This is a genomic window from Snodgrassella sp. B3837 (assembly GCF_026535955.1).
Lineage (GTDB): Bacteria > Pseudomonadota > Gammaproteobacteria > Burkholderiales > Neisseriaceae > Snodgrassella > Snodgrassella alvi_E.
Genome location: NZ_JAFNPI010000017.1, coordinates 1 through 57671 on the forward strand (window position 1 = coordinate 1; position 57671 = coordinate 57671).

At 42.3% G+C, this 57671-nt stretch carries 41 protein-coding genes, 1 tRNA gene and 1 pseudogene (1 of these 43 running past the window's edge); 11 read left to right on the top strand and 32 right to left on the bottom strand.

The window, feature by feature from the left end:
* A partial coding sequence (locus J3U67_RS06630) for a DUF6531 domain-containing protein (RefSeq protein WP_267404410.1) occupies positions 1–546 on the bottom strand: 546 nt, incomplete at its 3' end.
* Positions 547–600: 54 nt separating this feature from the next.
* On the opposite strand from J3U67_RS06630, the gene J3U67_RS06635 reads away from it, so the two are divergent.
* Positions 601–885 (top strand): hypothetical protein, encoded by a 285-nt coding sequence (locus J3U67_RS06635; RefSeq protein ID WP_267404412.1) that lies wholly within the window; start codon positions 601–603, stop codon positions 883–885.
* 116 nt (positions 886–1001) lie between these two features.
* On the opposite strand, the gene J3U67_RS06640 is transcribed toward J3U67_RS06635, so the two are convergent.
* From J3U67_RS06640 to tssH, 17 genes and pseudogenes are all read right to left on the bottom strand, one after another.
* A complete protein-coding gene (locus J3U67_RS06640) occupies positions 1002–1430 on the bottom strand; it encodes a DcrB-related protein (RefSeq protein ID WP_267392048.1) in 429 nt (142 codons plus the stop codon).
* A 26-nt stretch (positions 1431–1456) separates the two neighbouring features.
* The gene (locus J3U67_RS06645; protein WP_267404414.1) at positions 1457–3763 is read right to left on the bottom strand and encodes a type VI secretion system Vgr family protein; all 2307 of its coding nucleotides are present in this window, start codon (positions 3761–3763) and stop codon (positions 1457–1459) included.
* Between the two features lie 1145 nt (positions 3764–4908).
* On the bottom strand, positions 4909–5178 hold the full coding sequence (locus J3U67_RS06650; RefSeq protein WP_267404416.1) for a putative T6SS immunity periplasmic lipoprotein: 270 nt from the start codon (positions 5176–5178) through the stop codon (positions 4909–4911).
* 410 nt (positions 5179–5588) lie between these two features.
* Complete coding sequence (locus J3U67_RS06655; protein ID WP_267392053.1) at positions 5589–6020, bottom strand: putative T6SS immunity periplasmic lipoprotein; 432 nt, start codon at positions 6018–6020, stop codon at positions 5589–5591.
* Between the two features lie 29 nt (positions 6021–6049).
* Positions 6050–6613, bottom strand: a complete 564-nt coding sequence (locus J3U67_RS06660; protein WP_267404418.1) for a hypothetical protein — start codon at positions 6611–6613, stop codon at positions 6050–6052.
* Positions 6614–6615: 2 nt separating this feature from the next.
* A complete protein-coding gene (gene tagF / locus J3U67_RS06665) occupies positions 6616–7353 on the bottom strand; it encodes a type VI secretion system-associated protein TagF (RefSeq protein ID WP_267392055.1) in 738 nt (245 codons plus the stop codon).
* The gene (tssM, locus tag J3U67_RS06670; RefSeq protein WP_267392057.1) at positions 7350–11279 is read right to left on the bottom strand and encodes a type VI secretion system membrane subunit TssM; all 3930 of its coding nucleotides are present in this window, start codon (positions 11277–11279) and stop codon (positions 7350–7352) included. Before tssM ends, tagF begins: the two co-directional genes overlap by 4 nt.
* A 159-nt stretch (positions 11280–11438) precedes the next feature.
* Positions 11439–11927 (bottom strand): hypothetical protein, encoded by a 489-nt coding sequence (locus J3U67_RS06675; RefSeq protein ID WP_267404420.1) that lies wholly within the window; start codon positions 11925–11927, stop codon positions 11439–11441.
* A 46-nt stretch (positions 11928–11973) separates the two neighbouring features.
* Positions 11974–13320 (bottom strand): type VI secretion system protein TssL, long form, encoded by a 1347-nt coding sequence (tssL, locus tag J3U67_RS06680; RefSeq protein ID WP_267392061.1) that lies wholly within the window; start codon positions 13318–13320, stop codon positions 11974–11976.
* Positions 13317–14663, bottom strand: coding sequence for a type VI secretion system baseplate subunit TssK (gene tssK / locus J3U67_RS06685; RefSeq protein ID WP_100141417.1), 1347 nt, complete (start codon positions 14661–14663; stop codon positions 13317–13319). The genes tssL and tssK overlap by 4 nt, the downstream gene beginning before the upstream one ends.
* Before the next feature lie 19 nt (positions 14664–14682).
* Positions 14683–15219 (bottom strand): type VI secretion system lipoprotein TssJ, encoded by a 537-nt coding sequence (tssJ, locus tag J3U67_RS06690; RefSeq protein WP_100141418.1) that lies wholly within the window; start codon positions 15217–15219, stop codon positions 14683–14685.
* Between the two features lie 150 nt (positions 15220–15369).
* Positions 15370–15855: an Hcp family type VI secretion system effector gene (locus tag J3U67_RS06695; RefSeq protein ID WP_100141419.1), complete on the bottom strand. Its 486-nt coding sequence runs from the start codon at positions 15853–15855 to the stop codon at positions 15370–15372.
* Positions 15856–15952: 97 nt separating this feature from the next.
* Positions 15953–16078, bottom strand: a pseudogene (locus J3U67_RS09230) (STY0301 family protein); the annotation flags it as partial.
* A 20-nt stretch (positions 16079–16098) separates the two neighbouring features.
* Positions 16099–16398: an STY0301 family protein gene (locus J3U67_RS06700; RefSeq protein WP_267404422.1), complete on the bottom strand. Its 300-nt coding sequence runs from the start codon at positions 16396–16398 to the stop codon at positions 16099–16101.
* A gap of 140 nt (positions 16399–16538) precedes the next feature.
* Entirely contained in the window at positions 16539–18050 is a 1512-nt protein-coding gene (gene tssC, locus J3U67_RS06705; RefSeq protein ID WP_100141421.1) for a type VI secretion system contractile sheath large subunit, read from the bottom strand.
* 47 nt (positions 18051–18097) lie between these two features.
* The gene (gene tssB, locus J3U67_RS06710) at positions 18098–18646 is read right to left on the bottom strand and encodes a type VI secretion system contractile sheath small subunit (protein WP_100141422.1); all 549 of its coding nucleotides are present in this window, start codon (positions 18644–18646) and stop codon (positions 18098–18100) included.
* Between the two features lie 74 nt (positions 18647–18720).
* Entirely contained in the window at positions 18721–21372 is a 2652-nt protein-coding gene (gene tssH / locus J3U67_RS06715; protein WP_267404428.1) for a type VI secretion system ATPase TssH, read from the bottom strand.
* 340 nt (positions 21373–21712) lie between these two features.
* Between tssH and tagK the strand changes: the two genes are divergently transcribed.
* Genes tagK through J3U67_RS06745 form a run of 6 tightly spaced genes read left to right on the top strand, consistent with a single transcriptional unit; the run spans position 21713 to position 28041 of the window.
* Positions 21713–22681 carry a type VI secretion system-associated protein TagK gene (gene tagK / locus J3U67_RS06720; RefSeq protein ID WP_267404430.1) on the top strand — a complete coding sequence of 323 codons (969 nt, stop codon included), beginning with the start codon at positions 21713–21715 and terminating at the stop codon, positions 22679–22681.
* The gene (locus tag J3U67_RS06725; protein WP_267404432.1) at positions 22659–23489 is read left to right on the top strand and encodes a type VI secretion system accessory protein TagJ; all 831 of its coding nucleotides are present in this window, start codon (positions 22659–22661) and stop codon (positions 23487–23489) included. Before tagK ends, J3U67_RS06725 begins: the two co-directional genes overlap by 23 nt.
* Positions 23490–23492: 3 nt before the next feature.
* A complete protein-coding gene (gene tssE, locus J3U67_RS06730; RefSeq protein WP_267404435.1) occupies positions 23493–23999 on the top strand; it encodes a type VI secretion system baseplate subunit TssE in 507 nt (168 codons plus the stop codon).
* 10 nt (positions 24000–24009) lie between these two features.
* The gene (tssF, locus tag J3U67_RS06735; RefSeq protein ID WP_267404438.1) at positions 24010–25893 is read left to right on the top strand and encodes a type VI secretion system baseplate subunit TssF; all 1884 of its coding nucleotides are present in this window, start codon (positions 24010–24012) and stop codon (positions 25891–25893) included.
* Positions 25893–26945, top strand: coding sequence for a type VI secretion system baseplate subunit TssG (tssG, locus tag J3U67_RS06740; protein WP_267404442.1), 1053 nt, complete (start codon positions 25893–25895; stop codon positions 26943–26945). Before tssF ends, tssG begins: the two co-directional genes overlap by 1 nt.
* Positions 26908–28041, top strand: a complete 1134-nt coding sequence (locus J3U67_RS06745; protein ID WP_267404445.1) for an ImpA family type VI secretion system protein — start codon at positions 26908–26910, stop codon at positions 28039–28041. The genes tssG and J3U67_RS06745 overlap by 38 nt, the downstream gene beginning before the upstream one ends.
* Positions 28042–28336: 295 nt before the next feature.
* On the opposite strand, the gene J3U67_RS06750 is transcribed toward J3U67_RS06745, so the two are convergent.
* Positions 28337–32392 carry an autotransporter outer membrane beta-barrel domain-containing protein gene (locus J3U67_RS06750; RefSeq protein ID WP_267404448.1) on the bottom strand — a complete coding sequence of 1352 codons (4056 nt, stop codon included), beginning with the start codon at positions 32390–32392 and terminating at the stop codon, positions 28337–28339.
* 1237 nt (positions 32393–33629) lie between these two features.
* On the opposite strand from J3U67_RS06750, the gene J3U67_RS06755 reads away from it, so the two are divergent.
* Entirely contained in the window at positions 33630–34394 is a 765-nt protein-coding gene (locus J3U67_RS06755; protein ID WP_267404451.1) for an SDR family NAD(P)-dependent oxidoreductase, read from the top strand.
* An 893-nt stretch (positions 34395–35287) separates the two neighbouring features.
* On the opposite strand, the gene J3U67_RS06760 is transcribed toward J3U67_RS06755, so the two are convergent.
* The 3 genes from J3U67_RS06760 to phoB form a co-directional block, all read right to left on the bottom strand.
* Positions 35288–35363 (bottom strand) — tRNA-Lys (locus tag J3U67_RS06760).
* Positions 35364–35376: 13 nt separating this feature from the next.
* Positions 35377–36729, bottom strand: coding sequence for a phosphate regulon sensor histidine kinase PhoR (gene phoR / locus J3U67_RS06765; RefSeq protein WP_267404454.1), 1353 nt, complete (start codon positions 36727–36729; stop codon positions 35377–35379).
* Positions 36730–36772: 43 nt separating this feature from the next.
* Complete coding sequence (gene phoB / locus J3U67_RS06770) at positions 36773–37459, bottom strand: phosphate regulon transcriptional regulator PhoB (protein ID WP_267404456.1); 687 nt, start codon at positions 37457–37459, stop codon at positions 36773–36775.
* A 1104-nt stretch (positions 37460–38563) separates the two neighbouring features.
* On the opposite strand from phoB, the gene J3U67_RS06775 reads away from it, so the two are divergent.
* Together J3U67_RS06775 and J3U67_RS06780 are read left to right on the top strand one after the other, a co-directional pair.
* Complete coding sequence (locus J3U67_RS06775; protein ID WP_267404457.1) at positions 38564–42208, top strand: autotransporter outer membrane beta-barrel domain-containing protein; 3645 nt, start codon at positions 38564–38566, stop codon at positions 42206–42208.
* 309 nt (positions 42209–42517) lie between these two features.
* Entirely contained in the window at positions 42518–45832 is a 3315-nt protein-coding gene (locus tag J3U67_RS06780; protein ID WP_267404458.1) for an autotransporter outer membrane beta-barrel domain-containing protein, read from the top strand.
* A 207-nt stretch (positions 45833–46039) separates the two neighbouring features.
* Here the strand turns inward: J3U67_RS06780 and J3U67_RS06785 are convergent, their stop codons facing one another.
* A complete protein-coding gene (locus J3U67_RS06785; RefSeq protein ID WP_267404459.1) occupies positions 46040–46339 on the bottom strand; it encodes a hypothetical protein in 300 nt (99 codons plus the stop codon).
* Here J3U67_RS06785 and J3U67_RS06790 point away from each other — a divergent pair.
* Complete coding sequence (locus tag J3U67_RS06790; protein ID WP_267404461.1) at positions 46338–47876, top strand: YadA-like family protein; 1539 nt, start codon at positions 46338–46340, stop codon at positions 47874–47876. The genes J3U67_RS06785 and J3U67_RS06790 overlap by 2 nt on opposite strands.
* 353 nt (positions 47877–48229) lie before the next feature.
* On the opposite strand, the gene proB is transcribed toward J3U67_RS06790, so the two are convergent.
* The 9 genes from proB to nuoG form a co-directional block, all read right to left on the bottom strand.
* Positions 48230–49363 carry a glutamate 5-kinase gene (gene proB / locus J3U67_RS06795; RefSeq protein WP_267404463.1) on the bottom strand — a complete coding sequence of 378 codons (1134 nt, stop codon included), beginning with the start codon at positions 49361–49363 and terminating at the stop codon, positions 48230–48232.
* A 128-nt stretch (positions 49364–49491) separates the two neighbouring features.
* Positions 49492–50934 carry an NADH-quinone oxidoreductase subunit NuoN gene (gene nuoN / locus J3U67_RS06800; RefSeq protein WP_267404465.1) on the bottom strand — a complete coding sequence of 481 codons (1443 nt, stop codon included), beginning with the start codon at positions 50932–50934 and terminating at the stop codon, positions 49492–49494.
* Positions 50935–50944: 10 nt separating this feature from the next.
* Positions 50945–52438, bottom strand: a complete 1494-nt coding sequence (locus J3U67_RS06805; protein WP_100156496.1) for an NADH-quinone oxidoreductase subunit M — start codon at positions 52436–52438, stop codon at positions 50945–50947.
* A 37-nt stretch (positions 52439–52475) separates the two neighbouring features.
* Entirely contained in the window at positions 52476–54500 is a 2025-nt protein-coding gene (nuoL, locus tag J3U67_RS06810; RefSeq protein ID WP_267404467.1) for an NADH-quinone oxidoreductase subunit L, read from the bottom strand.
* 25 nt (positions 54501–54525) lie between these two features.
* Complete coding sequence (gene nuoK, locus J3U67_RS06815) at positions 54526–54831, bottom strand: NADH-quinone oxidoreductase subunit NuoK (protein ID WP_100141439.1); 306 nt, start codon at positions 54829–54831, stop codon at positions 54526–54528.
* Positions 54828–55481: an NADH-quinone oxidoreductase subunit J gene (locus J3U67_RS06820; protein WP_267404468.1), complete on the bottom strand. Its 654-nt coding sequence runs from the start codon at positions 55479–55481 to the stop codon at positions 54828–54830. The genes nuoK and J3U67_RS06820 overlap by 4 nt, the downstream gene beginning before the upstream one ends.
* A gap of 9 nt (positions 55482–55490) precedes the next feature.
* Positions 55491–55970, bottom strand: coding sequence for an NADH-quinone oxidoreductase subunit NuoI (gene nuoI, locus J3U67_RS06825; protein WP_100141441.1), 480 nt, complete (start codon positions 55968–55970; stop codon positions 55491–55493).
* Between the two features lie 19 nt (positions 55971–55989).
* Positions 55990–57039, bottom strand: coding sequence for an NADH-quinone oxidoreductase subunit NuoH (nuoH, locus tag J3U67_RS06830; protein ID WP_100151423.1), 1050 nt, complete (start codon positions 57037–57039; stop codon positions 55990–55992).
* A 2-nt stretch (positions 57040–57041) separates the two neighbouring features.
* On the bottom strand, positions 57042–57671 hold the end of the coding sequence (nuoG, locus tag J3U67_RS06835) for an NADH-quinone oxidoreductase subunit NuoG (protein WP_267404470.1). 1623 nt of this gene lie beyond the right edge of the window; the window shows 630 of its 2253 coding nt (coding positions 1624–2253); its start codon lies beyond the right edge, outside the window; the stop codon is at positions 57042–57044.

Here is a 57671-nt window from a genome sequence, read left to right on the forward strand (position 1 = left end):
GCTGTAGAAGCGTTGCCATTGGAGGGGCAGATGGGCGGGAAGGGTGAAGTCGAGCTCTTCGGTGCCGAAGAGGAGTTTGGCACCGGTGGGGAGGTGGACGGGGTTATGGGTTGTAACTGCTTGAATTGCTTTCGATGTCAAATAACTACTGGCTGCACCAATAAGAAAGTCTGTGGCAAAACAGCCGATTTTGGTACAGATTTTGCCGGGACGCATCAAAGCCATGGCTACAGATATCATCAGGCCAACCGGATGTTTGCCGCTTCTGATTTCACGCACGACGATGGGTTTGCCACCGATGCGTACGTTGCTGGATACTTTGACGCCGCCGGCATGGTCATCGGTAACTTTGGCTTCACAAGTGCTGCGGTCGTTGCTGCGTACGGCCGGCTGGCTGTTGATGTAGACTTTGCGGGAACCTTCGGCGAGATATTCATCTGTGCCGAACGGATGCGGATGTTTGCGGCAAAGTATTTTGTCGTCATCTCTGGGTTCTGCTCTGGGATCGNTACCGTTGGCCTTACCATTTCTTTGACAGTATGCCATAGTCCGCCTAAGAAGCCAGCCGCAACATCTACAAAACTTTTAGGTTGTTGTGGTTTGTCACTGTTTGAAGTTTGCTGTGGTTCCGGTTTGATTATCCCTGCTGCTCTAGCGGAAGGTTTTGTATTGGTGCGGGTATTGGGCGATCCTGTTTTAATTTTGCCATCTTCAGATGGTGGAAATAAACCGCTAACCGAGTCTGCTAACTCTGAAATTTTGTTGCTACCTCCTGATACACCCATTACGACACCAACTACAACACCTAAAGCAAAGCCAGCAAGTCCGCCAGTGGCTAATGTTCCGAATACAGCAAGACTAGCTGCAGCTGTAATAGCAGCATAACAGGCCATTTCAACAGCTGCGCCTGCTATATCTGCCAATAATGAAGTATGCAGAAGTATATCTCCCTCTCGGGCAGCCCAATATGCCTGTCCCATGGTTGCTCCTCTCTCAAATCATTATTTTTTAAATTCAAAATTTTGTTTAATTAATTCCCAATGGGCTAATTCCGCTTCGCCCAGATTGGTATTTTTTACATAACTCATCGCAAACATAGTTCGAGTACCGGGAATAAGACACACCAGCTGATACTGGAAAACTTTTTCTGCACCCTTAATAAACTGGTTACTTAACTCAAATGCCTCAATATTCTGATTTTTTCCGAAACTGATTTTGTTTTTCTGATGAAATTTCAATCCTTTTACAGAGCTTTCAAGTCGTTTTAACTGGTCATCCAGGCTGGATTCAAGCGTTTCCTCTTCTCCAAGTTCGCTGCGACTCAAAACCAATGATGTACCTAAATTTTTAAATTTGATAATATTTAATGAAACATCTTTGATGTCAGGGTCTGGAATCTGAAATTCGGTATCATTTGTTTGGTATTGCATTAAGTTGCCCTTTATATATTCTTATTTTATGCCGGTGGTGAAAATATCTGATTTACTGCACTATCAATATTGCCTTTATCTCCATCAGAGCCAGGTTGAGCCGCAGCACTTCCCCCGTCCATATTCAAATCCAGTAGTTTACCAAGTGTATTAATCTGGCCACTTTGTGCTGCCGTGATATTGAAATTTTCACAGGTAATATTAAATTGCCCATCGGCATGGAGCTCAAGTACAGTTTTTCCGCATGACAAGCGTATGGTTGTCCCTGCAGCAAGTACAAAATCATTACTGACACTAGTCGATTTGTTTTCTCCAATCAAAACTGTGTCATTGGCTTTAACAGCACGAAGACAATCATTACTGATCAAAGTTGTACGGTCGTTGCCTACGCTAATGACTTCATCATTACCAATTGATTTTGTACGATTATTTGCTACTGAATGACTTTCATCATTATTAACTTCAATACGCTGGTCTTTTTCAGCATGCAACCAGAGCTCCTCTTGCCCCGGTTTATCTTCAAATCGCAAAGCATTGGCATTATCAGGCCCGCCTCCGATCGAATGACTGAACATTCCGCTTTGAGTTTTGTTGTCAGGTAACCCCCATGCTGGCATGGTATCAGCGTTGTACACTCGGCCAGTGATAATTGGTAAATCCGGATCACCATTTTTAAAATCAACAATGACTTCCTGACCTATTCGCGGTATCTGCATACCGCCGAACCCCTTACCTGCCCACGGCTGTGTAACACGTACCCAACACGAGCTGTTTTCATCCCACTGGCCGTAACGATCCCAGAGAAATTGCACTTTCACTCGGCCATATTTGTCTGTCCAGATTTCCTCTCCTGCCGGACCTGTCACAATGGCACTTTGCGGGCCATGGGTATGTGGTTTTTTTATAGTACGCTGCGGACGGAAAACTTCACTGGTTGGTAATAGTTCAAAACTTGTGTTGTATCCGAAATGTTGTCCCTGACCACTGTATTCCCCCATATCCTCAATCACAAGCACACTTTCAACAACCAGATATTCTTGATTTGCTTCAACTGTAGGGCAGTTTTCTAAATTGAAAGTACAGCCTGTCACCAGGGTACGTATATTGCCACTGCCATAAACTCGGCTGCCTAAAGATTTCTGCGCTTCCATACGTACTTTAGTCAGGAATTCGCCTTCGTCTTTTTCAAAATAATCACCAGGCCATTCATAATGCTCATAATCAGGATGCCCAGTCTCACGTGGTTTAGCTACTGTACTTGTAAGTTTGGCTTTTGGTTTCTGAAAATCGAAATCATCTAATACCCATTTACCGGTACGCAGGGATTCTTTCGCTGCAATAGTATGGATAAACTCTTCATCCAGCTTTAAACCCTGCTGATGAAAACTTACAGATGCAGCTCCGGGACAAGGTTGATGAGAACCAATAGCATCGACTAACACTAGTTTATGACTACCAGCACTATGTTCAAAGAAATAATATATACCGAATTCTTGCATCAAACGTTGCAGGAAATCATAATCGGTTTCACCATACTGAACCTGAAAATTGCGCTTCGGATAAGTTTCAGTAAGTCGTTTTTCCATCTCAAATGGATACTCACTTAAAACTTCATCGATAATCTCTACTACGCTTTTATTCTGAAATATCTTGTAATCACTGGTACGGGTAGCCAGCTCTAGCCATGGCTCAAGACGCAGCTCATAAACCACACCCCGTCCCTGATGCCCCACAACGCGAGCAGCCGTAACCAACCCGCTGATATAGCGTTTACTACCGTTTTCAAGCTCTATATCAACAGTCAGATCCTTACCTACCATTGATTTTAATGGCAAATTAGAACTAGGCGCGAAGTAGCCAATATTCAGCTTATCAGGAGTCTTAAGTTGAATGGTGTAGCTAAATAACTCACTTAAAGTTTCTTGTCCGTTCATACTGGCAAAAGTAAGCATACCAGCAGGGACGGCAGCACCACTGACATTCACTGTACGTGTACCACCACTGCTTCCACCAGTTACAGCATCCACAATATCCTGTGCACTAACTGGTACCGAACTACCTGCTACTGCTGCCTGTGCTGCTTTCATCAGTGGAGATGCTGTCCCTATACTTCCTATAGCCTCCATAGCATCTGTAGCTGTATCTATGGCTTTTTTAGTTTGAGCGATAGTCGTATTAGCTTTTTCAGCCAATTTGTCCGCCACCTGTTCAACACCATTTTGCACCAGCTCTCCAATATCTGGAGATACTGTTTGGTTGCTTACAAACCCAGGTGTACGGGTAAGTGAATTCACCGGCAGAAGCTGTTCATCTGACTCTGGTTTTATACTCATGGTTTTTCCCCATCATTATTGCGCCATAGATTTAATTACATGCAATATCGGCGCATGTTTCAGTATTGATTACTTATTCAGCGGACGGCCTTTTTTCCAACATGATATGCAAACCCATTCTAAATGGTTTAAATCAAATAATTATTTAGAAAATGACTTTCTGAACCAGATTATTTCTTCCAGCAAGTGCGATTATTGACGTTTCTTGAATAGCAAACTAAACCGGTGCATAAAAGACAAAAATATTTTTATCTGGACGCGTCTACCGTTAACTTATGTACTATCTCCATCTCTCCAATATTGACTGATTAACCCGCCTGAATACAATTTACATCTGGCTATAATTTTGGCTATTTCATATTGCAAATAAGTTTGTACTACTCTATTCAATATTCACACCGCACTTTAATCTCCCAACAATAAAACCTTTATTGAAGAAAAAAAGATGCAAAAAATGTTTAATCATTCAGCATTAATTTAGCATAAATCTTTAAAACACCTTTTAACCAAATAAAACTTTATTATATATAATATTTACACAATATAAGACATTATTTTTGAAATAAAGCGAATTTGTAGATTTCTAAATTAATCTTTTACAACAACTTAACTATCTGCAAATCTGGTTGATTTAGAAAATGATAAGCACAGGCATCTATGATTTAATTTAGTTTTCAATTTAAAGCAAACAGAATAATAGTATTTTGACATAATTATTAATATCTGATCATAATGACAAATTCAAAATTCTGTATTTTTTACTAGTAGCAATAGCTATAAATCATATATCTTTGAATGACTGTATTTGAGGTATTCTTCAGACTTATTTTTTGGGCGACAGTTTTAATACATCATATTTTCACTTTTTAGGAAAATTATCCGAACCATCACAAAACAAATTTCTATTTTGATTGTAATGGTTATTAATATAATGCGTAATATTTTGAATTAATTATAATTATTTCTTCATAGTACCCTGAGAGCAAACGATTACATCTCCCGCTTTATCAACCGATAAATATTAGATATAATACAATTTTCTAAACTATTGTCATTTTAATAAAATTACTCGACCTCTTTTGGTTCTCAAAAGCGCATTTTGCAGAACATAATAATTGCAAATTTAAAAATCATGATTAATGTATTTATTTTCGTTTAATTATATTTGTTTTTTTGGCACTAGAATCTAACCATAATTTTACATTACCATGATTATCTTTGAATATACGAAATTCTCTTGCCCATGTTTTTTGCGTCATATCCTTTGATTCATCGTTTCCTCTAATACTTGATTCAAAATTGATTGAATAGACAATATTATTCTGGAAATGATAGTCAAAGCGTATACACTCTCCACTCACAACATAATATTTTTTTGGTAAGCCAAAATTTAGCGGATCAAAATAATCTTTCATTCATAATTGCCCGACACCTTCTTGAAATACCTCTGTTGTTATTATGTCAAACTGTTTTTTTACGATCAAAATTTATCAGTAGTGCCGGTATACTAATGCATGGCTGTCCATTATTTTTTAAAACAATATCGGGTTTAGAAACCATCGGGCGATGAAAATAACACCCAGTTATGTACAATAATATGAAACTAACCAACAGGTACATATTCAATCTTAGTTTCATTTGAATAACACTTTTCTATCTATTGGATATTCCAAAGGAGCTAGACTAAATTAAAGATGCAGATAAAATAAAACTATCTGTAAAACTCTTCAATTGCAGATAAATTTTCTATTAGATATTTGATTTATATAATTTTTTTACAAGAAAAGCAAAAATTCAAAACATACTATTTGTAGATTATTTTTATTTAATTATTTTCTCTAGCTTCAATATCTAATAAAAGTTTTGCCGAGCCATCAGTATTAGTTGTAATTCGCAAATCTCTAGCCCATATTTTTTGGTCGCCATTTTCAAACTCCTTGCTTCCACTGGCTGCAGATATAAAACCAATAGAATAAACGATATTTTTTTGAAAATGGTATTCAAAACCTATGCACTTACCTGCTTGAATTTTATAAGGTTTTGATGAGTCATAATATTTTTTTTCCCAAAGCGTGCCAACACCTACTTGAAATACGTCTGCTGTTATTAAATCAAACTGCTTGTTTTTATTTAAAAAATTAACTTCGTGCAAGGGTATACTGATACATGGCTGACCATCTTTTTTTAGAGTAATATCAGGCGTATACATCATTTTTCGATGACAACTAAATCCTGTGACTAAAGGTAATATGCTCACTACCAATATCCAGTTTTTCAATTTGCTTTTCACTCGAATAACGCCTTTTGATCTTTCGGATTTTTTAGAAATAGTGACAGCGTGTTGCTATATATTTTCATCCAAAAATCTTTTCCATATTGTTTATTTGTAAAACGGTCACCTTTATGCTTTTGTCTTGTTCGGTCATACCAAGAATCAAACCCAAATCGATCCAAAATATAATAATCAGACAAAATGCATGCCTGTTGTTCCATTCTATATCCAGACAATAAATTTCCTTTTTCTAAATCATAATTGTACTCTATCGCAAAACTAAACAAACCGCGAATTTTAACTGACATTCCCATTTGATATTGCCAAACATGTGTCATTTCATGCATAAACCAGTGAATATAATCAACTGTTTCAATTGAATAATCCTCTCTAAAATGTGTTTGTGGCCAATATAATTCTCCATTGGGTGTCATAGCTGTATTTTCGTCCTGAAATCGTAAATATTTATCGTTATGAATTCTGACATCGCTTGTCGTGATTGCCGTTTTAAATAACGATGTCACCATAGATATTTCTCCTGTTGTCAATAACCGGGACGCTCCTTTTTTAGTTGGCATTTTTATTCCTTCCAAACACTATTGCCTAGGCTTCTTGCATCTAGAAATCCGCCCCTTCCATCTTGCTGCCAGAACCACCCTTCTGCGGACAATGACTCCCAAACCACGTGCGGCCAATTAGCCCAAGGCAAATAATGTACACCGCAAAATTCGGTATCTTCCTCTTTTGTCTTACCTGTCAGTTCGCGACAGGCCGTCTGATTTCCTACTTGTGCTCTGGCAAACCAGCCACCCCATTTTGGACTATGAATTTCCCACAATTTATCTAATTGACTAGCTAGATCTTTTGTATTTTTTTTGGTTGGTTTGACATATCCTGCCACTAACTGTGCCAGCCAATATAGCCAGCCCAATGGTGTGTTCAGATATCGTTGCAGCCATGACTGATTGACTGTCTGATAAATCACCAAAGGATAAGAACGACCAATGCTGTCTGCAGAAGGACTCATCACCCCGATTACCCAGGATCGTCCTGAAAATGGCAATATTCCGGGAGCTAACACAAAACTCCATGGTAAAGCATGCAGTACGGGACTTTCCTGCCCAAAATCGGGCGTCAGGTACAGCCAATCATGTTTATCCTTAATATTATCTTTTTGAGGCTGCAGCCATTCCTGCTTATTCAACCATATCCGCCATTCATCAATTTCCTGTCCTTGTGCTCTATAGCGAACATAATCGCCCCTGTCGGGTAATTTTCCCCAAATAGCAGGTGACGAGATGCGCGGTATACCTATCATGGCGTACTACCTCCTACTGGGCAGGTAAATCCACGTAATGGGTTGTTTGCACTCTGTAGATTAAAATCTACACTGGAAGATATTTCGAGCACTACACGGCGACCATCAAATTTAAACTCAACCAAATGGCGGCTGTCACTCATACTGCTGATGATTCGGCCTTTGTTTAGCAGCCGGAAAAGCGCCCATGGCCCGCTGGTGATAATTGTTGAGCTATCCTGACGTATGCGCGGATTGGCCGTTATTTCAGCCATGGAACCATTTCTCGGACCTGGCCAGGTAATGTGTAGTGGACGCACCGGTCCATGCATATAACGTTGTGATTGTCCGTCAATATCTATAATCAAGTCTGTAATTGTGGGATCCAGTTCAACAACTTTAATATCCATACTCCAAGACATTTTCCGAGCTCCCTGCTCCTGAAAAAATGCTTCCCGAATGCGTTTTGCCTGCTGGAACGGTGCCAAACTTGGTCCCGGTAAAGGTGTGTTGCTTCCTTCAGATTGTTTGTAACGCCATGGATTAGAAGTGATGTCTACTTGTGATGCGAGCTGTTTATTGAAAAAATCGTCAAGCAGTCCGCCACTGGCAAATATACGGTTAAAATCGTCCGCACTTACTTCCTGATTACTGGCCGCAAAGGGATAACGGCCATCAATTACATTGCGACAATTTCCGCCTATCATGGCCTCCATTTGCCGGCTAAGTACCTCTCCTGATGCCAGATTCAGTTTACGGGCCCCTTGATTGGTTAGATCGAGCAAGATATTTTGTAAAGGTGCTGGCATTTTGACTGCTTCAAGCCGTAATTTTTCTGCAGCATCAATTTTGGGAGGTAAAGTGTTAGCAGCTAAAGCATTATCTGCTATCATTAATTGATTGTAATATTCATTGAGCAGACTCAGTACGTTGTCTAATTTCTGCGGCCTGCTGCCTGCATTACTGTTTTGCATATCGGCAGCGCCGGTGACAACTTCGCGTAATGCAGCAAATCGATTATCGACTAGTGTTTTTTCTAACTGCTCTTCAGGACGTACATTTTTCAACAATTTGGCTGTCTGTACGGCTTCACGGGTATTGCCTGATAATCGTTGCTCGGCTCGTTCAGCCAGAATTTTTTGACTGGTATTTTTGTCCATAGGTGGTACCAGCGTTGTTTGTTCTACAACTGCTTTGGAAAGCCGCATCAGTGGCGAATCGGGAGCAGCAAATGTACGCAATGTCTGTAAGTCAAAAGCCAGACTGGGACTATTGTCAGCACCGGTACTATTCACGCTGTGAATATCTTCAAGAAAAGCCTGCCAGCGCGAAGTGTATTCTGTTAAATAAAGCCGCCGCACCTCTTTGATTAAAGGGTCATCATCTCCGTTAACCTTCTGAACCAGCTGCTGGGCACGTTCAGCAGTTTTTTTTTGAGAAGCAGCAGTTTCCCTGCCCATAACCCATTCGTCATCTGCATAAGCGGCAGCAACAAATTCAGAGATGCGTTTATCAAATAAATCCCTATAACCCTGTACAGTAAACAGGCCAGGAATACCGCGATCAAGCGGTTCGCCACTGGCACGAACAAAAACCATACCGGCATCAGCACCTACTGCACGTACAATCGTAAAGTCTTCTGGTGCCTCATCACTCATAGCAACTTTGGCTCGGTCGTAGATTCGCTCGGTACTGGTACTACCTTCCAACAACTCCCTTGCACTACGAATCAAGGCATCATTTTTGGCAAATGGCGAATGTATGACACGGCTACCATCAAAAAGTGCACCCAGATGCTCATAAATACTGGCACTTCCACCAAAAGCTGCAGCGGTATCGTTTTGTTGCCAGTCTTTCAATATCCATGCCTGAATTTCAGCAGCGTTAAACTTATCCTGATGATCTGCATCCAGATTAAGTAGCAGATAGACACGTAAGGCATCATAGGTTGCTTTAGTATCTTTCTGTGCAATAGCATTGGAAAGGGTACTTTCAACACCACGAACCACAGGTGGCAGTAGCAGCTGATCCAGTAGCTGGTCATAAGTGGAGGCGGCGCTACTGATTACCGGCGGTACGCTATACAAACCATATCGGAAACTGGTTGGTGGTTTATCCGGATCTAGTCCGGGGTATGCAGCCAGCTCACGGGCTGAATTCAAAATATCTGGTACAGCTGTTGTAGTAGGCTTACGGGAATAAACGCGCACTTTTTCAGCAAGCGCAGCTGCTTTAACATTAACTGCTGCAAGATAATTACTATTTTTACCATAACTGGTATACATACCCTGTACTAGCCAAAGGAATATAATCAGTACCAATAAATGACCGGTAAATCGCATTACGCGATAACGCATTTCCCATTGTAGATTGGGTTGAACCAGGTTTGGCTCCTGAAAAATGAGTTTGGTCAGCAAATCATGTAGAAAATAGCTGCGATTGCCTGTAGGCGGTACTGTATTTGCATAAAGGCTGTTTTTTTCAGTATATGCTGGGTCACGCTTGATAGCCCGCCATAAACGTTGCATTAGGGATAGGCGATCAGCTGTAGCATGAGCTGGCGCTTGAGCTGCACTAGTAAAATACACACCTCTGAGCGTATTGTGCAATTGGGTTGCATCAAATTTAGAATCAAGAAATACGCGTTCTATAATATCTAGTAATGGTTCAGCAAGCGCAGCAAATTCCTGTGGCAGAGCATAAAGATTACATCTGCGCTGTACATCGTATTCTTCCTGTAAACGATTATCTACACCCTGATCTAGTCTTTGCGTTAGTAGCTTCAGCTCACTTTCACAATTTGAACGCAGCTTATCAAAATCATTTTTTTGCTGTTTCTGATCATACGGTAAAGTGAAACCCCATATTTGTGCACGCCCCTCAGTAGTTAGGGAGTTAAAGTAATCGGTGAAACCAGGCAGAAGATCCATTTTGGTTACCACCAAATATACCGGAAACTGAATACCTAATTCGGTTCGGAGCTCTCCCAGACGCGCTCTTAATGCTGCCGCAGCAGTGATACGCTCAGCTTCAGATTTACCGGCCAGATCAGCTACATTGACTGTTAAAAGTACACCATTAATTGGTGCGCGCGGACGATATTTGCGCAGAAGACCGAGAAACCCAAGCCATTCCTCAGCATTACGGGAAGTAGTATCAGCAGAACCGCCATCATCATGGCGAACATAACGTCCAGCAGTATCAATTAACACGGCTTCATTGGTAAACCACCAGTCACAATGTACCGTGCCGCCTTTGCCGGGCACCGCAAAGGCTTCCGCTGATTGTCCCATTTGCTCTGCCAGTGGAAATTGCAGGCCAGCATTCATTAAAGCTGTTGTTTTACCATCACCGGGCGCACCAATAATCATGTACCACGGCAGCTCATATAAATAGCGTTTACCTTCAAAAATACGGCGTATACCAAGTCCCGGCTTACCAATACGCAATTGCTTAAGCTGCTCAACGGCACGTGAGACAATATTGGTAACCGCACGCTGATCTTCACGAGCTTCAGAAACAACAGGTTTATCGCCACGCGGACGCAGAATTTTTTGCAGCAACTGCTCATCTACACGTAAAGCCAACCATAGTCGGTACAAACCATACAGCGCATAACAAAACAAAACGATGCCAATCAACATGGCTCGAGTCCATGCTGGTGCAAATGGTTTGGTCTGACCATATGCAAGCAGAGGCGCTGCTTTCCATATCAGTACACATAAAGCTGCAACCCAGATAGCCGATAACGACCAGTTCTTAAACCATAGAAACAGAAATGCGAACAGAATCAGAATGGTGACAATGCGCGTAGACATTGATGCAAAAGGATGCAATCCACCAAACGTCAGCAAAGGTCCCACAAACCAGACTATCAGTGCTAATAAAATAATACCGATAATTGCCAGCATGCGGCGGGAAAAAAGAAAATCTAAAATTTTTTGCATGTTATTTGCTTTAGCTATCTATCTAGGCGGGTTGATAATAAATTTTTACTGAGGTATATGACCTCTGCACAAATTCAGTTGCTACCACCTATGGGTTTATGCCCTACAACCTTTTTAAATTAATACTATTTTTTAACTGGAAGTTTCCAAGTTCTTGTCTTAATACTTCGAAAATTTATCAATAATTGCTTGTGCGCGACGGCTTCCGGCGTTTTCAGTAAATAAAATCTGCAATTTACTTCCTATCATGACTACAGAAAATGGAACCAGAATTTTGCTGTGCTTAAAAAAACGAGTTTTGCCCAGTGATTTTATAGCTTGTGCAGCGGCTGTTTCGTCTGAATAGCTGAGTTCTAAAAATCCCAATTGTATAGGTGCAAGTGCATTATCTGATGAAATGCTTTGTAAATTAATGCCATAGGCATTATGCAGTGATGTTCCAAGCCTGCTATCAAGATTATGACGAATAATATCTTTTACCTGAGCATCCGAAATTCTTGCTGCATTTACTGGTTCAGCCAACTGCTGCCTGATTTGTTCAACGATAATTGGTTCATCATTATCCAAAACAGATGCAAAAGATATAACACTAAACAAGCCTAACCAAATACATAAAGAAAGCTTGACAATATTATTCAGTAACCGCATTTTCATACCTTTTTTAACGGCGAATGTAATTAATACAAAATTTGGTTCACTCAGTTACCAAAATATCTACACGACGATTTTTTGCACGGCCTTCTGCTGTATTGTTATCTTCTACTGGTGCACTATCACCCAAACCGACAATTTTCAATCGTGATTCCGCTACCCCTTTGTTTACTAACAAAGCGGCCACTTCTGCTGCCCTTTTTTCAGATAAAACCTGATTAGAAGGAAATTCAGCAGTATGAATAGGTTGATTGTCAGTATGTCCAGTTACAGTCACAGTACCTGATACTTTGTTTATTTCACTGGCTACTTTATCCAGTACTGGCATTATTTTGGGATTTACTGTTTTCTTGCCCGGAACAAACATGAAATCACCAAGAAATGTTACCTGACTTTGCTGAGCATTTTCATTAACGCTGACTACACCACGTTCAATTTCATCTTTAAGTAAAGCTTTCAGCCGCAATACACCAGTCGTTACTGGTGGTGGCACCGCTTTACCTATAGCAGCAATTCGTTGTTGTAATCTTGTATCAGTATCCACAATCTGAAATTTAAACCAGACAAAAATGGCCAATAACAGACAGCAAAAAAATACAGCACTGATCCATACTGGCAACGAACGCAGTCGACGAAACTTACCAGATGCATCTGCATACCAGTGTGGAGATAAATCCCGGGCAACCGGATCCCGGCCACTGCTGATGATGGATAGCAATTGCTGACGAATCAAATCAAGCTGTTTACGCCCATCCGGACGAACACTATACCGCCCTTCAAACCCCAAACTTAAAATTCGGTAGATGACTTCTAATACGTCTCCGTATTCAATTGGATTTGGAGAAAGACGGCCAATTAATAGAAATATTTTTTCGCCACCATAGCTTTCGTTATGAAAAACAATGAGCAGGCTTTTTCTAGCCCATGCTCCTCCACCTCCCCATGATGTTTTATTGGCAGCCTCATCCAGAGCTGTGCAAACACAATAACGTACCGCCAGTACGTGTTCACGCCTCAAATTTGCCCGATCACATAAAGTTTGATAAATGTGCACTTCGCGTATAAGCAGTTCACGCAGACTTTCAATGCCATTATCGTATGAATCAAGTTGAGCCGGCATATTGGCCAGTGCGAGCAACAAGGGCTGTGCTGCTTCCAGCAGAGGATTATCGGCCGCTTCAATTGCTGCCAGACGTAATTTACTGTCTGGTCCTGCATCGATATTGTCTGCCAATTTGGCTGATTGTTGTTCTCCGAACCAAGATGTATCCGCAAGACGCTCAAACTCATAACCATGTTGTGATTGTGATAAAGACTCTGTAGCTGAAGCATCAGGTATTTGCTCTTTCTTAGCGCCTGTACCATTGAGAATGGTATCGAACTCATTCATTGATCACGCACTCCCCAAAGTTCAATTAGTAAGCCAGGAAATTCACCGGCAATGTGCATGGCCAATCCACCGTAATGAGCAATATGTTCCCATAACGGACCATCACGTAATAGCTCAAAATAAACATAGCCGGCATTAAAAGGAATCTGACGGGGAGGTACAGGTAATGCCTGCAATGCCATCCCCGGTAGATGAGAACGAATCAGCTCCGGCAAACGATCTGAAGGACCTATTTTGGTCTGTGCAGCAAATTGATGTACCAAAATATCTGGAGGGATCTGAGCCTTAACGGCCAATACCAGAGCATTAAAGCCACGCAGTTCTGTGGGTTCAACCACTGCATTCTTGACTCCGTAAGCCGCATCCTCTAGTCGAATATGCTGCGCACTACGAATCAATACTGCATTTAACAAATGCTGAACATCATCGACAACTGGTTTCAGACAATAATAAGGTGCATCATGACGATATGGTAAATGCTCAATTGGGCGCCGTGTATGTGGTCTAACGAAAGTCGATAGCTCACCTGCCATGCAAATCAACTGCCGATAGATAAATTCCGGTGAAGTGGCGCCAACTTTCTGCACATGGTGTAGTAAAGGTTCATAACGGTTTAGAATTTGCAAAAGCAAATAGTCGGATACCTCAGCCGCCTCTGAGCCTTTACCTTGTCTGCCTGTAAGTCTATCAGCAAGTGAATCGGCTCGCAGATGTGTCAAATCATGGATCTGTGAAAGCCAGGTCTGTAGCAAGGTACTGGCGGTATAGTGAGTAACAGGTGGGATGACAGTGCTGTCTATCTCAACCCCACCGTCTGCCCGTAAAGTACTGATACGGGCAATTGGCAATCCTATCCAGGCATCTGTCAACGCTTTCTGCGGCATCAGCCTTAATCGCAAATGGCTGAGCTGAACTGTTTTTGCGCCAAGTCCGATAGAGTTTGCATCTCGCACATCGCTTTCAAATACAGCAAAACGAGCAAGCGACTCCGAATTATCTTCAAAACTGGTCTCTTCAGCATTTGGTGTGCGGATAGGCAAAGCAAGATAAATTAGTTGTTCAAGATGCTCTGGCTGAATAGTCAACGGCGGAGGCAGCAATGTGTGCCCAGGCGCTTCAAAAGGCGTACCGTCGGGAAATACACCAGCCACATCTTTTAATACCAGTTTACCTAAATTCAACGCTTCGTGATCTATATCGTAGCGACTGAAACCCCAGAAAAAAGGCGATAACGGCACACTGCGACTATGTGCAAAATGTTCCAGATAGCGTTCTTGTTGCTGGAAAATCTGTGGCAGCAGAAATTGCCCTTCACTCCAGACTACACGGTTATACCAACTCATTTAGAGAAATTCCTCTGCTTTAATCCACTTCAGTGACCACTATGGCCCTCTGTCCGATATTTATATCCAGCTTTGCTTTTTTCAGTGGCCACCATTCCCGATACCAAGTTGCATATGGAGCATCGGCCAGTCTGTAGGTTTCACGCCACTGAGAACGCGTAAGACTGCGGTAACCAGCCAATACGCCAATAACTGTCGTTTCAGGATTGGTTCTGCGCCGGATGGTTTTGATTTCTCCCGGCCGCAAGATAAATTCATCGCTTACGAGCAGATCATTACCTAGTACTGATTTATCATTATCCTGTAGTGTGTAAAAATCTGCAGATGTAAATGCGTTGTCATTTTTTAATTCGTATATGCGTACTTGAATAGGCGCAGCACGACCTTTTTCATCAGGATTAACATTGTCAGCAGCTTCAATATGCAATTCCAGACGTGTTTGTTCTTTTACATCCTGCACAGACCGGCAACCAACTACACTCAAAAACAAAATGCAGATTAAGATAAAGCGGCCAGTTCGATATAGTTCCCGATAACACTGATATATTTTATTCAAATTCCATCACCATTTATGGTAATGCCAGATAGCTATTTTCCGACCAAATTAGTCAATATCATCAGAGAATTTTTAGGCTCTCTGATGATCCTTATTGCATTGAAAAACAATTTGCCTTCAAACACATGACAGATGAGGCATTACTTAATCTTAGGCTTCTTTATTGGCCTTGATGTCGTATTGAGCAGTTACAGTACCGCCACTGCCGCCCTGCTGATTCTGTACAACATATTCCTGCTTCACTTTAGAGAAAGATAAACGCACCATTTCACGCGGATTCTGCTCATCAGTGCTGCTACCGGAAGGCATTACACTTGATACAATCAGGTCATTCATTGTGATTTTCAGGTATTCTAAAGGTGTTCCACCTGCTTTACGCATCACTAGTTTTGCTTCTGGAATATGCTTACCAGTTAAACAGTATTTCATTAGATTAGGACTGGAACGATCAATGTAATGTTCAAATTGCAGGTCATGAACCGTCGCCCGACCGGTACCCAAACCACTACCAGACTGCATAGAAGATTCCTGAGTGATTCCCCAGTTCCAGTTTAATACCTGAATTTCATTTTTATGTTGTGCATCCGGAGATTCTCCGTCAATGCCATCAATTTTCAAGAAAATGTCGTGTGCCATATTGGCTCCTTTGTTGTTTACTATTAAAGAAGTACTACATCATCCGCTTAGCGTCATACACGACTATCGCGGAAAAATTATTTATTGAAAAACTGAATTACTGACATTTTAGTTTTGCAAGTAATCCGCCCTGAGAATCTTTAGAATAAACTGCCCAGCAAACTTTCATAGTTGAATCAATGCTTCTAGTCAGTTGCACCTGATTATGGTTATATGAGCAGCTTAGCCAAGAACCTACGCAATCTAAATAAGCTTACTGTCTACTTCCCAAGCCGGATAATGCTTTTTACCCTTTACGACAATAGGTTGTGGTTTTAACTGAGCTAAATCAACAGGTTTTCCACTATAGACTCCTGCACCATCCAGTCTTAATAATGTGTCTTTGTATTTAGATACCACCCAATTAAGAGGCACTGACTCCAACTCCGGAATACCAGCTTTTACCTTAACAGACTCTGGACAAACCAGTTCGTAAGCAGCCGCTGTTTGCACAAAACCAAAACAGAATACAAACAACATATTGTTCAAGATTTTGCTTTTCATTTTCATTATTACTTTTCAATAATGCTGAAAATCTTCACGACTTTGCTGGCATCCGGATATCTGGAATCAACCTGTACTCATTTAATGTGGGCTCAGAAATAAATAGCTTTTATCTTATCTGGGTATTGATCAAAATCATGCTATTCAGTCGCTGTCTGTTTCACAGATGGCAACTTAGCAACCAGACGTAAAGAACCGGTTAAGCCTTCTAGCTGAAAGTGAGGCCGCAGGAAAAATTTAGCATCGTAATAACCAGGATTTCCTTCCACTTCTTCTACCACCACTTCAGCAGCAGCCAGCGGACGACGCGCTTTGGTTTCCTGTGAAGAATTTACCGGATCGGCATCAACATAATTCATAATCCATTCATTCAGCCAGCGCTGCATATCCTCACGCTCTTTAAATGAGCCGATTTTGTCACGTACAATACATTTCAAAAAATGCGCAAAGCGTGAGCAGGCAAATAGATAGGGTAAGCGTGCGGATAGATTGGCGTTGGCTGTTGCATCAGGATCGTAGTATTCCTGAGGTTTTTGCAAAGACTGAGCACCGATGAAAGCAGCATAATCTGTGTTTTTACGGTGAATCAGAGGAATAAAACCATTTTTAGATAATTCAGCTTCACGACGGTCTGAGATAGCAATTTCAGTCGGACATTTCATATCTACGCCACCGTCATCAGTAGGAAATGTATGACAAGGCAGATTTTCCACAGCACCACCAGACTCTACGCCGCGAATCATGGTACACCAACCGAAATTTTTAAATGACCGGTTGATATTGACACCCATTGCGTAAGCTGCATTGCTCCACACATATTTACGGTGATCAGACCCGTCTGTATCTTCTTCAAAATCGAATTCATCGACTGGATTGGTGTTAATACCGTATGGTAAGCGAGCAAGAAAGCGCGGCATCGCCAGACCAAGATAACGCGAATCTTCACTGGCACGTAAAGAATTCCACGGAGCATATTCCAAATTCTGGGTAACAATTTTAGTTAAATCACGTGGATTAGCTAGTTCCTGCCATGAATCCATTTGCAGCACAGAAGGTGAAGCACCTGCAATAAACGGCATATGTGAAGCAGAAGCCACTTTGGCTACCGAACCCAATAAATCAACATCCGGTGGGGTATGATCGAAATAATAGTCTGCAATCATGCAACCATAGGGTTCACCACCCAATTGTCCATATTCTTCTTCATAAATCTGTTTGAATAACGGACTTTGATCCCAAGCAATACCTTTAAACCGTTTCATGCTGCGCCGTAAATCATTTTTAGACAAATTCATGAAACGTATTTTCAGATGTTCATCCACCTCGGTATTAGAAACCAGATGAAACAAGCCACGCCAAGATGATTCCAGTTTCTGGAAAGCTTCATGATGCAGGATGAGATTAATTTGTTCGGAAAGCTTATGGTCGATTTCAGCGATAATAGCCTCGATACTTTTGTAGGCGTCATCACTGATGGTAACTGAGTGTGACAAAGCCTGTTCGGCTAATGTTTTCACTGCCTGTTCAACTGCTTTAGCTGCCTGATCAGTTTTTGGTTTGAATTCTTTGGTCAGTAAATTACTAAATTCGGATTGTGCAACTGGGCGCTCTGCCAGTGCAACATCTGATTGTTGTTGGGACTGCGTAGCCATGAATGCTCCTCAATCAATACGTACAAATAGACTTTGAACTTGGGTTATTATTCGGTATCAGCAGATGCTGAAGCTTGGTTATCTCCTGCTGCAGGCTGGGGTTTAGGTGCTTTGGCTAATGCCTGTAGAAGACTAGGATTCTGTAACAGCTGGTTAACCAGATTCTCTGCTCCGGATTTACCATCCATATAAGTCTGCAGGTTTGCCAGCTGAGTACGTGCATCCAGTAATTGTTTGAGTGCATCAACTTTCTGAGCCACTCTTGCCGGAGAAAAATCTTCCATACTTTCGAAAGTGATATCTACCATCAGCTGCCCTTCACCAGATAGGGTATTCGGTACAGCAAAAGCGACACGTGGTTGAATGGCTTTCATTCGCTCATCAAAATTATCAATATCAATGGTTAGGAATTTACGCTCCCCAACCGGCGGCAAGTCTTCTGCCGGTTTACCGGATAAATCAGCAAGCACTGCCATTACAAATGGCAATTCAATTTTTTTCTCAGAACCATAAATCTCTACGTCATATTCTATTTGTACTCTTGGTGCACGATTACGCTGAATAAATTTCTGGGCACTGTTGTTAAATACCGCCATTTCTGCTTCCTTTTCTTTTATCAATCACTACCGGTCTGCACCGGTCATTAAGGTTACTGCTTTACGATGTTTGACTAGACAGGTACAACCGAAAAAATAATTGGATTTTCAGTATGGCTAGGGTCAATACTTATATTGATAGATTCCACAGCTTTTTTTTCTGTTAAAGCCTGAAGCCAGTAGCGTGAAAGAGCTGGCAAAATATGCTGTTCGATATATCCGATGAGTAATCTAGCACCTGTTTCATGCATAGGGCAGTGCTGTACAATATGCTCTACCAATGCCTCGTCATAATTTAATGCAATACCGTGCTGTTCACGCATTCTTAGTACGATACGGTTGAGGTGCAGGCGAGCAATACTGCTCAGTGCTTCATCTGCTAATGGCAAATAAGGAATAATGGTTAGCCGACCAATAAATGCTGCCGGAAAATGTTTACGTAACTCCGGCATCAGCACTTCTTTCAGCGTTGACCAATCCGGGGCGAGTGCTGGGTCATCATATAATTGAGAAACCAGATCAGAGCCTACGTTACTGGTCATCAGAATGACGGTGTTTTTAAAGTCAATATTTAAGCCCTCGCCATCCTCCATCATGCCTTTATCAAAGACTTGATAAAAAATTTCATGTACATCGCGATGGGCTTTTTCTATCTCATCCAGCAATACCACACTATATGGCCGTCGACGTACCGCTTCGGTAAGGACGCCACCTTCACCATAGCCAACATAGCCTGGAGGTGCACCTTTAAGAGTAGAGACAGTGTGCGCTTCCTGAAACTCACTCATATTGATGGTGATCAGGTTTTGCTCACCACCGTACATGGCTTCAGAGAGTGCCAGCGCCGTTTCGGTTTTACCAACACCAGAAGGGCCTACCAGCAAAAAGACGCCAACCGGCTTATTAGGATCTGTTAAACCACAGCGTGCGGTCTGGATACGTTCTCCGATCTGGTCAAGCGCATCATCCTGCCCCACTACACGCTGCGCCAGATTAACAGAAAGATTCAGTACGGCTCCCACCTCATCCTTGACCATCCTACCAACCGGAATACCAGTCCAGTCAGAGACAATTGCAGCCACAACGCTTTCGCTAACTTCTGGAAAAACTACTGGGACATCACCTTGTAACGCTCGTAAAGCTGTTTCAATTTCTGACAGTTGCTCCAAAAGAGCCTTATCATCATTGTTCTGACAGCATGCACGTGCAGCTATTAATTTATCTACAGCTTGCAGCTCCTGTTGCCAACGTGCTTCTTCGGTTTCCAGCTCAACTGAAAGTGCTTCTATACGCAGTTCTACTTCAGTCAACTCCCCTGTAAACAAACCAATACGTTGTTGTTTACTTAATAGATCCAGTTCAGTTTGTGCAGCGCTTAGCTGCTGACGCAGGTATTGCACGGTACTGGGTGGCGTGTGCAACGACAGACCAACCCTTGCACACGCTGTATCCAGAAGGCTAATGGCTTTGTCTGGCAATTGGCGTGATGGAATATAACGATGGGATAATTTAACTGCAGCTCTCACTGCCTCATCCATCACAATTACGCCATGATGGTTTTCAAATGTTGAAACCAGACCGCGGACCATATTAATGGCCGCAGCTTCTTCCGGTTCGGCTACTTGTAAAACCTGAAACCGGCGCGTTAGAGCTGGATCCTTTTCAATATGCCGTTTATATTCACTCCATGTTGTAGCACCAATGGTACGTAAAGTACCCCTTGCCAGAGCAGGTTTTAGCAGATTTGCTGCATCACCGGTACCAGAAGTTCCTCCTGCGCCCACCAGAGTGTGGACTTCGTCAACAAATATTATGATTGGGTTTGCTGAATGGCTAGCCTCTTCCAATACTGATTTTAAACGTGATTCAAATTCACCCTTCATACTGGCACCAGCCAGTAATGCACCCACATCTAAGGACAATAATCTTACTTCTGAAAGACTCGGTGGCACTTCCCCGTGGGCAATAGCCAAAGCAAATCCTTCTACTACAGCGGTTTTGCCTACACCGGCTTCTCCCGTTAATAAAGGATTATTCTGACGACGGCGCAACAAAATATCTATCATGGTGCGTATTTCATGCTCACGACCGATAACTGGATCTATCCGACCCTGTTTTGCTTCTTCTGTCAGGTCTGTACAATATCTTGCCAGAGCAGATTTACTATCTTGACTATTATCCATTAACGACTGACTGGCTTCACCAGGAATGGCAGCTGCATAGCCAGCATCATCGTAAGGACGATCCTGAGATTCAGGGGACTGCTTAATTATTTCAGGTAATGATTCTGCTAATTCTTCCTGAGGAATTTTGGTAAATTCGCCAGAAACTCCTGTCAATACACGACGCAATTCAGGCGTCAGTACCAAAGCGGCAAATAACCAAGCTCCTCGAATTTTATAATCTTTAAACGTGAGAGTAGCGTAAACCCACGCCCGCTCAATTGCTAAATCTATATGGTGGGAAAAATCACTGATTGAACTTGCTCCAGATGGCAGCAAAAGCAGGTTACGTGAAATATCCTGCTCAATTTTGGCGATATCCGCTTCATAATGCCGCAGTATTCGAATAACATCGCCATCATTTTCCTGCATGAGCTGGTGTACCCAATGTACGAGCTCAACATAAGGATTTCCACGTAATTTACAAAATGTTGTAGCCGATTCAATAGAGCGGAACAGTGTTGTATTAAGTTTACCAAATAGAGCTTGGCGGGAAATGTCCATATTTGTTTACCAGTATCCTTTATTTTGTTTTTAAAAGGAGAAAACAAACAACATACCTAAAATTTCATTAAAATTATAACATTTCTTAAACATTATGAAGTTAATTTAAAATTTAACATGTAAAACTTAAGGATGCAAGAATAATTCTTGATTTTGTTTTTATAAACAAGGATAATTCATGCATACATCCCGAATTACTGTAATATTGCTTAACACATTTATACAGAAATACAATATTATTAATAAATATTAGTGCAGAGATTACCAATAGCTTTTGTAGAAAGTTAACTCATGGTCTCAGGTCTAGCAGAGAACAAACAATTACTACCTGAAAGACGTTATGGAAAATTCACTTCTATTAAGTCTTGATTACTGCCGTGGAATTAAAGTTGGTCAGGTTTATGAAATAAAAAAATTTGCATTTTTTTCCGAAACCTCGATTTATAGTATTCAAACAGAATCACCTGCAACAGAAAATCTAGCATTAAGTATTCGTCAGTCAGCAAGCGGCTGGCAACTACTTAACCTTTCTCAAAATGTTCACTGCGCAGTAAATGGAATGCCGATTGCATCAGATAATTGGTGTCTTTTGCATGATGGCGATATTTTTGAATGGGGATTATCAATCTGGCAAATTAATCCCGCTCAACAGTTTACTTCAGAGATCGAAACTGAAACACTCAACAAAAACAATGCCGATTACAAAATTATGCCATTAGATTTAAAATGGTTTGACTCACATTTGCTTTCTCAGCAGAAAGATGAAAATCCATTCAGTCTGGTGATGCCAAGCCTGCCTTATGAACTATTGGAAAGTACTGAATATCAGACAAAAGATTCGACATTAGAAGAATCTCCTGCTGAGGCCATTTTTCTGGATTTATTACACGAATATCGTCAGGCACTTGACACACCACAGCTATCAGTAAATGAGCATTTCTGGCAGGAAAGATTACTAAAAAATGATGTCAGTAGTTCTGCATCCACTGTTAATCTAACCGATCTCTCAGGCAATTTGGACCCGTTAATGACCTTACAGGACATTGTTTCTGGGCCACTAAACATTGATGATGTCTTTAACGGCCTTGACAGCCTCAGAGAAGCTGAGCTGTTCAAAACAGAAGAAATACCCGAAATTTTGCATTTATTCGCTCCGGGCTGGCAACAGCAGAATAGTCATGCACATATGCCACCCACATTAACCAGAAAAGAGCATCATGCCGTTAGCGTAGACAGTCATTATCGCATGTCACAATTTGCTGACAGTCACCAAAAGGATTTTAAGGATGAGCAAGACACACCGAAATGATGAACATTTTTCTACGCTGCAAGCATGGATAGCCAACCGATCTCTGACTGATGTCATACAGGAAACTGAACAACAAATCAAAACTAAACCTACAGACCATGTTCAGCGTTGGTTGTTATTTCAATTACTTTGTCTGAAGGGAGACTGGCAGCGGGCGCTGAAGCAATTACAAGCATGTGCTCAGATGCAATCTGATTTTGAACAACAGGCCCAAGCTTTCCGAGGATTAATTGCATGTGAAATATATCGCAAGGAGTGTTTTTCTGGTCAAAAACGTCCGGGATTCATCCAGCAACAACCCGAATGGGTAGATTTGTTACTTGATGCAATTGCTTTAAATCAGACTGACAATGAGACAAAAGCGGATGAAATGAGAGAAGCAGCATTGGGTTCAGCTAAAGATGTTTCCGGTACTATCGACCCAGGTGGTAAATTCTCATGGATTGCAGATAGTGATACATGGCTTGGTCCAACCATTGAGCTCGTAATCGGTAGTATCTATACATGGCTTCCATTCGAACAGATCAGCTCTGTTTCTTCCACACGTCCCCACTCTATTCTGGATTTAATTTGGAAACCCGCCTTAATAACACTTACAGATGGTTCAGAACATCACGCGTTTCTGCTTGGTCGCTGCTGTGGTTCGGAATCAGAAAGTGAATCGCTGATGTTATGCCGTGAAACTATCTGGAAGGAGCATGGGGAAACCTCTGTAAGGGCTTTAGGGCAAAAAACATGGCAAACAGATCACGGAGATATCGGCATTCTTGACATCACTTCATGTGAATTTGTGACTGATAAAGGGTAATAAATGGCTGAACAATTCCCCCCTTTACGCCCGAAGACTCATCTCTTACCTACATTGTTTGATCGCCTACGGGATGATGCACCCACTCGTAAGACTGAAACATCTGAGAATTATACAGTTTCTTCTGAACGGTTACGGGCAATAGTTCAGCGAGATCTGATGTATCTACTCAATACCACTAATCTGGAAGATGAGATTGATTTACGTTTGTATCCACAGGTAGCTGCTTCTGTAGTCAACTATGGCGTGCCTCCTATTGCTGGTCAATATATGCATGAGCACAAATGGATTGATATTGAGAAAGCTATTCGGCGTGCAATTCTGCGTTTTGAACCAAGATTGGAGACTTCTTCATTAGGTGTTGCTCCATTAATGAAAGATGAATCCAAATTAAATTACAATGTCTTATTATTTGAAATACGCGGACGCATTCTCACTGAACCATACCCTACTTCATTTGTTGTCCAAAGTGCATTTGATCTTGAAACCAACAGAATAAGTATTATCTGATAGAAAAATCATGGATCCGTTATTACTAGACTATTACAACAAAGAACTCACTTTCATGCGTGAAATGGCCGCTGAGTTTTCGCGGCAACACCCCAAAATTGCAAAACGTCTGGGTATGCAGGGTATTGAAATAGCGGATCCCTATGTAGAAAGGATGATAGAGGCTTTCTGTTTTCTCACAGCACGCACACAATTAAAAATAGACGCTGAATTTCCGCGATTTACCCAACGTCTGCTGGAAGTCATTTATCCGAATTATGTCACACCCACCCCATCAATGGCGGTAGCACAGCTTCATCCCAGCCATTCGGAAGGTGATTTCCACCAAGGATTTAAGGTACCCAGACATTCTACTTTTCGTGCCGGTATTCCAGTAGGAGAAAACACAGTTTGTGAATTTCGCAATAGTCAGGAAGTTACATTATGGCCAATCCAGATCATTGAAGCCAGATTAACCGGGGCACCGCCTGACATGCCGATGCTCAACCGTTATCTGCCGGCTCACACTAAAGTAACCGGTGCCTTACGTCTGACCTTACGCACATTTGGTGAAATCAACTTTAATCAGATTAAAGGTTTGGATCGCTTACCTATTTATCTGTGTGGTGAAGACAGAATTGCATCTCATCTGTTTGAATTATTGCATACCAGTGCCGTTGCAACGGTAGCCGGTTATCCGGGAAGTTTCACGGGAGCATTAGACATTAATGTAAAAAATGCGGTCGTGCATGAAGGGTTGGAACCGGGAGAAGGGTTACTACCGCTTACATGGGATGTTTTCCATGGACATAATTTGTTGCATGAATATTTTAGCTGTCCAGAACGGTTTTATTTTTTTACACCGACAGGTCTATCCAATGGTCTGAGCAAAATCAATGCTAATGTAGCTGAAATTATCATTCTGCTGGATCGCATTCCGGATAGCTGGCTAATTAATCAAACCAGTACAGAACAATTTGCTTTGTTTTGTACACCACTAATTAATCTTTTCCGTAAACGTACAGACAGGATAGAACTGGATACAGCCCGCACTGAGTTACATCTGGTTGCGGACAGATCTCGGCCACTTGATTATGAAATTTATACAATTGAAACTGTCCACGGACTGAAACCACAGACTACAGAAGAACTAAATTTTCGCCCGCTTTATAACTCTCTTAATAACGACGAAGGTAATTACGGCCGATATTTCTCCCTACGTCGTGAACAACGCAAACTATCCGACAATGCCCGAAAATATGGTACCCGTACTAGTTATATTGGGACAGAAATTTTTCTGTCTTTGGTAGACCAGAATGAAGCACCTTATCCTGAATATCTGCGTTATCTTTCGGCTACCGCATGGTTAACCAATCGTGATCTGGCAACATTGGTTCCACGCAATGGTATTGATGATCTTTCCATTGATGATTCCGTACCAGTTGAAAGTATCGGACTCATCCGTGCACCACGCCCACCGCTGGCGCCATTTGCAGAACGGGAGCTGGCATGGCGTCTTATAAGGCAACTGTCTTTCAATTATTTACCATTGTCTGATATGGCTCATCGCCCAGGGGGTCAGGCATTACGGGATATGCTAAGACTGTTTGTACCAACACATGACAGCCCACAACTGCGCCAAATACAAAGTTTGATAGGAGTCAAAACTGAACCAGTAACCCGACGTTTACCTGGTGCAGGTCCTTTGGTATACGGAAGAGGTGTCAAATGCGAGCTGACAATTGACGAAGACGGATTTTCCGGCATTAGTCCTTATCTGTTTGGATTAGTAATGGAGCACTACTTATCGCGTCATGTTGCCATCAATACGTTCACACAAACTGCTTTGCATAGTATCCAGCGTGGTCAGATTGCGCTTTGGCCGGTACGGATGGGCGGTAGGGGTGCAATCTAATGAAAGAGATGGACAGTTCGCCCAATACAGATAAAAAAAAATGGCAAGACATTCTGCATAAGGCTAGCGAGAAGCCATGGCGTTATGGGTATTTAAGTCTGATGCGTTTTTTTGGTGCTCAATATCCGCTTCAGCTACCAATAGGTGATGCTGTACGACCACAGCAAGAACCGTATCGGCTGGGACAATCACCATCACTGATTTTTGCTCCACGCGAAATTGCTTCAACTTCTTTAACATCAGAAGGAAAATTTCGTATTCAATTATTCGGATTGGGATTGTGGGGAGCCAATGGTCCTTTGCCGATGCATTATACTGAAATTGCCCTGAGCCGACGCGACAGTAACCGTGACAGCACATTAGTAGATTTTGCTGATCTATTTCACCATCGCTACCTGACCCAATTCTATAGTGCGTGGCAAAGCGCTCAGTCTGCTGGCGGTGGACTGGATAGACAGGACGCTGAAGAATTTTCTTTTTTTATAGCCAGCCTTAGTGGTCAGAGCCTGGAAGAATTTGCTGAAAGCCCCTTGCCATCTCATCCCAGATTAGCGGCAGGAGCACATTTAGTGCGCGAAGCCCGTAATCCAGATGGAATGACATCAACACTGTCTCATTATTTTGGCGTACCCTTTACCCTTGAAGAATACGTATTACACTGGATTGCCGTTGCGCCCGAAGAACGTACCCGTCTGGGTATACCCGGACCCGCATCAGTGATAGGAGAAGGCGCATTAGTAGGACAGATGGTACCAGATCGACAGCATAAATTCCGCTTAACTATTGGCCCATTGAATTTGGATAATTACTTACATTTTTTACCTAACGGACGCGACTTACCACGCTTAATCGAATGGGTCAGGGCGTTTATCGGATATGAATATGAGTGGGAAATACAACTACAACTGAATCCGCGTTCAGCCCCTCCAGCGCAAATGAGTTCTGACCAGCGTTTAGGATGGACTACCTGGCTGGGTCAGTCTATGAATGATCTTCCAGTGGCGGGTATGACGTATGAACCAGAACAATATTCCAGCATCAGACAGTTGTGAGAAAAAGATGAGCAATAAAAATATAAAACAGAAACACCAATATGCAGACTTGCTTGCTCCCGTTTCTGCAGAACAGCCATGTGGCAGTAATCTCGAATATGACCCAGAATTTCTGCTGTTACTTTCTAAATCTACCGAACAACCTGAAGCTCAATATGGTGATTTCGTTAACAAACCGGAAGGAATTAACTGGAATGAAGTTGAACGCGATGCACTAAGATTGTTGCTACGGACTAAAGACATCCGAATTTATATTATCTTTCTGCGCAGCAGAATCCAGTTGAATGGAGCCAAAGGTCTTCTTGAAGGATTAAGTTTACTTGAAGAGGCCTGCACCACTTATTCACAGGAAATATATCCACAGATTGAATCAGATGAAAATGGTGATGAAGAGGATGCGGCACTGGTTCGCAGTAATGCGCTTGCCGGTCTGACAGACCCGCAAGGTGTTATGGCAGATATTCGCGGGATTGTCCTGTCTAGTAATGCGGCATTGCGATTACAAATTCGGGATGTAGAGCGCTCTTTATCAATTCCCCGTCCGGCTGATGCTCTGGCTCCAGACTCCGTACGACGGCAATTGCTTGATTTGCGTCTGCGAAATACACCGGCGCTGATAGCACTAGATGAAGTGCTACCAATTGTAGAAAAATTGCAAACATGGGCCGATGAGAATTTAAAACTCAATGCACCGGATTTTAGTTCGCTGAAAAAAATATTGAGCTATTTTCAGGATAATGAGAACCGATCTGCCCCCAAAAGAGAAACACCCGAAGAAAATAACCTACCAGAACAAAACAACACCCATATTGATAACGCACCTGAAATTATAAAAGAAGATGTAGATTCTTCTCTTAATCACGAATCCCTTACAAATGATGTTTTACAAGAACTGATGCCTGTAGCTATTGCCGACCGTTATGACGCCCTTCAGCGCATTGAGGATATACGTCACTGGTTTGAAGCCAACGAGCCCAGCAGCCCTACTATCCCCCTCCTGCGTCAAGCAGAACGCATGGTGGGTAAACGCTTTTCCGAAGTAATCAATGCCATACCACTCGAGTTATTGCAAAAATGGGATGAAGAAGAATCGTAAATTTTATATTTTCTTTACTGATTGACGTTTAAAGCTTCATACTTAATTTTAATTAAACTTTATCGCATAAATTCATTAGTAACGGGATTCTTACCTTCGATATATGCCGTATAGGTGTTAAAAAATTATTATCAACCTGAATTACCAGAAATATTGTTTAACAGTAGTATTATTCAAGCCTATATTGTTATGATACTTTATTAATTAAATTATCAAAAAAATCATAGAATAGAAAAAGGACTGAATCAATCTGCGATTCAGTCCTACTCACTTCATGTACTTAAATCAATGATAGTTACCAGTTTACCCTCAGTCCCACTGAACCATTAACCGGTGACTTCACATGTGCATCATTACCATTAGACCAGGTATGGCCGATTTCGCCATATGCTTTTACTTTATCAGTAATTTCATAGCTTCCTCCGATGGCCATTTCAGTATTAGCATGAGAAGCACCAGTACGCAATGTTGTAGAGGCAGCTTTAGTTGCAAAACTGCTGGTATCTGCACCATTAGGAGAATAGAAGAAATTTAAACGCGCATAAGGTCGCAGTACACCTTTATTCACCGGATAGTTTCTTTCTAAACGTCCACCCAAACGGAATAACCATGCATTGTCATGATCCTGTTTAACTTTGGTATTACCACTGACATTAATATCATTCAGATCTAACCATTGATGCATAATTTGTGCCTGAGGTTCGAACTTCCAGCTACTGCTGCCAAGTGCAAATGGCTGGCCTACTTCTACAGAAGCCGTGATACCGTGGCCTTTCTGTTTACTGTTTGATGCATTATCCGGCTTGATATCAGCATTGTGGCGTGCGCCCTGCAGCACTACATCCAGATAGGTTCCACTATCTCGGGTATAGTTACCATATGCGCCTAGGAAATAGGACTTGGTGCTGTTTTTACCAACTTTGCCATCTACTCCACTGGCAAAACCATCTACATCCAGATTACCGTGTAAATAGCCCAGATAGCCACCAACTCTCAGGCCATTACTGGTCCAAACATCACTGCCTAGTTGTAAACCGGCGTAATTACCCTTACTGCGAACATCAGCTACACCGCTCTGACGAATATCGCTGCGATTCGCAATCACTCGGCCCCATGCCTTGCGTTCATCTGGAGCAGGTGTCGCACCAATCCGCTTATGCATATCCGCTAGCATCAGACTATCAGCCTGACGCAGCTGAGCCCCTACAGCACTTAATAATGGTACTTCCTTACGATATGCAGTTTTGGGTTTTGTTTTGTTTCCAGTATCAGGAATTTTTTCAGATAACAAATTCCATTTATTATCTTCACTTTTTTTCAGGCGGTATTCATAAGCACCCGCATCAACATGATCACGAAGCAAGGTAAACACTTCACCATCAGCTTTGCCATCTGCTGAAACGATTTCAACCCCTTTTGTACCGGCAGTATTGGCTCCCAGCCCACTTACATCAGTGAAATCAATCGCAGTCCTACCCGTGGCATCTCCCGTAATATGTAATTTATCAGCCTGATTCTGTTTTGGCGTCACTTCCATAAGCAGCTTACTGCCTTTATTACCGTGATAGTTACCCTGAATAGTGAGGCGGTCACCCCCATTACCGTTCACCATATTAATGCTACCGGAATTTTTAACATTACCTTTTACGGCCACTTCGTGCGGTGAATCTTCCGTAGCACTATTTGAAACATTATCAAGCTTTAATTCGGATCCAGAACCAATATTGAGGTTTTGGGTATTCAGATTGCCTGTTAATGTCAGTTTAGCTGATTCTCCCAGATTAATATCTTCCCAGTTTATAATGCCTACCTCTCCATTTCGAGAAGATTCTGAAGAACCACGCAGACTGGTATTGAGATACAGTTTATCAGTACTGCTATCTGGCCCGGTATCATTATCGTTGCCACCATCCAGCACAGTCACTCCAGAAATATCTGAGCCATTATTGATAGTAAGCGTATCGTTGCCTTTACCAAGATTAATTTGGCCAGCAACTTTAGCACCACCATTTAAAATAACATTAGCATCATTATCACCATCTATAATCGCTACCCCTGACACGGCAGAAACATCTGCACCACGGTTCAGAGTAATATTACTAATCCCTGCAGTTTTTTCGGTTGTATAAGAAACAATACCATTTGGAATATTAGTAGCAATACCTGCACCACTACCCCCCGTCACCTTACCGGCAACACCAACTGTAATATTGCCACCAGTTGCATTAACAGCAGTGATACCGTCTGTACCACCAGTAATATTTCCGGCAGTTTGATCTACTTTGATATCTGTCTTAGCGCCCGTGTCACTCCAGTTTATATTGTTTGCTTGAATACCAGCGCCTTTGGTTCCTGTTACATTTGCTGCAGTTGTAATTACTGTTGAACCTTTGCCTGTATTGGTTGCCAATATTCCGTTCTGGTCTCCTTTAATCTCACCTCTGGTCTGGGTAATAGTGATGGCATTGGCCGTTTCACCATTGAAAGCAGAAATACCACTTCCATATTCTCCCGGTCCAGTAGCTATCACTGTTCCTACTGTGGTGATGGAGGTTGAACCTATGCCAAAATTATTTGCACTGATGCCGCCTGCTGTGCCCAGAATTTTACTGCTTTCCGCCAACTGACTTATATTTAGGTCAGTGGTATTTTCTCCATCATTTAATACATTAATACCTATACCAGTACCATATTCAGTTTCTGGTTTGTCAGCTTCCTGAAATTGAGTGCCTGTTGCACTCACATTGCCACTCACCTGAATATTAACCGCACCCGATTCGTAGTTGTTGGCATCTATACCACTAGCAACACCTTTGATTTCACCACTTTGCTGAACAATATTGATACCGCCTAAATATGCTTGTCCATTTTCATCACCGGCTTTTGTTGCGACTTTTTTATTTAAAGCAAATGCTGAACTTGTATCTTCACCGCTTTCATCAATATCTGAAACTGGTGCTGTACCTGATACAACCTGAATTCCGGCTCCAGTTTTACCTTCTACTTTACCGGCTGTAGTCACTGAAACTTTTCCACCAGTTTCATTAACAGCAGTAATACCATCTGTACCACCAATAATGCTTCCGGCAGTTTGATTAATAATGATATCGGTCTTCGATTTGGTTTCTGCTCTTGTTTCAGTATCAGGATAATCAAAGTTCATATTAGTAACATCGATACCGGCGTCTTTATTACCAGTAACATTTCCTGCAGTAGTGATTTCGGTATTGCCTTGGCCGAAATTACTTGCAGATATGCCTTTTTCTTTACCTTTAATATTTCCTGAAGTCTGGTTTATATGGATTGCTTTGGCTGTTTGAGTATTGGAAGCGGCAATACCAATACCATTTTCTGCTATGCCATCAGCAATTACCGTGCCAGCAGTAGTAATCGTGGTAGAACCAACACCTGAATTGGATGCCGTAATTCCTGTTGCTCCACCTTGAATTAAACTGGCGGCTGAAGACTGAGTTATATTCAGGTCCGTAGCGTTTTTATTATTTATGGCAATAATACCACTACCAGAATTATATCGTTCACTGTCTGGATTTTCAGGATCTTCCGGAATGGTTGCATTACCAGTTGAGCTTACATTACCGGCTATATCAATATTTGTTGCTCCCTTACCCTGATTATTTACTACAATTCCGTTAACTGAACCTTCAATTTTACTGGGAGCTGACTGCGTGATAGTCACATCTTGAGTTTTTTCACCACTATCTGCGTAGACGGCTGTTGTTGCTGCTATTGTTCCTGCAATATTAATTTTGGTAGAACCAGTACCATTATTAGATGCCATAATACCGGTGTTTTTAGCTTTAATGATGCTGCTTTCTTCCTGATTGACTGTAAGATTAGTTGCTTGTTCAGAGTTAGTCATGCTAACCGCATCATCAAATAGAAAATTTTCATCTGTTGATTCAGCAGGATCCTCGGAAGAAGGAAAAAATAAATTTCCTGAAGAAATAACATCTCCTTTTATATTAACAGTGGTTTCTCCAGTTCCGTTATTCAACCCCCAAATACTACCCAAATCCCCTTTTCTCTCAAGTTCTACTCTAATATTCTGGCCATCTTTCAAATTAAAGACTTCAAAAGGGAGGGCTGGAGAGCCTATACCATTATCCGAATCAATATTGCCAATAAACACAATATCTTTTCCGTTGGCTTTATCTTTATCTGAAATTACCAAGTCTTCTGCTGCGGAAGCAACATTTGCACTTAATGCGAGTGCACCTAGCAAGGTAAGTACTTTAACTCCTACAACTTTTCCACTTTTGCGAGCCAATTCTGAAGTCACCACATAAGCATGTTCTCTGGCATTCCAGATAAGTTTATATATTTTATTCATAAATCAATCTATCTATAATTGTAAGTTGGTCTTTGTTAACACTATATAAATATAATGCAATTTATATTAACATTTAATTATATTATAAATCAAACCTATATTTTGGCTTAAAAAATACATCTATTGATACATATCAATTAAATTTTAATTGATATTTAAGTTTATTTTTAAAGTATAAGTTATTTATTAGAATTTATATTTGTGATAATTAGAGGAAAACGTTTTAATTACAACTTAGTTTAATAGATAAAAAAGATGAATTAATCCCATAAACACGATTCAATTACGCATTTAATTGAGATGATTTAGCTAGTATTTACCAACCACTCTAAATTAATAAGATATTTGAATAATAAACTACGAGAAAAGTTTATATTTAAAATAGTCTAATCTGGGTAGTAAACATCTTTATTCGTTTATATGAATAAAACTGAATTTTTTTAAATTAATCAAAGCTCAATCTATTACTGACATTTATAAATAAAAATAAAACATAAGCATATTAGTATCTAAATTTTGCATTCATTACAGACCTTAAAAATTTTTAAAAGATATACACAAGCAAGCTCGAAACGCTAGACCAGTTTTAACCTACATAAATAGCATGTAGCATATAAAAATAGTCAAACTTCAACTAATTATGTTGAATGATATCGTTTTGTTTTATACCCAAGCACTGATTCTTGCTGCTGAAGAAAGACGAGTAATTATGTAGGAATAATATTAAAAATCTTCAGGTCTTAATGGATGTCAATTATCTTTATAAATTCACTAACTGCTTCCAGAATATAACCACCTACTCTGATGCCTTGTTTTCTACACACTTTCCAGACTAGATGAAAACTTCAAATTATGCATTAATAAAATCATTAAACAACAGTATAGTCATAACTCCAAGCTTTATATCTGGCCTAATGCGCATCACTGATTAATGAATTTTATTCATAGGTGTAATAAATCCAAGTATCTAGTTTTACTCTTTATAATTCAGTATATTACAAATTATCCAGCCATCAATGCTCATCAACAAATATATGATGAGAATAGCTGAATATTAATATTATATTTGTATATTATTTTATACCTAAAAATCACGTTTTTAAAACTTAAGAACGATAAATTGGAATCTTAAAAACAAAGGATGGTTACGAATCAACCTGCATATTAAAACCCATACTTTTAAAGAGTTATTTACAACAATTAGTCACATCTTTAAATCTTAACCGGAGAAATAAATATGAATTATTCCTTTGATAATAAAGTTGCTTTAGTGACCGGTGCTGCTTCAGGTATAGGCCTCGCTACTGCTCGTGCTTTTGCAGAATCAGGTGCAACTGTCGTCCTTGCCGACATCAATGCAGAGGCAGTAAACAAAGCTGCTCAGGATCTTGTTGCGAATGGATTTCAAGCAGAGGCAGTTATCTGCAATGTAGCCAATTTGGATGATATAGAAGCAATGGTAAAGCATATTGTTTCTACCTATGGCCATCTCGATATTGCGTTTAATAATGCCGGTATACAAAATGTTTTAGCAGAAACTGCCGATGCCACAGCAGAGGATTTTGATCGTGTAATGAGTGTAAATCTGCGCGGAGTATGGGGATGTATGAAATATGAACTGATACAAATGCGCCAGCAGGGCAATGGTGTGATTGTAAATTGCTCATCCTTAGGCGGAATTCTCGGTGGGGCTGAACGTGCTAATTATCATGCTGCTAAACACGGTGTATTAGGATTAACCAAAAGTGCGGCATTAGAATACGCTACACGCAATATTCGCATCAATACTGTCTGTCCCGGATTAATTCGCACGCCTATGTCCGAAAAAATGGCAGCATCTGGACAAAAGGAAGTCTTAGATGCGATGGTTAAAACTGTACCGATGCAACGCCAAGGTCGGCCCGAAGAAATTGCCGATGCCGTGCTATGGCTAGCTAGTGACTGTTCCTCTTTTGTTACCGGACAATCCATCTCAGTCGATGGTGGCTTAACCATGCGCTGATACGATTAACAAAAAAAGGCCGAATAGAAATCTCAAGTATGCCAAAATCTAATCTGATTTTTGTGTTCGGTTAACATTCAGTGCGGTTATATTGTTATTTTTCTGCAAACTATGGTACAGGAATCAACAACTAACATAGATTCCTGTATCAATTTAAAAAAAATTGGTATTTGTTTCTGATATTAAATATGCATTCAGAGTGAATAAGATATTTTTTTATATTTTTTATAACTTTAAACAACATTGAGGAGTATCTACTAGCAATCCAATACTCTATCAGTCTAATTCATCTACTTTAAAGTGATAATTTAACCAGAATGCATCATCTTCCAATATAGCATCCTTATTGCAACGACTTAATATATTTTGCGATAAAAATATCAGGTATAAAACAAAGGTAATACAACACTCAATTTGTATTCAAATTCAGATTAATCGAAAATCCAGAATATAACAGTAATTATTTTAGAGATACAAAACAAAATTCTTTATTTGATTGTCAGTATGCATACCCTACAAAAAACATTTATACAAAATAATGTCTAACTCCTGCTTAGAAAGACTACTAATAATGGGTATAAAGCTTAAATTATATATATTTTATTCAGAAAAACAGGCAGTTTATTCCTTAGTTAAACATTCAAGACTAAAAAACATGTCAGCCAAAATGCTATTAAATACCAGAAAAGAAAATAATGATTAAGGATAACAGTTTAATTGTGTAAAAATACAAACAACAACAACAAAACAATATGAGTCGAAGTGACTTTAATTTAGTGCAATAACAATTTGTAATTTAACTACTTAATGACAAAATATAGACACACAGGCCAAGTTAGAAGAAAAATAGCAATAGCCATTTAAGAAATATTATAGAGAATATAGAAGAAAGATGGTGGGTCGTGAGCGATTCGAACGCTCGACCAACGGATTAAAAGTCCGCTGCTCTACCGACTGAGCTAACGACCCGAGAGCGCGCATTTTAGGCAGGAGTGTCGCTGCTGTCAAGTCCTTTGCTGATTTCCATCTGTGGCAGAACGGCACTAAACGTACTGCCTTTTCCCACCACACTTTCAATTTCCAATTTACCGCCATGTTCTGCCAAAGCATGTTTAGCAATTGCCAGCCCCAGGCCAGTACCACCACTCTGGCGGGAACGGCCAGAATCGACCCGATAAAAACGCTCGGTTAGATGGGGAATGTGTTCCGCGGCAATACCACCTCCGGTATCGCTCACCTGAAAAATGGCATGTTTAGCATCTGGTACAACATCCTGACTCCATAGCCGGATGCTGATGGTTCCTTGAGGCGGCGTATAACGTACAGCATTAAACAGCAGATTACTGAAAGCATTATACAAATCCTGCTGAATACCATTCACCCATATGTCCGACGCCAACTCAGAGATAAAAGAATGCTTCTCTGCCGATAAAAGCATTGCTTCATGCACCACTTGCTCAGCCAAAGCCGTCAGGCAGACAGGCTGTCTACGCGAAGAAATATCGGTCTGGCTTTCTAGACGTGATAAGGTTAATAAATCAGCCAGCAGGTTGCGCATACGCGCACCCTCTTTACTCATCAGTTCGATAAATGACTGCCGCTGCTCCTGTGGTAATTCGGGCATATCCGTCAGTGTTTCCAGAAAACCATTAATAACTGTCAAAGGAGTGCGCAGTTCATGTGAAACATTAGCCACAAAAGCGGTACGTGTCGCATTTAGCTGTTCTGCCGCTGTAATGTCCTGCGTGATAATCAGAGTTGCCTGCTCGTCAAATGGTGTGCGAATAATATTCAGTATTCTTGGTAAGCCGCTGCCATTTGCGTCAAAATTAAGCTTGATATTGGCAAACTCAGTATCCTGCTCATGGAGAAACTGTTGAAAATCAGTTTTAGCGATTAATTCAGCCAAATTGCCATCAATATCCCGCTCGGTATCAAGATTTAAATGAATGGCTGCCATATGATTCAGCCACTGAATACGGCCATCCAACCCCAGTATAAGCACCCCTTCGGGTATGGTTTCAGCAATACGATTAAACCGTAGTAAAGCCACTCCCAGCTTCTGCTTGCGTTTTTTACGGCTTTTGGCCTGTAGCATTAAAGTATTGAAAATAGTATTCCAAATACCAATACCTTGTGGCACATTACGAAGCTTTGGCCGTTCCAGCCAGCGTACGAGTTTAATTAGATGATACCAGTACCCCACCAGCCACAAGAAAAAAAGAATACACAGACTGATCACTACAGACTGCACACCACCAGTTAGCAGTGACAGCATAACAACCACAATCAGTGTAATCAGTATTAAATAAAGGTGACGACGCAGTTCTGGCATAAATAAATTCCATCCTGCCTGAAGAAAGATTCAGTATGAATGACTACAAGGAAAACCGATAGCCACTGCCACGTACTGTCTGTATCAGGTGCTCATAGCCTACGGTCTCGAGTCCACGCCTTAAGCGACGGATGTGCACATCTACCGTACGTTCCTCAACAAAAACATGGTCTCCCCATACTTGATCTAAAAGCTGGCTACGGGTATAGATTCTGTCTGGATGAGTCATAAAAAAATGCAATAATTTAAATTCGCTGGGACCAAAAGCAACTGCCTGACCATTAACCCGCACCCGCTGCTGTACCGGATCCAGCTCCAGCCCTTGTATCGACAATGGGGTACTGGTTTTTTGTGGAGCCCGGCGGCGTAACAATGCATTGATACGCGCTATCAGCTCCCGCGGTGAAAAAGGTTTGGTAATATAATCATCTGCGCCCAGATTCAGCCCCTGCTCCTTATCCGTTTCTTCACCGCGTGCAGTAAGCAAAATAATCGGTAAATCACAGCTTCTGGAATCGCGGCGCAGCTGGCGGATAAAATCGATACCGGAAATACCCGGCAGCATCCAATCCAGCAGCAGCACATCTGGTAGTCTGGATTGTAAAAATGGCTGTGCTTCTTCCACACTAGGTACACATTGCACGGCAAATCCGGCCTGCTCCAGCGTAAATTGAATCAGAGTGGCAATGGCTGCCTCATCTTCTACTACTAGAACCATTACATCTGCCATATATTTTCCTGAGCGGATAAATTGTTACCGTGTCAGATTAGCAAATTAATCAGAAAATACAACCTATCAGCAAGAAAAAACCTGTGCCAGAAAAGATTCTGCTGCACAGGTTAATAATTGGAGTAACCTTTTTCATGCTAACACAATATCAGCGGATATTGCAGCAAAAATGCATAATTAAAATGACAATCCACGCAAATGATTGCCGTCAAGTGGATAAATTACATTTTAATATTTAATTATCAATCAGTTGATAGATTTGCCAGAATGTTGTGAAACTGTCAGATAAATGCATTGCAGGCTGCCACTTAAGATTGAAAAACTTAGAAACCTTTAGATGAAAGCAATAATATTTCAATTTTTTAGCTTAGTCAGAAAAATATTTTAAGACGTAAAAAGCCAGTATGGCGGATTTATACTATCCCATGGCAGAGTAGAGAGATTAGTTCCTGATAAATTATCCAAAGCTGAAAAATTTTTATTTCAATAGCCTGTATCACAAATAACTAACCTATGCTTTAAGCTCCCAATAAATTAATACCCATAATCATCTCCTCGTCACTAAAAATTAAAATATGCTCAATAAAATCCATCGTTCACACTAATATAATTAGCCATAATAAGCCAAATCGATGATTTATTAGCCATAATTTATTCAAATTGAATGATAAAAAAGAAGCTAAGTGAAACTAATTTGCAACAGGTCTAAAATAAATAAATATTCAAAATTTGCTTATTTTGTATATATTTAGACATTCTTTACCTAATCAAACCAGAAATATTTTATTTTATTATTTCAGCATAAATAAAATACACATCTAAAAATCAGATACGCATATATTAAATTATTTAGCTAATTTCTTTTTCACCGGCATGTAGCATTTTCCAGTCACCCTACAGCTTCTGACCAATCAAAATTATCTCTAACACTATTTTTTACATCGTATAACAATACTTATATTAATCATAAAGTTAATTTTTTGACTTAGGTAATATTTTATAGTCGAATGAAATCCGAACTATATCTTATTCATTTTAAAGCCAGTTCTTAAGATATATGTCGTTAATACGAAATTATTATTAACCTGATTAAAGTTAATCAAAATGAATAAAATCTACAAGCTTATCTGGAGTGCGCAAGTACAGGCATATATAGTTACCTCAGAATTAGCCCACAAAGGAGGCAAAACAGCTACAGTCAAACTACTAAGCATCTTAGGTATTACTTTGGCCGCACCCACTATAGCTCATGCTCAGTGCCTTATTACTTCTCCTGACCACAAAGCATGTACGATTTCACAGCAAAGCCTTTCGCATAACACCGCCTTTGCGGACACAACTATTACCAATAATCTGATTGAAAATCGCGATCCGGCCAGCCAAACCATCAATACTTCTAATGATGAACTGAACCAAACCCTAACCATACGCAATCAGACCGGCGCCGGTGATTTAACTGTCAATGCAAATAATAAAAATATCACTAATATCGATGCCAGAAACGATAGCACAGGTGCCGCCTTTACCCTGACAACCACACAGGACATGTCCGGTTCCGATGTACGAGGCATTTATATAGAACATAACGGTACCGATGTACATCTTTCCACAGCATCCATCCATAGCCGGCAATTGAAAGGCATTAGTATCAACAACAGAGGCACTGGTGCCACTATCATCAACTCCGGCAATACCATAACCTCTGATAACGATGATGCCATCTACGCAGTCAATGATCCGACCGCCACCGATGTGCAAATTACTGCCGGAGCCGTGACTGGACATGGCAAAGGAATTTACGTAGCAAATAATGGTACAGGTTCAACAACCATTACCGTTAGTCAGGGTGTTGTGTCTGAAACAACAGATGGCATCTATGCACACAATTCAGCCACAGCAAAAAATCTGACAACATACACAAATTCTACTGTTCATGGATACAGCAACGGTATCTATGCTGAAAACAACGGCAACGGCATTACATCAATAACCACTATTGGAGACGTAGAATCCCAAAATGGTGATGGTGTACATATCAACCACAACGGCCAGAAATTAACCCTCAACAGTAAAAATGTACAGGGCACCAGCAACGGCATCTATGCCATCAATTCTGGAAACGATTCCACCGAAATTACGTCCAGTGCAACCGTCAAATCCACTTCCGGTAATGGTATCTTTGTTAATAATGGCAGTAACACACGAGACCTAACCATCAGCACCAATGTCGTTTCTGGCTCTGACAACGGCATTTATGCAAGCAACAATGGTAGCGGTTCAACAGTTATCAAGAACAGTGCAACCATCACAGCAACCGATAATACCGGCATCCGGATTGAAAACAACAATCAAACCACTGGATTACGCATCGAATCTCAACTTATTCATGCCGGAAATAACGGTATTTACGCCATAAACAATGGTAGCAATGCCACAGATATTATTTCACAGGGAGAAGTGACCGCTACGAAAGGCTACGGTATCTGGGCTGAGAATGGCAATAAAACCACCGATATCAATATTATACAGTCAGGTGGCAAAATCACCGGAGGTATCAGTGGCATCGAAGCGCGCAATTCCGGTACCGGCAATACCTTAATCACCTTGGCAAACCAGATAACCGGTGGCTCCGGCGCAGGTATTATCAGCCATGACAAAGCCGGTAGTACCACTACTATCACGCTTAATACTGGTAGCCGCGTTTCCGCTACATCTGGGCTAGCAATCAGCGATGAGGAAGGTAATGCCAATGTGACACTAAAAAGTGGTTCTACTGTCAGTGGCCGAATTGAATTGGGTAATGGCAGTGATATCCTCAACGTAAACCGTGGCACCAACGTCAGTGAAATAACGGTTATGGATGGTGGCGATGATACCAGCAGCAATGATGGCATGATTGATACATTAAATATTAATCAGACATTAACCGGTTCAACAACAGGCACCAATAATGGTATAGCCGGAAATATTGCCATTCGAAACTGGGAGAAAATCAATCTGGCACAGAATAGTACACTCAATCTTAGTGGTGATTTGAACACAAATCAGCTCAATATCGGTGACGGTACAACCATCAGACTCATTCCTGACCTCAAACAAGCACGCATTGAAGGTGATGTATTAAATTCAGGCTACATCAACCTGAACAGCACCTATACCGGCGACAATCTTACTATTGGCGGAAATTATCAGGGTAATAACGGCAAACTTATTCTCGATCTAAAACTTAATTCTGCCCCAAGAGATAGCAACACTCCAGACAATACTGCCGACAAACTCATCATTCAGGGCAATGCCTCAGGTAACACCACCATCAGATTTGACAAAGTCGAAGGATTGGGTGGAGATACCGGCAACACCAATGGTATTGAAGTTGTCGAAGTAAAAGGAAGCAGCACACAAGACGCTTTTGCACTGAACGGTAATCGCCTGAGTGCAGGAGCTTATGAATACCATTTATTCAAAGGCGATTTACAACAAAACGGCAACAACTGGTATCTGCGTTCGCAAAAACAAACCAATCCTTCAGATGGTGGTGGCACTGGTGGTGGTACTGGCGGTGGCGGTACTGGTGGTGGCGGTACTGGCGGTGGTGGTACTGGCGGTGGTGGTACTGGCGGTGGCGGCACTGGAGATGGCGGTACTGGCGGTGGTGGCACTGGGGATGGTGGTACTGGTGGTGGCGGTACTGGTGGTGGTACTGGTGGTGGCGGTACTGGTGGTGGCGGTACTGGTGGCAGTGACACTGGAGATGGTGGCGGCACTGGTAACGGCACAACCGTTAAACCATCTAAACTCAAACCACTGTATCGCAAAGAAGTGCCATTACTGGCTACAGTTGCTACACAGTTACGACAAGCAGATAACCTAATGCTGGCTAATATGCATCAGCGTATTGGTGCCACACCCATACCTGAAGAACGCATGAGCTGGGGTAGAGTTCTTGCAAACCGTACTGACATTCAGCAAAACGGTCCGGCCGAAGGCCGCAGTACCGGCAATTATGCTGGTTTACAACTTGGCAGTGATGTCTGGACAGGCAATGGCTGGCGTATCGGTGGCTATATAGGCTATCTACATGGCAATCTCGATGTAGATGGCTTTGCCAGCGGCGTAGATGACAAAGTAGGCAAAAACACCACCAAATCCTATTTTATCGGTGCTTATAGCAACTATACCCGTACCGACGGAGCTTACGCTGATTTTGTATTACAGGCAGCACGTCATCGTGCAGACATCAAACCGGATTACAATCCTATTAGTAAACAGAAAGGACACGGTATCACCGCTTCAATAGAAATAGGCAAACCATTTACACTGGCCAACAGCAACTGGAAAATTGAGCCGCAAGCACAGATTATTCATCAGTGGCTGGATCTAAATGATAGCAATATCAGTGGTCACACCTCAGTAAGTCAAGAGCATAATAATGCATGGTTATTCCGTCTGGGTGGACGTTTAGCAGCAACATATCAGCTCAATAAAGGCTTAATACATCCATATGCACGGGTTAATTTCTACTACTCACCTGATGGCTCAGACAAGACCAGCTACCGAACCATATCCACAACAACCACACTTAATGCCGGTGCCTCACATCGGAGTACAGAGCTCGCCCTGGGTGGCACGTATGACATCAACAATACTGTAAAAATTTATGGAGAAATTGGCCATACTTGGTCAAATGGAGGCAATGCCAAAGTAAAAGTACCCGTCAATGCTTCAGCCGGCTTAAAAATTGACTGGTAACCCCAACGCTCCAGCATTACTTTTAGTATTATATAAACAACCACCTTAATCTATGATTAAGGTGGTTTCTATTAAATATAAAATAATTATTCAATAAAAAATATCTGATAAATAAATCCCTTTATTTTTTATTATTCTTGTGAAGAATCCTCCACAGACAAAATCATCCAATTCATATAACAAATATTCTTTACATTCATTGATAAAGTGTTGTTTTTAGGTAATATTAGTTTGTTTTAAACTTTTATTATATATTTTTGTTAATTCAATGGATTACAATAGATTACTTTTTATTTGGGAACCAGAGCAATGAAAAGTAAACACCATCCCATCTGGAATAATCAGATCCCCTCCTCAACAATAACAACATATCTAAAATCCGCACTTGGACAAAAAACCATCGCTGAATTAACTATTCTATCCTTTTTACTGATCTGTGCCGAAATCAGTTACGCTGCCTGTCAGATTCAAAATTTAGAAACAATGACATGCGCAACAAAAACCATTGCAAACCAATCACCTTTTACATTTCGTCTTCAGAATACAGATACCAACGTTTCTGAATCTGATAGCAATGATAATCAAAAGAAAGCAATCAATAAAACCTTCAGTGGAATCGTAAGCGGCGCAACTTACGCAGAAAACAATCAGGCAAAACGCACGGAACGAATTGTCATCAACAACCGCTTTAACTCGTTAATTATTGACGAATCCAGAGATATGGATATCGGTCAGTATGACAGCGGCCCTGCTGTACAAGCAAACAATTACGATACAGCAACTAACATAGATATCAAAACCCAAAATATTACCAATCAAGGTGATGGCTTAATCGTCAATAATGAAGGTAATGGTTTCACACATATCAAAACAGGAAACATTAACGCAACTGGCACCGCTATTGCCGTCACAACAGGCGAATTAGCACAGGACATATCTATTGATACACAAAATATTCAGTCCAGTGAAAGTAGTAATGTCGTCACAGTACAAAACAGAGGTAAAAATAGCTCCATCAGTATCAAAAGTGGCAACATATATTCTAGTGACCAAAGCAGCATCGGTATAACCGCTGAAAATCAGGAAAATACAAAAAATATTCTCATTCAAGCCAAAGACATTAATACCGGCGTAGGTATAAATGCATTTAATAACGGAACAGGTTTTACCACCATCAATACAGGAAACATCACAGCTGAGCAAAATGGCATCAACGCCACAAACGGCGACAACACACAGCAATTAACAATCAATACCAAAAATATAAGCGCAAGTACTGCCATCAGTGCTATGAATAGTGGCAAAAATTCAATTTTTATCAATACAAACGGCAATGTAACCGGTAATCAGATGGATGGCATTAACGCCATCAACATCGGTACTGCAAAAAATATTAATATTAATCATTCAGGCGGTACCCTCACCGGGGCAAACAATGGCATCAATACCGTCAATATCGGTACCGGAGACATTAATATTGAAATTGCTGGCAATGTTAAAGGCGGCAACGACGCCATCATAGCTCAAAACAGCGGCAGCGCTAAAGACATCAATATCGATCAGATTAATGGCAACATATCCGGTGACCTGAATGGTATCAACATCATCAATAATGGACTTGGAAACATCCGAATAAAAGCAAATGGCCAAATTCAAGGTGATATAGGATCCGCAATCAATATCAGCGGAAAACCCAGTACAACAACCAACATCTTTTTAGATAAAAATGCTGTAATAAAGTCAAATTCAGGTATTGCCATACAAGACGATAACACCAATACAAACATTATCCTGAATAATGGAGCCAAAGTCAGCGGACAAATACTACTTGGCGACGGCAATGACACCTTCACCATAAATCAGGGCGACACCAGCACTATTACAGTTCTCGATGCGGGTAACAAAGATACCAATGGGCTAAACGGTAATGGAGTGAAAGATATAGATACACTGAATATCAACGGATGGCTTACTGGTTCCTCAAGCAGCGAAGGAAAAGAAAACGATACAGCCCTTCGCAACTGGAGCATCATCAACATCGGAGGGAAATCCCAGTCACAAACAGACAGCACACTAAATCTTACTGGCGACCTAACAACCAATCAGCTGAATATCAATCGCAGCGGAAAACTAACATTTAACGGATTTTCCGCAGAAGCATCCTCAGACCATAGCCTGTCTGAACCTCATTCCATCATCATCAACGGCAATGTTACCAATGCTGGCATCATCAGCCTAGGTAACAAGCATACTGGAGATAATCTTACAATCACTGGTGACTATAACGGCGCCAAAGGCACACTCATCCTCGACACCGAGCTGAATGATGATAAAAGTATTACCGATAAACTAGCCATCAGCGGCAATGCCTCAGGCACAACCACTATACGGATTAACAATATCAAAGGTCTCGGCGCCGACACAGGTAACAGCAAAGGTATTGAAATTATCAGTGTAGCCGGCACCAACATTACGGATGCAGAAAATGAGCCTGTATTCACACTGACTGGCAGCCATGTCGATGCCGGTGCCTACGAATACCGATTATTTAGTGGCGATCAGACCAGAGAAGATAGCAACTGGTATCTGCGCTCACGCATTAAAGACACACCTAAGCAAGACGACAAAACCACCATAGTAAGTAATCACCCTGATAACAAACCAGTCATCACCAAACCAACCTACCGCAAAGAAACACCGCTTAACTCTTCAACCGCTGCACAACTTCTTCAAGCTGACAGCCTTATGTTGGCAAACCTACATCGCCGTACAGGCACCACACCAACAGCAGAACAACGCAGAAGCTGGGGACGAGTAATAACAAGCCGTACTAATATTCGACAGAATGGAACCACCAGTCCACATACCAGCGGTCACTATAATGGTTTACAAATGGGCAGCGATATTTGGAACAATCCTCACTGGCATACAGGGGGATACCTCGGGTATCTGAACGGTCATCTGAATGTAGCCGGTTTTGCCAGCGGTATAAATGGGAATGTAGGTAAAAACGATATTCAATCTTATTTCCTGGGCGCCTACAGCACCTACACCAGCAATACTGGCAGCTATCTAGACATCGTTTTACAGGGCGCACAGCATCAGGCAGATATCAGGCCTACTGGTAATCAGGCCAGCAAACAAAAAGGACATGGCATCACAGCATCAGTTGAAATAGGTAAACCTTTTACAATCGGCCACAGCGCATGGAAACTGGAGCCCCAGACACAGATTATGCGCCAGTGGTTGCACCTGAATGACAGCCAGATAAGCGGAAACACAACCGTCAGCCAGAACGGCGATAATGTTTGGCTGTTTCGTATCGGTGGCCGCATGCATGGTGATTTTCAGTTTAATAAAGGCATATTCCATCCCTATGCACGAATCAATTTTATCTATTCACCGGATGGCGACGATTACACCACTTACACTACTCGTACAGCATCAACCACATTAAATACCAGTCTGGCACATAGCAGTACTGAAATAGCGATTGGAGGCAGCTACGAAATTTCCAATAAAATGAGACTTTACGGAGAATTTGGCCATACAAAATCTAACGGCGGAGATGCACAGATAAAAGCCCCTTTTAACGGGTCTTTAGGATTCAAAGCTGAATGGTAATATTTATAATGATATTATCATTAATAATGAATAATCTATTTAAATAATCATTCAGCATAACAAGTCTAAGAAATCCAAAATAAAAATTAAATTCCATCTGAAAAACAGACATTAATGGACGATAATATTGCAAATAATCAATATTATATTAATCAATCGAAATAAATAAAACACAACACCTCTAATCAAATATTTCGATATAAAACTTTAGAGCTTAATACTTACAACATTAATACAAACCGGAGAAATCACCATGAATACACAACCGAAATCCACTTTGCGCCCATTGATATCACAAATAAGCCTATCCGCTTTATTATGCCTATCAAATAATATTTTTGCTGCAATCGGAGATACAGCAGCTGCAATAGATGCTTGTGAAAACAATGTCACCCCTGCCAAAAACCATACCTTACCAACAGAAGTAGGCAACATTGCAATAGGATGCGCAAGTTTAGCGGCAAACGGCTCAGATAAAGAATCTAAATTAGTGAAGGGGTGGGCCATGGCAGAGAGAAACAATCCTTACAACAAAATCAGTGGCAAAGATTATGGAAGCAGTGCAGCAATAGGATTTGGCGCATACGCCTATTCTCCTTTTACATTAGCACTGGGAAGTCACGCCAAAGCGTCTGCAAGCTCTGCAACAGCCATAGGTCCAGAAGCATTATCATCAGGTAATACATCGCTGGCTATCGGCCGTCAGGCCGCAGCCATTGCAGACTTTGCGCAGGCTATTGGAAATGTAGCCGCAGCCACAAATAAAGGAACATTGGCTATCGGACATTCCGCAACAGCAACCGGCTTTCGCTCCATAGCCATCGGTTCAGCCAATATCAAAAATGTTTCGACAATTGATCAAGATGTAAAGTTTCAGTCCGACGACAACACCCTATCTTCAGGTGAGGACGCCATTGCTATGGGTAGCGGAGCACAAGCCGCAAAAGATTACACCTTGGCACTGGGTGCATTTTCTAAAGCCTTAGCATTGGATTCAATGGCAATAGGAAAAAATGCTCAGGCAATAGCAGATAATGCCATTGCCATCGGCAATGGTGCCTCTGCAACCAAAACAGGTGGCACTGCGCTAGGCATGAACGCCAGAGTCTTAACAGAAAACAGCATCGCCTTAGGTATAAATTCCGTTACCAGTGGTGCATCAGGCGATGCATATCTAACCAAACAACCCCTTTCATCAGTCAGGGGAGTAGTCTCCATTGGCACACCAGAACAACTACGCCGCATCCAAAACGTAGCCGATGGCGCTCAAGACAGCGATGCAGCCACCGTTGCTCAGCTTAAAGCAGCAACTAGCTCCGTCATAAACACAGGACAATTGGATAACATATTGTCTTTAGCAAAAGATTATACTGATCATAAAATTAGTCAGGTCACAACTGTATCCAATCAAAATCCGGCTAACATCAGCAATGATATCAACAAACTGAATAATGGCAGCGCAGGTATGTTTCAGGTAAATCAAAACGAGACAACTACTGCACCGCAACCATCTGCTCCTGGTTCTGTAGCTGGTGGCTCAGGAGCCGTAGCCTCTGGCAACCACAGCACAGCAATCGGCAATCATGCACAGGCCAGAGCAGAAAATTCTGTGGCACTGGGCGAAAGTTCAGTGGCCACCCGCAATAACAGTGTCTCAATTGGCAGCATCGGCCACGAGAGACAAATCAGCAATGTTGCAGCCGGCGTTGCAGACACAGATGCCGTTAATGTAAGTCAGATGAATCATGCACTCGATAAAATCGGCCACAATATCAGTCACCTGAATCGTAAAATCAATGATATTGAAGATAACTCAAATGCAGCTATTGCATCTGCCATCGCTATGGCTAATCTGCCGCAGCCGATGAATGCCGGTGATGGTGGTCTCACAATGGGCTTCGGCACACATCGTGGTGAATCCGGCTATGCTGTCGGTTATTCTGTGGCCAGCAATAAAGGAAGCTGGGTTTTTAAAGCAGCGGCTACAGGCAACACTCAAGGCAAATTTGGAGCAGGTGCGGGCGTATTTATAAAGCTGCACTGATAAATAAAAATTATCGTGCAGACGGCACTTTATACTCAAGGTGCCGTTTTTTTATTAATTAAATCCATCGCAGCATGAAAACGCCTCAAAACAAAGTAGGAAATGGCTGAATATTATTAAGTTATACTAAAAATAAAAACAAAGAGTAAACAGGGTAAACAACGCATAGACGTAAATCACTTCAGTAATGATTCATTTTAAATTCTGATAATATTCTCTTTAATAAAAGAATTTTGTGATCAGCAACAAAATATCATCGGTATTTAAATATAAAATCTCATCACCCCAAAACACTTAAATATTACTTCTTGCTTGAGCGAACCATTTCATATAGACAGCAACAACTATTCTCTTCAACTGCGTCTTAACACCATATTATCGCGATGAATCAATTCTTCTTCCGCCACATAGCCTAATATTTCCTCAATTGCTTGTGACGGCTGCCGCAACAACCGACTGATTTCATGATCGCTATAATTTACTAATCCTCGAGCAATTTCTTGGCCTGTTTGATTACAAACCGCCACCAAAGCTCCGCGTTCAAAATGGCCATTTACCGCCATACAGCCAATGGGTAACAAACTAGAATGCTGTACAGTCAGCGCCTTGACTGCGCCATCATCTACCACAACACTTCCTGCTAGCTGCACCTGACCCAACAGCCATTGCTGACGTGCACTTAGACGATTTGCAGCTGGCGTAAATAAAGTACCTATCTGTTCTCCATCCACTACCCGCACTAAGACATTGTCCGCATGTCCATTTGCTATCAGGGTGGCCGCACCACTCAGAGCAGCACGTCTGGCTGCCACTACTTTGGTAAACATGCCGCCTGTCCCCACACTGCTGCCGGCACCGCCGGCCATACTTTCCAGCTCAGGATGGTCAGCAGCAATTTGATGGATAAAACTGGCATCGGTATGCTGGCGTGGGTCGCGGTCATACAAACCATTCTGATCAGTCAGAATAATCAGTATGTCTGCTTCAATCAGATTGGTCACCAGCGCCCCGAGCGTATCATTATCCCCGAGCTTAATTTCATCTATGGTGACAGAATCGTTTTCATTAATAATTGGTACCACCCCTTGCTCCAGTAGGGTACGGATGGTACTGCGGGCATTCAGATAGCGAGTACGGTGACTCATATCATCATGCGTCAACAATATCTGAGCGGTCTGAATCTGCAGTGACACAAATGCCTCTTCATAGGCTTGAGCCAGTCCCATCTGCCCCACTGCAGCCGCAGCCTGTAGTTCGTTGAGTGCTTTAGGTCGTACTGTCCAGCCCAGACGCTTCATACCTTCAGCAATGGCCCCACTGGAAACCAGCACTACCTGCATGCCACGCGCACGCAAGTGCGCAATTTGCTGTGCCCAGTTATTCAACATCGTCTGGTCTACACCCTGTCCACCGTTAGTTACCAGACTGGAGCCTACTTTTACCACCACACATTGTGTCTGGCGAATATCAAAACCTGAAAGATTCATACTGACCATGCCATTATTATTTTCATATTTGAATGAACCATTTTACCTGCTCTTATCTACTTTAATAAATGCTCATCCAACAGCAAAAACAGCAGCCATAAAGGCTGCTGTCAAATAGATAAAAGACCTTAGCTATGCATCAAAGCCTGTACACACCATGCCATCACGCCATCCGGCACTACACCCCATAGCAACAAAAGCAAACCGTTGATGGATAACACCACTTTACCCAGCAGGGACATATTAAATACAGGTGCAGCCACAGAATCCGCAGTATCGAAATACATGGTTTTCACCACACGCAGATAGTAGAACGCGCCAATTAATGACATCACCACTGCATACACAGAAACCCACACATAGCCACTAGAAAGCAATGCTTTGATGACTGCCAGTTTGGCATAGAAGCCCATTAAGGGTGGAATACCAGCCATAGAGAACATAGCCAGCAACATTAGGAATGCATACCAGGCATTTTTCTGATTCAGACCGGCAAGATCACTGATATTCTGGCATTCAATATCTTTGTTAGATAACAACATCAAAATGGCAAAGGCCACAGAAGCCATTAAAGCGTAGGTGATGGCATAGTAAATGGCGGCAGTACAGCCAACTTCACCAGCCAACAGCGCCAGCAGGATAAAACCCATATGTGCAACGGTTGAGAAACCGAGCATACGCTTGATACTGGTTTGCATAATGGCAGCAAGATTACCAATAAACAAAGAAGCAATCCCCAATAACAGCAACAAATCGCGCCAGCTTTCCCATTGCGTCAGCAGACCATACACCAGAATACGGAAAGCAAACACCGTGGCAGCGATTTTTGGCGCCGTACCAACCAGAGCAGTTACAGCAGTTGGTGCGCCCTGATACACATCGGGTACCCACATATGGAAAGGCACAGCACCCAGCTTAAATACGATACCGGCTACAATAAATACTACACCTAGTTTCAGCAACCATGGATTGGTGCCTTCCTGACTGGCAGCCAGTACTTGCTGCAACTGCAGAGTACCTGTTGCACCATATACCAGAGAAATGCCATACAACAGCAAACCGGAAGCCAGAGCACCGAGCACAAAATATTTCAGCGCTGCTTCAGCTGCACGGCCACTATCGCGCTGCAGAGCAATCAACGCATACAATGCCAGTGACAGTAATTCCAACCCAACATATAAGGTTAAGAAATGGCATGCAGAAACCATGATGTTCATGCCCAACAGAGCAAACAAAGTCAAAGTGTAAAATTCACCCTGATAAATGTTTCTGGCACGAAGATAAGCCTGACTGTAGATAAAAACGGCTATCACCAATCCATACATACATAATTTGGCCAGTTGTGCCATGCCATCAAGCACAAACATGTCGTGAAAGGCATATTGAGGTTGCTGTTTCCACACCAGACACTGCACAGCAGCGGTCAAAATCAGGCCGATAACAGATAAGGTACAGGTTATCCAGCGTTGCCGGTCATTCAGCCATAAATCCACCAGCAATACGGCAAACAGTACGCCAGTTAGCACCAGTTCCGGTACAGCGGGAAATATTGTTAAATCTGTCCAGTTCATTCACATTTCCTTACAGTTTGCTTTGTGCCGCTTGGACAATTAAATCATTAGCTGCCTGATGCACAACGGCGATAAAGGGTTCGGGATACAAACCAAAACCAAGTACCGCTACGGCCAAAATCACCAGAATAAGCAGTTCGCGTTTATTCACATCTTTTAATTGCGCCACTTCGGGGTTTTTAATAGCACCAAAAATCACCCGTTTAAACATCCACAGAGTATAGGCAGCACCATAAATCAGAGTCAGTGCCGCTAGCGCGCCAATCCAGAAATTGGTTTTTACCGCACCGACAATCACCATGAATTCACCCACAAAACCGGAAGTACCGGGTAGACCAGCATTTGCCATGGCAAACAGCAGCATGAATGAGGCAAATATCGGCATACTGTTAACCACGCCACCGTAAGCTGAGATCTCACGGGTATGCATGCGGTCATACATCACGCCAATGCTCATAAACATGGCTGCTGAAACAAACCCATGCGACAGCATCTGCATGATGGCACCTTTAAACGCCCAGTCATTCAGGTAACCGCCAGTAAACAGGAAAAAGCCTAAGGTCACAAACCCCATGTGGCTAATGGAAGAATATGCCACCAGTTTTTTCATATCGGTTTGTACCAGTGCCACCATACCGATATAAATCACGGCAACCAAACTCAGCACAATAATCGCTGGAGCAAAATAGCGTGCCGCATCCGGCAGAATCGGCAGCATAAAACGCAGAAAACCATATCCACCAATTTTCAGGGTAATAGCCGCCAGTACCATGGAACCACCAGTTGGTGCTTCCACGTGGGCATCAGGCAACCATGTATGTACCGGCCACATAGGTACTTTTACTGCAAAAGACAGGAAAAAACCGATAAACAGCAGCACCTGTGCAGTCATGGCCAAATGTTTAATGTTGTGCCATGTTTCGATAGCAAAGCCGCCAGTCTGATTAGACAGGTAAACAAAACCCACCAGCATCAGCAATGAACCCATCAGGGTATAGAGGAAGAATTTGATGGAGGCGTAGACACGTCGCGGACCTCCCCAGATACCGATAATCAGATACATCGGTATCAGCATGCCTTCGAAGAACACATAAAACAGAATGGCATCCATGGCTGCAAAAGCACCATTGATCAAACCAGACATAATTAAAAACGCGGCCATATACTGTGCCGGTCGTTTCTGAATCACCTGCCAGCCAGCGAGCACCACCAGTAAGGTAGTGAAGCTATTCAGAATCACAAACAGCACAGACAGACCATCCACGCCCAAGGCATAGTTGATGTTGAGGCTGTCTATCCAGACATGAAATTCTGTAAATTGAAAGCCACCATTCAAGCGATCAAATTTGCAAAACAGCGGTATGGTGATGAGAAAGGATAGCAGCGCACCTATTAAGGCCAGCACTCTGGCTATCCCAGCGTGCTTGTCTGAGCCGGTGGCCAGCACAACGATACCGGCCAACACGGGCAGCCAAATCGCCAAACTGAGTAAGTAATCGTACATATTTATAGCCTAAAAATACTAAATTGAATGCCTTGAATTAACCGCCGAACATGGTTTTCAGCAACGGCCAGAATGTCCATGCCACCAGCACAAACACGCCCAGCACCATAGCAGTTGCATAAGTATAGAGGTAGCCGGTTTGAATCCGTCGCACCAGTGCAGCCACTGTGGCCACAACGCGCGCAGCACCGTTAACAATTAATTTATCAATGATGAGCACATCACCTACTTTCCAGAACAGCGTTCCCAGCAGTCGGCTGCCTTTGGCAAAAACGTTGTAGTAAAGTGCATCCAGATAGTATTTGTTGTCCAGCAAGGTATATATCGGACGGATGGAAGACACAATCCGCGCCGGAATCTGTGGTTTTTTCATGTAGAAAAACCATGCCAGAACTACGCCGGCAATGACCAGCCATAACACTGGTGTAGTCAGACTGTGCAGAGCCATGGCAAAAATACCGTGATATTCTTCTGCAACGGTGGCCAATGCAGGGTGGGCGGCGCTGTTGATGAAAATTACATTATGATAAAAATCGCTGAAGAGCATGGGTTTGATTGCCCACATACCGACAAACACTGATGGAATAGCCAGTAAAATCAGCGGAATAGTCACCACCAGCGGGCTTTCATGTGGATTATCCTGCGGACGCAGACCATGGTGTTCCTCGCCATGATGATGTTCGCCCTGCCCGCTCTGGCGCCATTTTTCTTCACCGTGGAACACCAGAAAATACAGGCGGAAGGAATAGAAAGCAGTTACAAATACACTGGCTACCAGTGCCACATAAGCGAAGCTGCTGAAAGGCAGTGTTGAAGCTTTAACAGCATCGATGATGGAATCTTTGGAATAGAAACCGGAGAAGAATGGTGTACCAATCAGAGACAAAGAACCAATCAACATGCAAATCCACGTTACTGGCATGTATTTACGCAGTCCACCCATGTGGCGCATATCTTGATCATGATGCATACCCATAATCACACTACCGGCTGCCAGAAATAACAGTGCTTTAAAGAAAGCATGTGTCATCACATGGAAGACAGCAATATTGTAGGCAGAGGCACCCAGTGCTACGGTCATATAGCCTAACTGCGACAGGGTGGAATAAGCAATCACACGCTTGATGTCGTGCTGAATCATGCCTAAAAAGCCCATAAACAGTGCGGTTATAGTACCGGAAATCATGATGACACCATGTGCTGTATCAGACAATTCATACAATGGTGACATGCGCGACACCATGAAAATACCAGCAGTCACCATAGTAGCGGCATGAATCAAAGCAGATATCGGTGTCGGGCCTTCCATTGAGTCCGGCAACCAAACATGCAATGGAAACTGTGCTGATTTACCCATGGCGCCGACAAACAGCAGAATACAGGTTACGGTAATCAGAGACCACGGATGGCCGGGAATCAGTTCAATGGTGGCGTTTTTGACTTGATCGATGTGCTGGAATACGTCGGCATAGCGCAAACTGCCGCCAAAATATGCCAGAATCAGGCCAATACCCAGCACAAAACCAAAGTCACCAACACGGTTGACCAGAAAGGCTTTCAAATTGGCAAAGATGGCACTATCGCGTTTGTAGTAAAAACCAATCAGCAGATAAGACACCAGACCTACGGCTTCCCAGCCAAAAAACAACTGGATGAAATTATTACTCATCACCAGCATCAGCATGGAAAAAGTAAACAGGGAAATATAGCTGAAGAAACGCTGGTAACCATCGTCGTCACTCATGTAGCCGATGGTATAAATATGCACCATCAAGGAGACACTGGTTACGATGACCAGCATGGTAGCGGTGAGGGTATCAATCAGAAAACCCACCGAGAAATCCAGCCCGCCCATGGTCAGCCATGTATAGACGTTTTCATCAAATGGCTGACGGCCGCCTGTCATAAACCCGTATAGTACCCACGCCGATAATACGGCGGATAAGGCAACGCCGGCTATGGTGACACTGTGCGCCCCTTTTCGGCCTATCAGCTTACCGCACAATCCAGCCAGCAGGGAACCGATGAGCGGAGCCAAAGCAATAATCAGATAAACACTCATAATTTTCTCTCGTTCCTCTCAACCATCAGCCTTTCAGGCTGTCCAGATCCTGTACGTTAATGCTCTGGCGGTTGCGGAAAATCAGCACCATAATCGCCAGCCCGATAGCGGATTCAGCCGCAGCAACAGTCAGAATAAAAAACACGAAAATCTGTCCGGCGCTATCTCCGAGATAACGGGAAAAGGCGACAAAGTTAAAATTCACCGCCAGCAGCATCAGTTCGATGGACATCAGAAGAACCAACACATTTTTGCGGTTCATGAAAATGCCCATGGCCGAGATGGCAAATAAGATGGCGCTGAGTACCAAATAATGAGTTAAGGTAATCATGCTTTCTGCTCCCCTTCTGATGCTTCTTCTTTGTTATCGTCAGCTGATGCAGCAACTTCAGGCTGCATTTTCACCATACGGAAGCGGTCTTTGGCCTGTACCTTAACCTGCTCGGCCGGATTGGTACGACGTGGGTTGTGGGTTTGCCGGTGCACCAAAGCAATAGCAGCCACCATACCCAATACCAGCAATATGGCTGCTAGTTCAAACGGCAGCAGATAAGTGGTGTAAATCTGCATACCCAGATCGCGTACATTACTGTAGTCAGCAGGCAGTGGATTGTCGCTACCGAGATGTGCCAGATCAAGTTGTGGATTCACCAAAATCACAATGAGTAAGGCGGCGGTCAGTATTCCAACTAGCGCAGCAATCGGTGCATGGCGCCAGAAGCCAGCGCGCATCTGTTCGATATCGATGTTGAGCATCATGATGACAAACAGGAACAGCACCATCACTGCACCAACATACACCACCACCAGCACGATGCCGAGGAACTCAGCCTGCATCAGAATCCACATCATGGCACTGGCACAGAAAGTCAGCACCAGAAACAGCACTGCATGTACTGGATTTTTAGCAATTACAGTATTAATAGCACCCAGCAGTATAACCGCTGCAAAGACATAAAACAGAATTAAGGGTAAATTCATGATCACCTCTTAACGATAGGGTGCATCAGCAGCTTTGCATTTGGCGATGTCTTCTTCATAGCGATCGCCAATGGCCAGCAACATGGGTTTAGTGAAATATAAGTCACCGCGTTTTTCGCCGTGATATTCGAAAATACGGGTTTCGACAATGGCGTCTACCGGACAGGCTTCCTCACAGAAACCGCAGAAGATGCATTTAGTCAGATCGATATCGTAGCGGGTGGTACGGCGTGTACCATCCTCACGTTTTTCTGACTCGATATTAATTGCCATAGCCGGACACACTGCTTCGCAGAGTTTGCAGGCAATGCAGCGTTCTTCGCCGTTGGGATAGCGTCGCTGTGCATGCAGCCCACGAAAACGAACTGATTGCGGAGTTTTTTCTTCCGGAAAATAAATGGTTTCTTTACGTGCAAAAAAGTTTTTTAACGTCACTTTCATGCCCGCAAGCAACTCGGTCATCAGAAAAGTTTTAATTATATTTGCCATATTCAGTGCCTCTCCCTGTTTAACGCCATAAAGACAGGGGTGAAATCATCCACAATCCTAAAACAATCACGGCGACAATGGTGACCGGAATCAATACTTTCCAGCCCAGACGCATAATCTGGTCATAGCGGTAACGCGGAAACGTTGCCCGTATCCACAGATAGAAATACAGCACCAGTGCCATTTTCAGGAACATCCACAATACACTCGGAGTACCAATGAAGCCCCAACTTTGCGGAAAGGGTGATAACCAGCCGCCAAAGAACAACAAAGCTGTCAACGCGGCCACCAGAATCATGAAAATATATTCCGCCAGAAAGAACAAAGCAAAAGCGAAACCGGAATATTCAACATGGAAACCGGCAACAATTTCAGATTCACCTTCAGCCACATCAAACGGAGCGCGGTTGGTTTCGGCCACGGCCGAAATCAGATACACCACAAATAACGGAAATAGTGGCAGCCAGTTCCACGAGAAAATGGAACCACCAGCTATACCTTTGGCTTGCGCCATGACGATATCGTGAAAATCCATACTGCCAGACACCATAATCACCCCAATCAGGGCAAATCCCATGGCTATTTCATAGGAAATGGTCTGAGCAGAAGCACGCATGGCGCCAAGAAAGGCGTATTTGGAGTTGGATGCCCAGCCCGCAATGATGACACCATATACCGACAATGACGTAATCATGAGAATATAGAGCAGGCCGGCATTGATTCGGGTAAGAAACCAAGTTTCGCTAAACGGAATCACTGCCCACGCGGCAAAAGCCGGCATCAGCGACATCATCGGACCGATATAAAACAAAGCTTTATTGGCCTGTGACGGGCGGGTCACTTCTTTAAATAAGAGTTTTAATACATCGGCAAAAGGCTGGATTAAACCATAAGGTCCGGTCACATTCGGACCGACGCGCAACTGCATGTAACCGATGACTTTACGCTCAAAATAAGTCAGGTAGGCAACGGTGATAATCAGCGGCAACATGATGATGACAATCTTGACGATTACAGACACCAGTAAACCGAAGTCGTTGCCTAATAATTGTTGAAACCACGCTTGCATGATTATCCTTTACTCAATTCCACAGTGGTCAATAAAGCACCCAGCTGCCAGTTACTCTGATGCAGTGGCAGCAGCAGTACGTTTTCAGGCAGGGTATCGTCCGCGGCAACGCTGACCGCTACCGCATCATTGTTCTGTTTCGCCCATGCCGTATCGCCATTTGTCAGCCCCAGTGCACTAAGCGTATGGCTGTGTGCTCGCGCAGCAGGAACGGCAGCATGTACTGTGTTCTGCAAAGGAGCTGAACGGCGCACGATGCCATCGGTGGCATACAGGCTGACACCACCTACTCGTACCAGACTGATAGCAGGATTGCTAGTGGCAACCGGCTGAATCTGATTATTCAGCAAAGCAGATAACTGGTCTTTGTCCAGTGCATCAGCCAGAATCTGCTGCGTGTTTTCATACTCAAAACCCTGCAGTTCAAGGACGTTGCCAAGTACCCGCAGTACTTTCCATAATGGTCTGGCTTCTCCATACGCCTGTACCACACCATGGAACGATTGCAGCCGACCTTCCATATTGATAAAGCTGCCAGAAGTTTCGGTAAATGGGGTGATCGGCAGCATCACATCGGCCACTTCGCGCAATACGGCACTATCATATGCGGTGAATGCCATGACTGTCTGTGC

Coding starts and splice junctions, on each gene's coding strand:
- J3U67_RS06640 (WP_267392048.1), bottom strand. CDS start 1,430: ATGCAATACCAAACAAATGATACCGAATTTCAGATTCCAGACCCTGAC.
- J3U67_RS06645 (WP_267404414.1), bottom strand. CDS start 3,763: ATGAGTATAAAACCAGAGTCAGATGAACAGCTTCTGCCGGTGAATTCA.
- J3U67_RS06650 (WP_267404416.1), bottom strand. CDS start 5,178: ATGAAAGATTATTTTGATCCGCTAAATTTTGGCTTACCAAAAAAATAT.
- J3U67_RS06660 (WP_267404418.1), bottom strand. CDS start 6,613: ATGCCAACTAAAAAAGGAGCGTCCCGGTTATTGACAACAGGAGAAATA.
- tagF (WP_267392055.1), bottom strand. CDS start 7,353: ATGATAGGTATACCGCGCATCTCGTCACCTGCTATTTGGGGAAAATTA.
- tssM (WP_267392057.1), bottom strand. CDS start 11,279: ATGCAAAAAATTTTAGATTTTCTTTTTTCCCGCCGCATGCTGGCAATT.
- J3U67_RS06675 (WP_267404420.1), bottom strand. CDS start 11,927: ATGCGGTTACTGAATAATATTGTCAAGCTTTCTTTATGTATTTGGTTA.
- tssL (WP_267392061.1), bottom strand. CDS start 13,320: ATGAATGAGTTCGATACCATTCTCAATGGTACAGGCGCTAAGAAAGAG.
- tssK (WP_100141417.1), bottom strand. CDS start 14,663: ATGAGTTGGTATAACCGTGTAGTCTGGAGTGAAGGGCAATTTCTGCTG.
- J3U67_RS06695 (WP_100141419.1), bottom strand. CDS start 15,855: ATGGCACACGACATTTTCTTGAAAATTGATGGCATTGACGGAGAATCT.
- J3U67_RS06700 (WP_267404422.1), bottom strand. CDS start 16,398: ATGAAAAGCAAAATCTTGAACAATATGTTGTTTGTATTCTGTTTTGGT.
- tssC (WP_100141421.1), bottom strand. CDS start 18,050: ATGGCTACGCAGTCCCAACAACAATCAGATGTTGCACTGGCAGAGCGC.
- tssB (WP_100141422.1), bottom strand. CDS start 18,646: ATGGCGGTATTTAACAACAGTGCCCAGAAATTTATTCAGCGTAATCGT.
- tssH (WP_267404428.1), bottom strand. CDS start 21,372: ATGGACATTTCCCGCCAAGCTCTATTTGGTAAACTTAATACAACACTG.
- tagK (WP_267404430.1), top strand. CDS start 21,713: ATGGAAAATTCACTTCTATTAAGTCTTGATTACTGCCGTGGAATTAAA.
- J3U67_RS06725 (WP_267404432.1), top strand. CDS start 22,659: ATGAGCAAGACACACCGAAATGATGAACATTTTTCTACGCTGCAAGCA.
- tssE (WP_267404435.1), top strand. CDS start 23,493: ATGGCTGAACAATTCCCCCCTTTACGCCCGAAGACTCATCTCTTACCT.
- tssF (WP_267404438.1), top strand. CDS start 24,010: ATGGATCCGTTATTACTAGACTATTACAACAAAGAACTCACTTTCATG.
- tssG (WP_267404442.1), top strand. CDS start 25,893: ATGAAAGAGATGGACAGTTCGCCCAATACAGATAAAAAAAAATGGCAA.
- J3U67_RS06745 (WP_267404445.1), top strand. CDS start 26,908: ATGAACCAGAACAATATTCCAGCATCAGACAGTTGTGAGAAAAAGATG.
- J3U67_RS06750 (WP_267404448.1), bottom strand. CDS start 32,392: ATGAATAAAATATATAAACTTATCTGGAATGCCAGAGAACATGCTTAT.
- J3U67_RS06755 (WP_267404451.1), top strand. CDS start 33,630: ATGAATTATTCCTTTGATAATAAAGTTGCTTTAGTGACCGGTGCTGCT.
- phoR (WP_267404454.1), bottom strand. CDS start 36,729: ATGCCAGAACTGCGTCGTCACCTTTATTTAATACTGATTACACTGATT.
- phoB (WP_267404456.1), bottom strand. CDS start 37,459: ATGGCAGATGTAATGGTTCTAGTAGTAGAAGATGAGGCAGCCATTGCC.
- J3U67_RS06775 (WP_267404457.1), top strand. CDS start 38,564: ATGAATAAAATCTACAAGCTTATCTGGAGTGCGCAAGTACAGGCATAT.
- J3U67_RS06780 (WP_267404458.1), top strand. CDS start 42,518: ATGAAAAGTAAACACCATCCCATCTGGAATAATCAGATCCCCTCCTCA.
- J3U67_RS06790 (WP_267404461.1), top strand. CDS start 46,338: ATGGCAGAGAGAAACAATCCTTACAACAAAATCAGTGGCAAAGATTAT.
- J3U67_RS06785 (WP_267404459.1), bottom strand. CDS start 46,339: ATGGCCCACCCCTTCACTAATTTAGATTCTTTATCTGAGCCGTTTGCC.
- proB (WP_267404463.1), bottom strand. CDS start 49,363: ATGAATCTTTCAGGTTTTGATATTCGCCAGACACAATGTGTGGTGGTA.
- nuoN (WP_267404465.1), bottom strand. CDS start 50,934: ATGAACTGGACAGATTTAACAATATTTCCCGCTGTACCGGAACTGGTG.
- J3U67_RS06805 (WP_100156496.1), bottom strand. CDS start 52,438: ATGTACGATTACTTACTCAGTTTGGCGATTTGGCTGCCCGTGTTGGCC.
- nuoL (WP_267404467.1), bottom strand. CDS start 54,500: ATGAGTGTTTATCTGATTATTGCTTTGGCTCCGCTCATCGGTTCCCTG.
- nuoK (WP_100141439.1), bottom strand. CDS start 54,831: ATGATTACCTTAACTCATTATTTGGTACTCAGCGCCATCTTATTTGCC.
- J3U67_RS06820 (WP_267404468.1), bottom strand. CDS start 55,481: ATGAATTTACCCTTAATTCTGTTTTATGTCTTTGCAGCGGTTATACTG.
- nuoI (WP_100141441.1), bottom strand. CDS start 55,970: ATGGCAAATATAATTAAAACTTTTCTGATGACCGAGTTGCTTGCGGGC.
- nuoH (WP_100151423.1), bottom strand. CDS start 57,039: ATGCAAGCGTGGTTTCAACAATTATTAGGCAACGACTTCGGTTTACTG.